The 57671-nt window shown below is 65.7% G+C and carries 48 protein-coding genes and 1 tRNA gene; 22 read left to right on the plus strand and 27 right to left on the minus strand.

Annotated elements, in window-relative coordinates:
- Positions 1-265: 265 nt before the first annotated feature.
- Complete coding sequence (gene gltB, locus HL666_RS09755; protein WP_172181157.1) at positions 266-5002, minus strand: glutamate synthase large subunit; 4737 nt, start codon at positions 5000-5002, stop codon at positions 266-268.
- Positions 5003-5538: 536 nt separating this feature from the next.
- Between gltB and HL666_RS09760 the strand changes: the two genes are divergently transcribed.
- Complete coding sequence (locus tag HL666_RS09760; RefSeq protein ID WP_172181159.1) at positions 5539-6546, plus strand: hypothetical protein; 1008 nt, start codon at positions 5539-5541, stop codon at positions 6544-6546.
- A 138-nt stretch (positions 6547-6684) separates the two neighbouring features.
- On the opposite strand, the gene HL666_RS09765 is transcribed toward HL666_RS09760, so the two are convergent.
- Positions 6685-7170: a hypothetical protein gene (locus HL666_RS09765; RefSeq protein WP_172181161.1), complete on the minus strand. Its 486-nt coding sequence runs from the start codon at positions 7168-7170 to the stop codon at positions 6685-6687.
- 295 nt (positions 7171-7465) lie between these two features.
- Between HL666_RS09765 and HL666_RS09770 the strand changes: the two genes are divergently transcribed.
- A complete protein-coding gene (locus HL666_RS09770; protein WP_172113220.1) occupies positions 7466-7732 on the plus strand; it encodes a hypothetical protein in 267 nt (88 codons plus the stop codon).
- 341 nt (positions 7733-8073) lie between these two features.
- On the opposite strand, the gene HL666_RS09775 is transcribed toward HL666_RS09770, so the two are convergent.
- Positions 8074-8550 carry an Hsp20 family protein gene (locus HL666_RS09775; RefSeq protein WP_172132215.1) on the minus strand — a complete coding sequence of 159 codons (477 nt, stop codon included), beginning with the start codon at positions 8548-8550 and terminating at the stop codon, positions 8074-8076.
- 194 nt (positions 8551-8744) lie between these two features.
- Between HL666_RS09775 and HL666_RS09780 the strand changes: the two genes are divergently transcribed.
- On the plus strand, positions 8745-9692 hold the full coding sequence (locus HL666_RS09780) for an alpha/beta fold hydrolase (RefSeq protein WP_172181163.1): 948 nt from the start codon (positions 8745-8747) through the stop codon (positions 9690-9692).
- 78 nt (positions 9693-9770) lie between these two features.
- Positions 9771-10613, plus strand: coding sequence for a tetratricopeptide repeat protein (locus tag HL666_RS09785; RefSeq protein WP_172181165.1), 843 nt, complete (start codon positions 9771-9773; stop codon positions 10611-10613).
- Here HL666_RS09785 and HL666_RS09790 read toward each other — a convergent pair.
- On the minus strand, positions 10603-11313 hold the full coding sequence (locus HL666_RS09790; RefSeq protein WP_172181167.1) for a hypothetical protein: 711 nt from the start codon (positions 11311-11313) through the stop codon (positions 10603-10605). The two genes, HL666_RS09785 and HL666_RS09790, sit on opposite strands and share 11 nt — an antisense overlap.
- A 207-nt stretch (positions 11314-11520) precedes the next feature.
- Between HL666_RS09790 and HL666_RS09795 the strand changes: the two genes are divergently transcribed.
- Complete coding sequence (locus HL666_RS09795) at positions 11521-12909, plus strand: PAS domain-containing HWE histidine kinase family protein (protein ID WP_172181169.1); 1389 nt, start codon at positions 11521-11523, stop codon at positions 12907-12909.
- A gap of 99 nt (positions 12910-13008) precedes the next feature.
- Here the strand turns inward: HL666_RS09795 and HL666_RS09800 are convergent, their stop codons facing one another.
- The gene (locus tag HL666_RS09800; protein ID WP_172181171.1) at positions 13009-14211 is read right to left on the minus strand and encodes an ABC transporter substrate-binding protein; all 1203 of its coding nucleotides are present in this window, start codon (positions 14209-14211) and stop codon (positions 13009-13011) included.
- A 12-nt stretch (positions 14212-14223) separates the two neighbouring features.
- Here HL666_RS09800 and HL666_RS09805 point away from each other — a divergent pair, with 12 nt between their 5' ends.
- The gene (locus tag HL666_RS09805; RefSeq protein ID WP_246741508.1) at positions 14224-15027 is read left to right on the plus strand and encodes a GntR family transcriptional regulator; all 804 of its coding nucleotides are present in this window, start codon (positions 14224-14226) and stop codon (positions 15025-15027) included.
- 158 nt (positions 15028-15185) lie between these two features.
- On the plus strand, positions 15186-15509 hold the full coding sequence (locus HL666_RS09810; protein WP_172181173.1) for an immunity 53 family protein: 324 nt from the start codon (positions 15186-15188) through the stop codon (positions 15507-15509).
- Between the two features lie 54 nt (positions 15510-15563).
- On the opposite strand, the gene HL666_RS09815 is transcribed toward HL666_RS09810, so the two are convergent.
- Entirely contained in the window at positions 15564-16799 is a 1236-nt protein-coding gene (locus HL666_RS09815) for a glycoside hydrolase 64/thaumatin family protein (protein ID WP_172181175.1), read from the minus strand.
- A gap of 361 nt (positions 16800-17160) precedes the next feature.
- Here HL666_RS09815 and HL666_RS09820 point away from each other — a divergent pair, with 361 nt between their 5' ends.
- Entirely contained in the window at positions 17161-17310 is a 150-nt protein-coding gene (locus tag HL666_RS09820) for a hypothetical protein (protein ID WP_172113229.1), read from the plus strand.
- Between the two features lie 356 nt (positions 17311-17666).
- Here HL666_RS09820 and HL666_RS09825 read toward each other — a convergent pair whose 3' ends face one another.
- Positions 17667-18554 (minus strand): LysR family transcriptional regulator, encoded by an 888-nt coding sequence (locus HL666_RS09825; protein WP_172113230.1) that lies wholly within the window; start codon positions 18552-18554, stop codon positions 17667-17669.
- Between the two features lie 110 nt (positions 18555-18664).
- Between HL666_RS09825 and HL666_RS09830 the strand changes: the two genes are divergently transcribed.
- A complete protein-coding gene (locus HL666_RS09830) occupies positions 18665-20251 on the plus strand; it encodes an NADH-quinone oxidoreductase subunit L (protein WP_172181177.1) in 1587 nt (528 codons plus the stop codon).
- Positions 20252-20264: 13 nt separating this feature from the next.
- Positions 20265-22793: a YbcC family protein gene (locus HL666_RS09835; RefSeq protein WP_172181179.1), complete on the plus strand. Its 2529-nt coding sequence runs from the start codon at positions 20265-20267 to the stop codon at positions 22791-22793.
- 47 nt (positions 22794-22840) lie between these two features.
- Here the strand turns inward: HL666_RS09835 and HL666_RS09840 are convergent, their stop codons facing one another.
- The 3 genes from HL666_RS09840 to HL666_RS09850 all read right to left on the minus strand — a co-directional run bounded on the left by HL666_RS09840 (position 22841) and on the right by HL666_RS09850 (position 29474).
- The gene (locus tag HL666_RS09840) at positions 22841-25648 is read right to left on the minus strand and encodes a di-heme-cytochrome C peroxidase (protein ID WP_172181181.1); all 2808 of its coding nucleotides are present in this window, start codon (positions 25646-25648) and stop codon (positions 22841-22843) included.
- A gap of 173 nt (positions 25649-25821) precedes the next feature.
- Entirely contained in the window at positions 25822-27615 is a 1794-nt protein-coding gene (locus HL666_RS09845) for an adenylate/guanylate cyclase domain-containing protein (protein WP_172113234.1), read from the minus strand.
- Positions 27616-27728: 113 nt separating this feature from the next.
- The gene (locus tag HL666_RS09850) at positions 27729-29474 is read right to left on the minus strand and encodes an adenylate/guanylate cyclase domain-containing protein (RefSeq protein WP_172113235.1); all 1746 of its coding nucleotides are present in this window, start codon (positions 29472-29474) and stop codon (positions 27729-27731) included.
- Positions 29475-29643: 169 nt separating this feature from the next.
- On the opposite strand from HL666_RS09850, the gene HL666_RS09855 reads away from it, so the two are divergent.
- Positions 29644-30285 (plus strand): LysE family translocator, encoded by a 642-nt coding sequence (locus tag HL666_RS09855; RefSeq protein ID WP_172113236.1) that lies wholly within the window; start codon positions 29644-29646, stop codon positions 30283-30285.
- On the opposite strand, the gene HL666_RS09860 is transcribed toward HL666_RS09855, so the two are convergent.
- Positions 30286-31038 (minus strand): sulfite exporter TauE/SafE family protein, encoded by a 753-nt coding sequence (locus HL666_RS09860; protein ID WP_172113237.1) that lies wholly within the window; start codon positions 31036-31038, stop codon positions 30286-30288.
- Between the two features lie 84 nt (positions 31039-31122).
- Between HL666_RS09860 and HL666_RS09865 the strand changes: the two genes are divergently transcribed.
- Positions 31123-32013: a LysR family transcriptional regulator gene (locus tag HL666_RS09865; RefSeq protein WP_172113238.1), complete on the plus strand. Its 891-nt coding sequence runs from the start codon at positions 31123-31125 to the stop codon at positions 32011-32013.
- A gap of 42 nt (positions 32014-32055) precedes the next feature.
- Here the strand turns inward: HL666_RS09865 and hisN are convergent, their stop codons facing one another.
- A complete protein-coding gene (hisN, locus tag HL666_RS09870; RefSeq protein WP_172181747.1) occupies positions 32056-32838 on the minus strand; it encodes a histidinol-phosphatase in 783 nt (260 codons plus the stop codon).
- A gap of 487 nt (positions 32839-33325) precedes the next feature.
- Positions 33326-34210, minus strand: coding sequence for an N-formylglutamate amidohydrolase (locus tag HL666_RS09875; RefSeq protein WP_172181183.1), 885 nt, complete (start codon positions 34208-34210; stop codon positions 33326-33328).
- A 364-nt stretch (positions 34211-34574) separates the two neighbouring features.
- Between HL666_RS09875 and cpdR the strand changes: the two genes are divergently transcribed.
- Both cpdR and HL666_RS09885 read left to right on the plus strand, forming a co-directional pair.
- Positions 34575-34934 (plus strand): cell cycle two-component system response regulator CpdR, encoded by a 360-nt coding sequence (gene cpdR, locus HL666_RS09880; protein ID WP_006610087.1) that lies wholly within the window; start codon positions 34575-34577, stop codon positions 34932-34934.
- A gap of 209 nt (positions 34935-35143) precedes the next feature.
- Positions 35144-35218 (plus strand) — tRNA-Val (locus HL666_RS09885).
- Between the two features lie 596 nt (positions 35219-35814).
- On the opposite strand, the gene HL666_RS09890 is transcribed toward HL666_RS09885, so the two are convergent.
- Entirely contained in the window at positions 35815-36252 is a 438-nt protein-coding gene (locus HL666_RS09890; RefSeq protein WP_172181185.1) for a hypothetical protein, read from the minus strand.
- Between the two features lie 66 nt (positions 36253-36318).
- Between HL666_RS09890 and HL666_RS09895 the strand changes: the two genes are divergently transcribed.
- Positions 36319-36828: a hypothetical protein gene (locus HL666_RS09895; RefSeq protein WP_172181187.1), complete on the plus strand. Its 510-nt coding sequence runs from the start codon at positions 36319-36321 to the stop codon at positions 36826-36828.
- Positions 36829-36995: 167 nt separating this feature from the next.
- Here HL666_RS09895 and HL666_RS09900 read toward each other — a convergent pair whose 3' ends face one another.
- On the minus strand, positions 36996-37157 hold the full coding sequence (locus tag HL666_RS09900) for a hypothetical protein (protein WP_172132229.1): 162 nt from the start codon (positions 37155-37157) through the stop codon (positions 36996-36998).
- 391 nt (positions 37158-37548) lie between these two features.
- On the opposite strand from HL666_RS09900, the gene HL666_RS09905 reads away from it, so the two are divergent.
- Entirely contained in the window at positions 37549-37773 is a 225-nt protein-coding gene (locus tag HL666_RS09905) for a hypothetical protein (RefSeq protein ID WP_172181189.1), read from the plus strand.
- 451 nt (positions 37774-38224) lie between these two features.
- Here HL666_RS09905 and HL666_RS34140 read toward each other — a convergent pair whose 3' ends face one another.
- A complete protein-coding gene (locus HL666_RS34140; RefSeq protein ID WP_246739288.1) occupies positions 38225-38494 on the minus strand; it encodes a hypothetical protein in 270 nt (89 codons plus the stop codon).
- Between the two features lie 610 nt (positions 38495-39104).
- Here HL666_RS34140 and HL666_RS09915 point away from each other — a divergent pair.
- Positions 39105-40004: an NAD-dependent epimerase/dehydratase family protein gene (locus HL666_RS09915; protein WP_172181193.1), complete on the plus strand. Its 900-nt coding sequence runs from the start codon at positions 39105-39107 to the stop codon at positions 40002-40004.
- Between the two features lie 153 nt (positions 40005-40157).
- Here the strand turns inward: HL666_RS09915 and HL666_RS09920 are convergent, their stop codons facing one another.
- The 6 genes from HL666_RS09920 to HL666_RS09945 form a co-directional block, all read right to left on the minus strand.
- Entirely contained in the window at positions 40158-40937 is a 780-nt protein-coding gene (locus HL666_RS09920) for an ABC transporter permease (RefSeq protein WP_172181195.1), read from the minus strand.
- The gene (locus HL666_RS09925) at positions 40934-42043 is read right to left on the minus strand and encodes an ABC transporter permease (protein WP_172181748.1); all 1110 of its coding nucleotides are present in this window, start codon (positions 42041-42043) and stop codon (positions 40934-40936) included. The genes HL666_RS09920 and HL666_RS09925 overlap by 4 nt, the downstream gene beginning before the upstream one ends.
- 35 nt (positions 42044-42078) lie before the next feature.
- Complete coding sequence (locus tag HL666_RS09930) at positions 42079-43173, minus strand: ABC transporter ATP-binding protein (RefSeq protein WP_172181197.1); 1095 nt, start codon at positions 43171-43173, stop codon at positions 42079-42081.
- A gap of 93 nt (positions 43174-43266) precedes the next feature.
- Positions 43267-44268 carry an ABC transporter substrate-binding protein gene (locus HL666_RS09935; protein ID WP_172132394.1) on the minus strand — a complete coding sequence of 334 codons (1002 nt, stop codon included), beginning with the start codon at positions 44266-44268 and terminating at the stop codon, positions 43267-43269.
- A 352-nt stretch (positions 44269-44620) separates the two neighbouring features.
- Positions 44621-44851 carry a helix-turn-helix domain-containing protein gene (locus HL666_RS09940; protein ID WP_172113245.1) on the minus strand — a complete coding sequence of 77 codons (231 nt, stop codon included), beginning with the start codon at positions 44849-44851 and terminating at the stop codon, positions 44621-44623.
- Positions 44852-44861: 10 nt separating this feature from the next.
- Positions 44862-45563, minus strand: a complete 702-nt coding sequence (locus HL666_RS09945) for a DUF2975 domain-containing protein (RefSeq protein WP_246741510.1) — start codon at positions 45561-45563, stop codon at positions 44862-44864.
- Between HL666_RS09945 and HL666_RS09950 the strand changes: the two genes are divergently transcribed.
- Complete coding sequence (locus HL666_RS09950) at positions 45562-45942, plus strand: chlorophyllide reductase (protein ID WP_172181201.1); 381 nt, start codon at positions 45562-45564, stop codon at positions 45940-45942. The genes HL666_RS09945 and HL666_RS09950 overlap by 2 nt on opposite strands.
- Before the next feature lie 60 nt (positions 45943-46002).
- Here HL666_RS09950 and HL666_RS09955 read toward each other — a convergent pair whose 3' ends face one another.
- The 3 genes from HL666_RS09955 to HL666_RS09965 form a co-directional block, all read right to left on the minus strand.
- Complete coding sequence (locus HL666_RS09955; RefSeq protein ID WP_172113248.1) at positions 46003-46224, minus strand: hypothetical protein; 222 nt, start codon at positions 46222-46224, stop codon at positions 46003-46005.
- 252 nt (positions 46225-46476) lie between these two features.
- Complete coding sequence (locus tag HL666_RS09960; RefSeq protein WP_172181203.1) at positions 46477-49659, minus strand: efflux RND transporter permease subunit; 3183 nt, start codon at positions 49657-49659, stop codon at positions 46477-46479.
- 268 nt (positions 49660-49927) lie between these two features.
- Positions 49928-51160, minus strand: a complete 1233-nt coding sequence (locus tag HL666_RS09965; RefSeq protein ID WP_172181205.1) for an efflux RND transporter periplasmic adaptor subunit — start codon at positions 51158-51160, stop codon at positions 49928-49930.
- 191 nt (positions 51161-51351) lie between these two features.
- Here HL666_RS09965 and HL666_RS09970 point away from each other — a divergent pair, with 191 nt between their 5' ends.
- The 4 genes from HL666_RS09970 (at position 51352) to HL666_RS09985 (ending at position 54411) form a co-directional block, all read left to right on the plus strand.
- On the plus strand, positions 51352-51954 hold the full coding sequence (locus HL666_RS09970; protein WP_172113251.1) for a TetR/AcrR family transcriptional regulator: 603 nt from the start codon (positions 51352-51354) through the stop codon (positions 51952-51954).
- Between the two features lie 99 nt (positions 51955-52053).
- The gene (locus tag HL666_RS09975; protein WP_210261842.1) at positions 52054-52341 is read left to right on the plus strand and encodes a type II toxin-antitoxin system Phd/YefM family antitoxin; all 288 of its coding nucleotides are present in this window, start codon (positions 52054-52056) and stop codon (positions 52339-52341) included.
- 8 nt (positions 52342-52349) lie between these two features.
- The gene (locus tag HL666_RS09980) at positions 52350-52820 is read left to right on the plus strand and encodes a hypothetical protein (RefSeq protein ID WP_172113253.1); all 471 of its coding nucleotides are present in this window, start codon (positions 52350-52352) and stop codon (positions 52818-52820) included.
- 115 nt (positions 52821-52935) lie between these two features.
- Positions 52936-54411, plus strand: coding sequence for a M81 family metallopeptidase (locus tag HL666_RS09985; protein WP_172113254.1), 1476 nt, complete (start codon positions 52936-52938; stop codon positions 54409-54411).
- Between the two features lie 210 nt (positions 54412-54621).
- On the opposite strand, the gene HL666_RS09990 is transcribed toward HL666_RS09985, so the two are convergent.
- Positions 54622-56259: an MFS transporter gene (locus HL666_RS09990; RefSeq protein WP_172181207.1), complete on the minus strand. Its 1638-nt coding sequence runs from the start codon at positions 56257-56259 to the stop codon at positions 54622-54624.
- Positions 56246-57379, minus strand: coding sequence for an HlyD family secretion protein (locus HL666_RS09995; protein WP_172113256.1), 1134 nt, complete (start codon positions 57377-57379; stop codon positions 56246-56248). The genes HL666_RS09990 and HL666_RS09995 overlap by 14 nt, the downstream gene beginning before the upstream one ends.
- Positions 57380-57671 lie beyond the last annotated feature (292 nt).

Genomic DNA, 57671 nt, shown 5'->3' on the forward strand with positions numbered 1-57671 from the left:
CGCCTCCTCACCATGAGGGTTTAGTTTCCTGCTTCTCCTCACCCTGAGGAGCGGCGCTTTGCGCCGCGCCTCGAAGGGCGAGGCCCGTCTGCTGGCCTCATGGTTCGAGACGGCGCTTTCGCGCCTCCTCACCATGAGGAATTTGCTTCCCGCTTCTCCTCACCCTGAGGAGCGGCGTCTTCGCCGCGTCTCGAAGGGCGAGGCCCCGCTCTCGGCCTCATGGTTCGAGACGGCGCTTCGCGCCTCCTCACCATGAGGAGCAACATCAAGCCCCGATCGCGATCTTCGGCTCGGCGTCGGCCTTGGCAGCGAGCTCGCGAAGGGCGCGGCGGTACTCGACCGGCATGACCTTGCGGAACTTCGGCGCAAACTCCTTCCAGTTCGCCAGGATGTCGGCGGCGCGCTTGGAGCCGGTGGCCTTGGCGTGACGCGAGATCAGAACGTGCAGGCGCTCGACGTCGGACGCCAGCAGGTTCTTGAACACGTCGACCCGGCCATGCGCCTCGAGGTCGCCCATCTGGTGATAGGTGTCCTCGGCGATCATCTCCTCCGACAGGACCGGCTCGAGCTCGACCATCGCCATGTTGCAATGCTTGTCGAAGTCGCCGGCCTCGTCGAGCACATAGGCGACGCCGCCCGACATGCCGGCCGCGAAGTTGCGCCCGGTCTTGCCGAGCACGACGACGATGCCGCCGGTCATGTATTCGCAGCAATGATCGCCCGCGCCTTCGACGACGGCGACCGCGCCCGAGTTACGCACCGCAAAGCGCTCGCCGGCGATGCCGCGGAAGAAGCACTCGCCGGAGATGGCGCCGTACATCACGGTGTTGCCGACGATGATCGACTCCTCCGGCACGATGCCGGAGTTGCGCGGCGGCTTGACGATGATGCGGCCGCCCGACAAGCCCTTGCCGACATAGTCGTTGCCTTCGCCTTCGAGCTCGAAGGTGACGCCGTTGGCGAGCCAGGCGCCGAACGCCTGGCCGGCGGTGCCCTTCAGGCTGACATGGATCGTATCCTGCGGCAGACCGGCATGGCCGTAGATCTTCGCCACCGCGCCGGAGAGCATCGCGCCCGCCGAACGGTCGGTGTTGTTGATCTCGGCCTCGATCTTGACCGGCGCACCGCGGTCGAGCGCGGGCCTGGCCTGCTCGATCAGTCTGCGGTCGAGCACGGCGTCGAGGTGATGATCCTGCTTCTCCGAGTGGAAGATCTTCTGGCCGGGCGCTTCCTTCTGCTTCACGAACAGTTTTGAGAAGTCGAGACCCTTGGCCTTCCAATGCGCCACCAGCTTGGACTGGTCGAGCATCTGCACCTGGCCGACCATCTCGTTGAACGAGCGGTAGCCCAGGGCTGCCATGATCTCGCGAACCTCTTCGGCCACGAAGAAGAAGTAGTTGATGACGTGCTCCGGCTGGCCGGTGAAGCGCTTGCGCAGCACCGGGTCCTGGGTGGCGACGCCGACCGGGCAGGTGTTGAGATGGCACTTGCGCATCATGATGCAGCCGGCCGCGATCAACGGCGCCGTGGCGAAACCGAACTCGTCGGCGCCGAGCAGCGCGCCGATGACGACGTCACGGCCGGTGCGGAAGCCGCCGTCGACCTGGACCACGATGCGGCTGCGCAGCCGCTCGCGCACCAGGGTCTGGTGCGTTTCGGCAAGGCCGATCTCCCACGGCGATCCCGCATGCTTGATCGAGGTGAGGGGCGAGGCACCGGTGCCGCCCTCGAAGCCCGCGATCGTGACATGGTCGGCGCGCGCCTTGGCGACGCCCGCAGCAACCGTGCCGACGCCGACTTCGGAGACAAGCTTCACCGACACCTGACCGTCGGGATTGACGTTCTTCAGGTCATAGATGAGCTGCGCGAGGTCCTCGATCGAGTAGATGTCGTGATGCGGCGGCGGCGAGATCAGGCCGACGCCCGGGGTCGAGTGGCGCACCTTGGCGATGGTCGCGTCGACCTTGTGGCCGGGCAACTGACCGCCTTCGCCGGGCTTGGCACCCTGCGCCATCTTGATCTGCATCATGTCGGAGTTGACGAGGTACTCCGTCGTCACGCCGAACCGGCCCGAGGCGACCTGCTTGATCGCCGAGCGCATGGAGTCGCCGTTCGGCAGCGGCTTGAAGCGGTCGGCTTCCTCGCCGCCTTCGCCGGTGTTCGACTTGCCGCCGATCCGGTTCATGGCGATCGCGAGCGTGGTGTGCGCCTCGCGCGAGATCGAGCCGAACGACATCGCGCCCGTGGCGAAACGCTTGACGATCTCCTTGGCCGGCTCGACCTCATCGAGCGGGACCGGCTTGCGCTTGTCGTCCTCGGCCGACTTGATCCGGAACAGGCCGCGCAGGGTCAGCAGCCGCTCGGACTGCTCGTTGAGCAGCCGGGCGAACGCCTGGTAGCGCTCCCTGGAATTGCCGCGCACCGCATGCTGCAGGGTCGCGACCGATTCCGCGGTCCATGCATGGTCCTCGCCGCGGGTGCGGAAGGCGTATTCGCCGCCGACGTCGAGCGCGGTCTTGTAGACCAGCGCGTCGCCGAACGCGTCGCGGTGGCGGCGCGTGGTCTCCTCGGCGATCTCTGGCAGGCCGACGCCTTCGATGCGGGTGTGGGTGCCGTAGAAGAACTTCTGCACGAACTCGGCCTTGAGGCCGACCGCGTCGAAGATCTGCGCGCCGCAATAGGACTGGTAGGTCGAGATGCCCATCTTCGACATGACCTTGAGCAGGCCCTTGCCGATCGACTTGATGTAGCGCTTGACGACCTCGTAGTCGCTCAGCGCGCCCGGCAGCTTGTCCTTGAGCGCGATGATGGTCTCGAAGGCCAGATACGGATTGATCGCCTCGGCGCCATAGCCGGCCAGGCAGGCGAAGTGATGCACCTCGCGCGGCTCACCGCTCTCGACGACGAGACCGACCGACGTGCGCAGGCCGGTGCGGATCAGATGGTGATGCACGGCGGCGCAGGCCAGCAGCGACGGGATCGGAATCCGGTCGTTCGAGACCATGCGGTCGGACAGGATGATGATGTTGACGCCCTCGCGCACCGCAGCCTCGGCGCGGCCGCAGAGATCGTCGAGCACCTGCTCGAAGCCGGCGGCCCCCAGGCTGGCGTCGAACGTGGTGTCGAGCGTGCGCGAGACGAAGTGGCTGTCGGAGACCTCCGAGATCGAGCGGATCTTCTCCAGGTCCGCATCCGTCAGGATCGGCTGGTGCACCTCGAGCCGCTTGGTCGAGGCGACGCCTTCCAGATCGAACAGGTTCGGCCGCGGACCGATGATCGAGACCAGGCTCATCACCAGCTCCTCGCGGATCGGGTCGATCGGCGGGTTGGTGACCTGGGCGAAGTTCTGCTTGAAGTAGGTGAACAAGAGCTTGGGCTTGTCCGACAGCGCCGAGATCGGCGCGTCGTTGCCCATCGAGCCCGTGGCTTCCTCGCCGGTCGAGGCCATCGGCGTCATCAGGATGTTGATGTCTTCCTGGGTGTAGCCGAACGCCTGCTGCCGATCGAGCAGCGGCAGGTTGGTACGCGCGCCCTTGGTCGGCGCATCCGGCAGCTTCTCGACCTGGATCTGGGTGCGCGTGAGCCATTCCTGATAGGGATGGCTGGCGGCGAGCTGAGCCTTGATCTCGTCGTCGGGGATGAGGCGCCCTTCCTCGAGATCGACGAGCAGCATCTTGCCGGGCTGCAGCCGCCACTTGGTGACGATCTGGTCCTCCGGAATCTTGAGCACGCCCATTTCGGACGCCATCACGATGCGGTCGTCCTTGGTCACGAGATAGCGCGCCGGCCGCAAGCCGTTGCGGTCGAGCGTGGCGCCGATCTGGCGGCCGTCGGTGAACGCGATCGCGGCGGGGCCGTCCCACGGCTCCATCAGCGCGGCGTGATATTCGTAGAACGACCGCCGCTCCTCGCTCATCAGCGGATTGCCGGCCCACGCCTCCGGGATCATCATCATGACCGCGTGCGGCAGCGAGTAGCCGCCCTGCACCAGGAATTCGAGCGCGTTGTCGAAGCAGGCGGTGTCGGACTGGCCCTCATAGGAGATCGGCCAGAGCCGGCTGATGTCCTTGCCGAACAGCTCCGACGACACCGACGCCTGGCGCGCCGCCATCCAGTTGACGTTGCCGCGCAGCGTGTTGATCTCGCCGTTGTGGGCGATCATCCGGTACGGGTGCGCCAGCGACCAGGTCGGGAAGGTGTTGGTCGAGAAACGCTGATGCACCAGCGCCAGCGCGCTCTCGAAGTCCGGCTCGTGCAGATCGGCGTAGTACTTGCCGAGCTGGTCGGCCAGGAACATGCCCTTGTAGATCACGGTCCGGCACGACATCGAGCAGGGATAATAGCCCGACATGCCGCGGTCGCGGCGCTGATAGATCGCCTGCGAGATCGACTTGCGGAGGATGTAGAGCTTGCGCTCGAACTCGTCCTCGGTCTTGGCGGCGCCGTTGCGGCCGATGAACACCTGCATGCTGCGCGGCTCGGTCGGCTTGACCGTCACGCCCAGCGAGGAGTTGTCGGTCGGCACGTCGCGCCAGCCGAGCAGCACCAGGCCTTCGTCCTCGATCTGGTCGGCGATGATGCTCTTGATGACGTTCCGCCAGGCCTCGTCGCGCGGCATGAACAGCGCGCCGATGGCGTACTCGCCGGGAGCGGGCAGGGTGAAGCCGAGCTCCTTCGCCTTGCGGGAGAAGAAGGCGTGCGGAATCTGCACCAGGATGCCGGCGCCGTCGCCGAAGCGCGGGTCGGCGCCGACGGCGCCGCGATGCTCGAGGTTGCACAGGATGCTGAGCGCGTCCGCGACGATCTGATGCGACTTCTGGCCCTTGATGTTGGCGATGAAGCCGACGCCGCAGGAATCCTTCTCCTGCGACGGGTCATAAAGGCCCTCGGCTTCCGGGCGCCACGTATGCAGCTCGCGGGTGATCTCGGCCGGTTTCTCATGCGAATCCACAGCCAGCACCGCGCCACCCAACTTTCCGTGCTCGACCTTCGATCCGCTCATATCCGTCCCCATCAGTTATTGGTCAGGGCCTTCACCACAGTCCGGTACACAGTCCGGCGCACCCCGGGCGCTGCGCGGGCCCCTCTCCGGAACCAACGCTCGTCCTTCTCAGCGAGCCGCATTTGCAGAATTCAGGCCAGCCACCGGGGGACCATGTCCCACTGAACGACCGCGGCCTGTTCATGTCGCAGCGCCCCTAGGGCGCCGTAACATCATTGCAAAGTCTCGGTCACCTTTGCAACGAAATTTTAGACAGCAATTCTGTCCTAAACCGCAAGATGCCAAACTTTAACCTATCACACAAGCGCAGCGGAGTCCTGAGCTCCGGGCTCCTCATCGCGCGCATTCCCCGGCAAATCTTCCGTTTTTCTCAGGCGAACCGCCGGACCAATCACGTGCCGCGCGCATTTTTGAAACCTTTCGCCCTGTTCCTGCCCCGCCTCCGACCCAGGGCCGCCGGAATCACGGCAGAACGTCAGCCCACTTGAGAAGAAGCGAACAGCTTCACGTGCGGGGGCATGCAGGAGCTTTGAGCCATGAAATTGCTAGTTGGAGCCGTCTCGGCCTCGTTGATCGCAGCCTTCGCCGCCCAGGCCGAGCCGCTGCCGCCATCGGGCCTGCGCGGGCCGTACACGGCGGTCTCCGATTTCGACGCGCCTTATTCCGACGCGCCGCCGGCCGTCATGCCCGCGCCGCCGCCGCGCTACGGTTATCGTCCGGCCCCGGACTATGGCTACCGCGAGGAGCGCTACACGCCGCCCGCGCCGGTGTACCGCCAGGATGGGTATCGCGACGGTTACCAGCAGGACTATGGCTATGCGCCGGCGTTCCTGCCGGTGCATGAGGTCTATGCCATCCTGCGCGACAACGGCTTCTCGCCGCTCGGCGCGCCGCGCCAGCGCGGCAATGTCTATGTCGTGGCGGTGCTCGACCGCCAGGGCGAGGACGGCAAGCTCGTGGTCGATGCCCGATCCGGGCGCATCATCCGCTTCGTGCCGGCGTTCCAGTGGGGCGACGACTACGAACGCATGCGCTACGAGCCGGCGCCGCGCGGCGGCCTCGACCGGCTGCCGCCGCCGACCGTGATCCGCGCCGACCCGCGGCTGGTGCCGCCTGCGGCGCCCCGGGTCGCCAATGCAATGCCGGCGCAGCTGCCGAAGGTGCCGACGCCCGCCGCGCGCCCTGCGCCGTCGCCCCAGACGGCAGCGCTCAATCCGAAGCCGGCCGAGGCGGCCAAGCCGGCGCCGAGGCCTGCGGACATCAAGCCGGCCGAAGCCAAATCCGCGGACGTGAAGCCCGTCGAGGCCAAGGCCGATACAAAGGCCGATATGCCGAAGGCGGGGGAGGTCAAGCCGCCCGAGACCACGTCGTCTGATGCCAAGCCGGCGGAGGCCAAGGCAACCGAAGCGAAGCCGTCGGATGCCAGGCCCGTCCAGTCGGCTGCGGCTGCGCCGCAGACGACCGGATCGATCACTCCGGCAGCCAAGCCTGCGCCGCAGATCCTGCCCACAATGAAGATGCCTCCGGCGCAGGGGCTGGATTGAGCCCAGGGGGAGCGGGAGCCACGCGCTGCCGCTCCGACCAAAACCGTCATCGCCCGGTTCGACCGGGCGATCCAGTTCTTCGGCTGGTGCCGCCACGCCCTGCTGTCGTCGCCCGGCCGCGCACGTGATCAGTCCCTCCTAAGCCGCGCGGACCAGCCACCAGGTCCAGACCAGCTCCAGCGCGATCCAATGCTGCAGGCGCTGATGGAATCCGGGCTCGAGCAGCATCTGGCCGCCGCGCGGTTCGAGCGTGAGCCAGTCTTGGTCGCGCGCCGCCGCCAGCAGCTTGTTGATATGGGTCCGTGAGACGTCCATGCGCGGCGCCAGGGCCGATGGCTGGACGACGGTCGGAATGCCGGTGCTGGCCGCAGGCCCGCAGTTCTGCAGCAACTCGAGCAGAAGCAGATAGCCGCAGGCCCGATCCATGAAAGCCTGGATCTCCGGGAAGCCGTCATGGAGCCTGAACTGGTGTCGCGCGAAAACTTCGACATTGCCGCCGTAGGCCAGCATCACGTGGCGCTGGCGGCCCCATTCCTGCGCCGGCGCCGGCAGCTTCTGCACGGTTTCGAGCGCCGCCAGCCGGGCGGCGACGTTGTCGCTCTGGATATCGAGCAGCAAGGGCAACGGGCGCAGCCGCGTGGCGCGCCGGTCGGTCGAGGTGGTCGTCCTGTCCGATCAGCTCGAATGACAGCAGCGTCCGGATCGCGCCCTTCACCGCCTTCGGGCCGGCGAGGCCGCCCCTCGTGCAGAGCTCGACGAGTTGCGAGGTTGCGTTCGATCATATGTTCGCGTTCCTGGTGTGGCGGATGGTCACGGACTTGGCGGTGAACGCGAGGCCGGCGCGGTGCAACGAATGTTTGCCCAGTCAGATGAAGGGCATCCGTAAATCTCATCGCACCCGCACAAAGGAATTAGTCCCATGAAGCGCATTTCCCTCAATCGTGTTGCCGCTCTCGCCGTGGCAATCTCGGCCACGTTCCTGCTTACCCCTGCCCACGCGACCGTCCCGTCCGCCGCTCCGTTCGATACGATCGGCGCTCCGGTGCAGACGGCAGGCCTCGCCTGGCGCTGCGGCAAGAACAACCCGGCCTGGTGGGGCACGTTCGGCAACGGCTGCCTGAAGCAAAAGCGCGCGGCCCGGCGCAATGCATCCTTCATCGGCCCGGAGCTGTCGCAGCCGTCGTGACGGGGAAACACTATCGAACCCTGGAGGCAGGCGGCCTCCGGGGTCTCCCCTGCACCAGATTGCGGCGTGACTTGAAATTAAGTCACCGCGATTTGGCGAGGCGCGGGGCAAACCTGCCAGATGATGCGCACCAGACCCCATCCGTCACCGACCACGCAATCGTCGGCGAGCTTGTGGAAGCACCGCCACCGCTGGCTCTCAGCAGCATGATTTCGCCCGAACGCGGCGGGTAACGTCGCGGTCCTCACGGGTCAGCTCCACCACGTCTCGCGGACCTCGGGCAAGCATAGCGAAACGCCCCGGTTGCCCGGGGCGTTTGCATTCCTGGAGGGGTGTGCCGGTTACGCGGCGGCCTTCTCGGCGGAGCCTTCGATGGCCGGCTGCTCGGCCTGGGCGTTCGTCGAGATCGGAATCGACCGCGGCTTCTTGGCCTCGGGGATCTCGCGGACGAGGTCGACGTGGAGCAGGCCGTTCTCGAGGCTGGCGTTCTTCACCACCACGTGGTCGGCGAGCTGGAAAGAGCGCTCGAACGCGCGGGCGGCGATGCCGCGATACAGCACCTCGCTCTTCTTGCCGTTCTCGTTGGCGGCCTTCTCGCCCTTGATCGTCAGCGTGTTTTCCTTCGCGACGAGGGAGAGCTCATCCTTGCCAAAGCCGGAGACGGCGACGGTGATGCGGTAGGCGTTCTCACCGGTGCGCTCGATATTGTAGGGCGGATAGCCGGGGCTGGGCTCGGCGGTCGCCTGGTCGAGCAGCGAAAACAGACGGTCGAAACCGACGGTGGAACGATAGAACGGGGTGAGATCGTAGGTACGCATGGTCAAAGTCCTCCATTGAGCGACTGTTGAGGCAAACCCGCCCGCCGTCGGGCCGGGCTGTCGTGCAGCCGTGACGGCCTGCACATCCCCGATATGGTTCGGACGATTGGACGTTCAAGGGCCCCCGAAAGCGGCTCTTTTTGCCGTTCCACCCCTTGATTCCCACTGCCTTTCACCTATTCGATGGGCGCCTCATGACGCTCGTCTCGATTCCCGCCAATCCCGTTCCCGAAAACGCCACCTCCGGCACCATCAAGACCCCTGATGGCGCCGAGCTGCGCTTTGCGCGCTGGGCGCCGCCGGCCGGGCGCAAGGGCACCGTCTGCGTGTTCACCGGCCGCAGCGAGATGATCGAGAAGTATTTCGAGACGGTGCGGGATCTGCGCGATCGCGGCTTTGCGGTGGCGATCATCGATTGGCGCGGTCAAGGGCACTCGTCGCGGCGGCTGCGCGACACGCGCAAGGGCTATGTGCGCTCGTTCTCGGACTACGAGGTCGACGTCGAGACCTTCGTCACCGAGGTGGTGCTGCCGGACTGTCCGCCGCCTTATTTCGCGCTGGCGCATTCGATGGGCGGAACCGTGCTGCTGCGGCTCGCTCATTCCGGCAAGCGCTGGTTCGACCGCGTCGTGCTGTCGGCGCCGATGATCGACCTGCCGGGCCGGCGCACCTCGCTGCCGGCGCGGCTGCTGCTGCGCGCGATGCGGATCGCAGGGCAGGGCGGCCGCTACGTGCCGGGCGGCAATGACGACATCAGCGGGCTCGCGCCTTTCGTCAACAATCCGCTGACGTCGGATCCCGTGCGCTATGCGCGCAACGCGGCCATCCTGGAGGAGGATCCGACACTCGGCATCGCCTCGCCCACGGTGGCCTGGGCCGATGCCGCCTTCTCGGCCATGGCGACCTTCCGCGGTGTCAGCTACCCGTCGCAGATTCGCCAGCCGATCCTGATGCTGGCCGCCTCCAGCGATAGCGTGGTATCGACGGCCGCGATCGAGGAGTTCGCCTATCATCTGCGGGCCGGCTCGCATCTCGTGATCGCCGGCGCCAAGCACGAGATCCTGCAGGAGCAGGACCGCTACCGTTCGCAGTTCTGGGCCGCGTTCGACGCCTTCGTGCCGGGAACGCCGCTGTTCGGTTGAGCCATCCGCCGTTGCTGGACACCCTGTCGTCTTGCGGGCTAGAGCTATCGGCCATTCTCGAGGTTGTGACGGCTGGTCGTGAGCAAGGCGCAGAACAGGTTGCAGGCTCAGGCGCTGCAGGAGGCGATCCATGCCTTGCGTGCGCGGCAGTTCGCGCGCGCCGAGCAGATCGCCGCCTCGATCCTGCGCACGGCCAGGACCGATCGCGCCGCACTGCTCGTTCATTCCCATGCCCTGCTCGGCCAGCAGCGTGCCGGCGAGGCGGTGGCGGCGCTGGAGAAGGCGGCGCTGCGCGGCGCCGATCCGGAGCTGGAGACGCTGCTGGGCGCAGCTTTGTGCGAGTCGCGGCGCGCAGCCGATGGGATCGCGCAATTGCGCAAGACCGCGGCGCGGCGCCCGCCGTTCTTCCCTGCCTTTCAGGAGCTCGCCGGCCGGCTGGCGAGATCCGGCGAACTCCGCGAGGCCATCTTGGTGGTCGAGGAGGCGCAGGCGCTATCGCCCGACAGTGTCGATCTCAAGCTCGATCTCGCGCGGCTCTGCCTGCAGGCCAATGAGCGCGCGCGTGCGCGGGACAATCTCGTCGCGGCGCGCGAGGCGGCGCCGGGACGTCCGGACATCCTGGTCGAACTCGCCTGGGTGCATTTTCTGGATGGCGACTACGCGGAGGCCGCCGGCACCTACCGCCATGCGCTGGGGCTGCGGCCGGAGGATACCCAGACCCGCGCCAATCTGGCGATGTGCCTGGCCGAGATGGGCGATCGCGACGGTGCCCAGGCGGCGCTGCGCACGGTGGTGCGCGGCCGGCCGCATCTGCTGACCCGTGCGGCCTACACGCTGGCGGTGACCTCGCATGGCCGCTTCTTCTTCCGTCCGAGCGCGGCCGCCAAATTCCTTGGCGCCGACGGGACCCTCAAGCCCTGAACCTCTTGCGATAGACGCCGGTTTCGCGCTTGAGCGCGTCGCGCACCTCGTGAATGTCGGCAATCTCCTCCTCGGTGAAGGCCGAGGTCTGCATCGCCCATGTCTGCCGTTTCACCGGGATGCATTGCGCGACTGGCGTCCCCTTCGGCAGCACGCCGCGAAATGCCGTGTCGTGCCAATGCGCCGGGAAGTGTACGAAGCTGTCGTGGAAGCGATCGCTGTCGACGAGGCCGGTCACCGTGGTGAACGGCAGGTCGAAGCGGTTCACGGGGTGGGTGAAGAGCAGCGCCCAGCCCTCGGGCGCCTCGATCGTCCACAGATTGTGAAATTTGAGCAGGAAGCGGTCGGCCTCGAACAGCGGCGATCCCGTGACCTGCGATACGTCGTGAAAGCTGATCGGCGAACGCGGAAAATCGATGGCGCCGCCCGGCGGCAGCTCGTTGTCCCAGCTGATGCCGCCGTCCTCGACCTTGAGATCGCAGATCAGCGGAATCAGGAAACCTGTCGTCATCGCATCGATGAACGGCGGGCAGCGCTTGACGGTCTGCTCCTCCGCCTGGTTGAGCGCGCTGAATGCCGTCGCGGGCATGCTCTTGACCCATTCGGGAACGCCCATCGGCGCCGGCACCGGCTGCGGAATGAGGCCTTCGAGCTCCTTGGGGCAACGAAATTTCAACGTGAGGGAATCGGTCTCGGACATCGGAAATGCAGTGCTCCTGTAGCGCGCAGGATCATAACCTCCGGACTGTCACGATGACAGCGATGATCCGTCATGCGCGGCTTCGAGCGCCAGCATTCGGCTTTTCCGTCAAGCTCCGCCATATGCCTCCGGTAGCCCAAGTCTATTGTTTGCAGCTGCGCAAATTTGTGTTTTCCTTGCCGTGAAAAAGGCAGGGTCTGGCTTGCAATGGGCCGCAGGAATAGCGGGACAAGTGATGCGCATCTGGCGGCAATCGTCGCGAACTCTTTCGACGCCATCATCTCAAAAGATTTGCAAGGCACGATCCGGAGCTGGAATCGCGCCGCAGAGGACATCTTTGGCTGGTCTGCACGAGAAATCGTAGGCCGCTCGATCCGCACCATCATTCCTGCCGATCGGCTCCGCGAGGAGGAGCACATCATCGAAAGGGTCGGCGCGGGCGAGATCGTGCCTCGCTTCGAGACGGTGCGGCTCAACAAGCAGGGATTGCCGATCCCGGTCGAGATATGCGTGTCACCGATCCGAGACAGGGCCGGGACGATCGTCGGTGCCTCGAAGATCGCCAGCGACATCAGCCGCACGATTGAGCTGAGAAACAGGCTGGCCGACAGCGAACGTCAGTTCAGGATGCTGGCGAACAACATTGCGCAGCTTGCCTGGATCGCCGATCGCGATGGATCGATCTTCTGGTACAACGAGCGCTGGTACGACTACACAGGTACGACCATCGAGCAAATGAAGGGCTGGGGCTGGACCGGCGTGCATCATCCCGATCATGTCGAGCGGGTGAAGGCGCGCATTCAGGAAAGCTGGGATTTCGGCGTCGAATGGGAGGACACCTTTCCGCTGCGCGGCAAGGACGGCACCTACCGCTGGTTCCTGTCACGAGCCAAGCCGGTGCTGGACGACACCGGCCAGATCTGGCGCTGGTTCGGAACCAACACCGACATCACCGCGCAGCTCCAGAGCGAAGAGAAGATCCGGCTGCTGATGGGGGAGGTGAACCATCGCGCCAAGAACATGATCACGGTCGTCCAGGCTATTGTGATGAGAACTGTCGACCGGCACGATTCGGACGCCTTGGCGAGCCGGCTCGCGGCGTTGGGGCGCAACCAGGATCTGCTGACCCAGCACAATTGGAACGGGGCGCGGCTCGGCGAGCTGATTTCGTCCCAACTCGCACCGGTCGGTGATCTCGTCGGGAGCCGGATCATCCTGACAGGGGATCTCGATGTCTTGCTGTCCCCCGCCGCCAGCGAGACGATCGGTCTGGCGATCCACGAGCTCGGCACGAACGCGACCAAATACGGATCGCTGTCCGGCGCCGCCGGGCAGGTTTCCATCGCCTGCGCGGTCATCGATGAAGCGAACGGCAAGCGCCTACGAATAGTCTGGCGCGAGAGCGGCGGCCCTGCCGTTGCGGCGCCAGAGCGGACCGGGTTCGGCAGTGTGATGATTGATCGCAATCCGCGCCTGGCACTGCAGGCGGAGGTGCAACTTGCCTTTCCGCCCGAAGGCTTCGTCTGGCGGCTCGATGTGCCGCTCGAGCAAGTGCAGGCGCAGGGCAGCGACGATTCCGGAGCGGGGAGGCTCTGAGCCGGACAGCCACGGCCCGATCCGTCCCTGCACTTCCTGGCCGGCGTGACAGGTCAGCCGCACACGATCGATGCGGCAGCGGCAACGGGTTGCCTTCGACTATCTCGTCGAGAGCACCTCGCCGAAGCGCTCCCACTGCTTGCCGGTGAAGCGCATGAACTGCACCTGCTCGACCGGCAGATGGTCGCCCTCCGACGTGTTGACCTTGATGCCGGGCAGCAGCATCGGCAACGCCAGATCCTTGATCGACAGCGCCTGCTTCAGGATGTTCTCGCGCGACAGGTCGTTGCCGGCGGCCTTCAGCACGTACTCCAGCGCCATGCCGTTGTTGTAGCCGTTGACGTAGTTGGAATCGCGGATGTCGCCGTCGGGGACGTATTTGGCCATGTAGTCGCGCCAGCCCTTGACGCCGGGATCGTCGGCCCAGACCGGATCGAGCGGGTCCTTGACATAGGCGGTCGAGATGATGCCGGTGCCGGCCTCGAGGCCGGCCGGCTCCATCACCGAGGACATCCACACCGAGACGTTGGTCAGGAACGTCATCGGCCGCCAATTGATCTCGAAAGTCTTGCGGATTGCCTGCGCGGCGAATTTCGGCGTCGCGGCGATGATCAGCGCATCGGCGCCGGAGGATTTCAGCTTCACGATCTGCGAGTCGATGGTCGGCTCGGTGGACTCGTAGCTCGCCACCGTCACCGCCGTGTCGAAGCGTTCGCCGAGCACGTCCTTCAGCCCGGCGAGATAGTCGCGGCCGAAATCGTCGTTCTGGGCGAGAATGGCAAAGGTCGCACCCGGCTTCTTCTGCAGCGCGTAGCGCGCATACATCCGCGCCTCGTTGCGGAACGGCGCCATGACGCCCATCAGCGCCAGCGGAAACTGCGCGGGATCGCCGAACTTCGAGGCACCGGAAGCCACGAACAGCTGCGGCACCTTCTTGCCCTGCAGATATTTGGCGATCGCGGTGTTGTGCGCGGTGCCCATGGTCGAGAAGATGAAGGCGACCTCGTCGCTCTCGACCAGCCGCCGTGTCTGCTCGACCGTCTTGGGCGGCACGTAGCTGTCGTCCAGCGAGAGCAGATTGACCTTGCGCCCGTTGATGCCGCCGCGATCGTTGACCATCTTGAAATAGGCCACCTCACCCTTGCCGAGGATGCCGAAGGCGGATACCGGCCCGCTATAGGGCATGGTCTGTCCGATGCGGATCTCGGTGGCCGTGATACCCGGCTGATCCTCCGCCCTGGCCGGCGTACCCGGCATCGACGACACGATGAGCAAGCCTGCAGCTGCAATCACGCTTCGCATGGACACCTCCTGATGGCCGCGCTGGCGGCGGCCTTGTGCCGAAGCATAGGGACGTCCCAGGCGACGGGCAATAAAAATATACTTTTTATTGAAAATCTATTTTCTGGTTCTGCTATCGTATTGCGAGTCATCGAGCGAGCCATGTCCGCAAGCGCCACACAGACCACCTACGAACGGCTCCGCGCCAGCCTGCTCGCCGGCCTCTACCGGCCGGAGGAGAAGCTCAAGATCAGCGAACTCGGCGCGGCGTTCTCCGTCAGCACCGGCGCCATCCGCGAGGCGCTGGCCAGGCTGACGGCGGAGGGGCTGGTGACGGCGCTGCCACAACGCGGCTTTCGCGTCGCCCCGGTGTCGATTGCCGATCTGCGCGACCTCACGGACATGCGCATCGAGGTCGAGACCAAATGCCTGCGCCGCGCCATCGCCAATGGCGATCTCGGATGGGAAACGGCGGTCGTTGCCGCCCATCACCGTCTGGCGGCGACACCGATTGCCGCCGACGACGGCAGCTTCTCGCCGGCCTGGACACTGGCCCATGGCGACTTCCACGCCGCGCTGGCGCAGGCCTGCGGCAGCACCTGGATGTTGCGGGTGCGCGATCTGCTGTCGGCGCACAATGAGCGTTACCTCGACCTCGCCCGCAAGACCGACCGGGGCAAGCGTGACGCGGCTCGCGAGCATCGCGAGTTGATGGAGGCGACGGTGGCGCGCGACACCGAGCGTGCGGTGAGCATCATGACGGCCCATCTCGGCAAGACCCGGGACACGATCGAAGCCGCGTTGCTGGCCGCCGCGGCGATGAACGAGGCGAGGTGACGGTGGCCGAGAGTCGCTCCCGAGACTGTGCTCTGGCGGCTCTCGCGCGGATCAGCGACTTGCATCATCCTGCACCGGTCCGCCGTACCGGGACGCAGGCCGCAAATGTCTCCGGCCGATCGGTCCCGGACCGGACGTCGTCAACGGATGGGATGCAGATGCGGGATCAGCGCGACCCTCTGAAAGCCCTTCAGGATTGGTACGCCTCCCAATGCGACGGCCAGTGGGAGCATCAATACGGGATCAAGATCGGTACCCTGGACAATCCGGGATGGACCCTCAGGATCGATCTGTCCGCCACGGCATTGGCGGAGCGTCCCTTCACGGAGGTGAAGGTTCAGGGCGACGATGACGATGACTGGTGCCACTGCCACGTTCGGGGCAAGGTCTTCGAGGCCTACTGCGGACCCAATCACCTGGAGGACGTCATCGCCATCTTCCTCGCCTGGGCCATTGCGGCCGCGCGGGGCGCGCAGCATTGATGCGAGGGCAGCCCGCGTGCTCATTCGGCGCAATGGGCACGCGGGCGCGACGCGTCAGGCCGGATAGGCGACCGGCAGGATCGTGATCTTCAGATAGTCCACGCCGCCGGACTGACCGAGCGGCGGGAAGTACAGCAGCGGCTGCTGCACGCGGTCGGAGAACGGAAAGCCGTAGAAGTCGCCCGATATGGCGGCGATCTGCGCCGCGTACTGATTGTAGTAGGCGCTGTTGCTCTGCGCGCCGGCGAACATCAGCGACGGGGTGCTCTTGGCCAGCTCGAACCAGGTCGTGGAGCTCACGTCGCCGAGCGCCGTCGACTTGCCGTCGACCGTCACCTGCGTGGTGCTGCCGGGGAAGCCGTAGCTGAGCCCGGCGAGGAGATCGCCGACGATCCAGCCATAGACGTCGTTGACGATCCCCGCTGTCGGCGTTCCGCCGTTCACCGTGTAGGACGGGTTGCAGCCATAGACGCCGGTCGGCTGGTTCAGGTCGGCGTAGGTGATGACGATGGTCGTGGCCTCCGGCGTCCGCGAGCCGGCCTTGGTGATGGTGCCCGTGAGGGTGACGTTGACACTCCCGAAGCTCGCCGTCAGCGCGTAGTGGTGAGCGGAGGTCGGCCCGCTGCCGCCCGCCTGTCCGCCGTAATAGCCCGCGATCTTGGTCGGTCCCTGCGACGCCAGGAAGGTGAAATACGCACTCCAGTCCGGGTAGCCGCTGGTCAGGCCAGGGCCGATGACGCGAACGTAATTCCCGACCACCGCCGTTCCGCCGGATAGCGTCCCCAGCGCCTCCATGTTCGCGCCGATGGCGCCGGGCTTGGAGTCGTTGAACTTCAGCGCCCCGACCTGCTTGCCGCTTCTCCAGGTGCTGGCCTCCAGCGCCATGCTGGCGAAATCGATGTCGCTGATGTCGAGATTGTTCTGCGTGTTGCCGAAGATGTTGGTCTCCAGATATGCATAGGACGTGTTGTAGTTGGCGTCGCTGGGATTCTGCGGCGCCGGCTGATAGCCGTTGCCCAGCCCCGACAGGCCACTCGATCCGAAGTTCAGATAGATCCGGCCATTGGTGAAGTTGTCGAGAAAGACGTTGGGAATCTTCTGCGTGGCCGAATAGGCCGGAACGATCCCCTCCAGGGCCGACAACGCATAACCGGTGTTGCCGCTGAGCGGGACCGTGCCGCTCCCGCCGAGCTGGCCGGGTCCGAACGACCCGTTGAGGAATTGCACCCAGACGTCTTGTTTGCTGAGGTTCTCGAAAACGATCGGAACGGCATTGCTGGTGCTCGTCATCACTATAATCTCCTGAAAATCATTGAAGTAACGGTGTGAAAAGAACAGCCGATCAGACGCGAATGAAAACAACCCTTACGCGATGATTCGAAATATATATCATTTTGAGTGTGTTTAATCAAAGCGGGGATCGCCCCCCTCGATGCCGCAGATGGACCGACTCGGGTTGGGACGGCCGCCTCGCGGCTCGACGACAAGGCAGACCCAAATGCGCCGGCAGCGTTAAGCGGACTTCATGCCAGACCCACGGGGCACACAAGGATGCATTCACCACGCGCCGATCTCTCCAAGCTTGGAAACCCCCCGGTAACGCGCCGTCTCTCTAGTGACGTCCATTCAAGACATTTGAGAGGAGACATTGATGTTGATGATGATCGCGCGAAAGCTTGTTGGACCTCATGCCCTCAATTCCGGCTTCGGCCTCGTGACCATGTTCGCCTTGACCGGCGTCGTTGCGTCGCTCGTTCTGGTCCAGCATGGGGTGAACGTCAGCCCGCCCGCGATGTTCTGACCAGACGATCAGGACGAACTCCGCTCCGGGTTCGCCGAGAAGATTGGGGGCGGGCTCTCTGAGACGCCCTCCGACGGGAGCCGCCATCTGGTCGTCCCGCCGCTCTACCCAACACTCTGTCGTGCGGGTCGAAGGCCCCGAAGCGGCTTCAAATAGCAGCATCGGTTTCAGCGCCGTCCCTGCCAAAGTCCGGCAACGCGCAGCATTGGCGGACGCTGATCCGGGACGCATGGCCACCGTCACCCGTATGGGGCAAGGCTGTTGCTCCAGCCTGCCGCCTCGTCACTGGCTGCGGGATGTCGCGCACAACGTCCGCACATCGCTGCGCTGATGCGGGCTACGTGTCAGTCGCGAACTCATCCCGTCTTCCTCGCGCATGATCCGATCAGTTCGGCGACCAGCGGATTCGGATAGCGGCGCTGCTGGCTTACGGCGAAGAACTGCTCCTTCAGCGCGCTCAGCCGGGCGCGCTCGACCAGTACGCCGGAGCGCAACTCGTCGATGACGACGATCGACGGCACCAGGGTCACCGCGCCGCTCTCGCGCGCCATCAGGCGCAGCATCGCCATGTCGTCGACCTCGGCGGCAATGATGGGGCGGATGCCGCTCGACCCGACCAGCGCATCAAAGGCGGAGCGCAGGGCGCTGCCGCGGCCGGGCAGGATCACCGGCGTCGTCGCGAGATCGTGCGGAAAGCGGAAGCGGGCGGCCTTGGACGGCTTGCGGCTGACCAGGCTGACGCGCTGCTCGTCGAGCAGCGTGTTGTCGAAATTGCTGCGCGTGTCCGGCGCCGCCGGATGGTTGGCAAGCACGAGGTCGAGCTTGTGCGCGTCGAGCTGCTCCAGGAGATCGGCGAACTGGCCGGTGCGGATGATCAGCTCGACGTCGCCGCGGCCGATCAGCGGCTTCAGGAAGGCGATCTGGAAGTTGCGCGACAGATTGGCCGCGGCGCCGACACGCAGCAGCTGCCGGCCAGGGCGCAGACCGGACAGCGTCTCGATCAGCTCATGGCCGGATTTGAAGACGCTGCCGGCATAGTCGAGCGCGATGCGTCCGGCCTCGGTCAGCTGCAGGGTGCGCCCGGTGCGCTCGAACAGCTTCTGCCCGAGCTGCTCCTCCAGCGCCTTGACCTGCACCGACAGCGAGGAGGGCGAGACGTTGAGGCGCTGCGCCGCCCGGCTCATGCTGCCTTCGCTGGCGATGATCCAGAAATAGCGCAGGTGATGGTAGTTCAGATGCGGCATGGCATCGTTCTATATTTTACAACGATCACGTTCAATCATTGAAATTTTAACAAGGAACCGCAGCCGGTAAGCAGAGGGCACGTCTGATGTGATCAACCGACCGGGCCGCCATGAACCAGTTCCTTCCTTGTCTTGCGGCGCTTGCGCCCCTCACGCTCGCCGTCGCCGGCCTCGCCGGCACCGGCGGCAGCGCCAGAGCCGTCACCCGCAACGCGATCGCGGCTGCTGCGGTCGCCCTCGCCATCGCCTTGGTCGCAAGCCTGGGCGCAGCGATCATCGGGGCAGGGCGGACGCCGCTGCTCGGCGGCTACGGGCTTGGACTGTCCCTGCAGCTCGATGCGCTCGGCGCGATCCTCTCCGTGCTGGTCAGCTTCATCGGCCTGGTCGTCATCAGCTACAGCCGCAACTATCTCGACGGCGATCCGGGCCAGGTCCGGTTCACGCGCTGGCTGCTGCTGACCTTGGCGGCGGTGCTGATGCTGCCGATCTCCGGCAATCTCGTGCTGCTGTTCGCCGCCTGGGTCGCCACCAGTCTGGCGCTCGGCAAGCTGCTGCTGTTCTACGGCACCCGGCCGGCCGCGATCCGGGCCGCGCGCAAGAAGTTCGTGGCGAGCAGGCTCGGCGACGCCTGCCTCGCGGTCGCGGCGCTGCTGCTCTACGTCCGGTTCGGCACCCTCGAGATCGGCAGCCTCGCCGCGCACGCCCGGGCGGGTGAGGGGGCCGGATCGGCGCTGGTCACGATCGCCGCGTTGCTGATCGTCGCGACTGCGATGCTCAAATCCGCCCAGCTGCCGCTACATGGCTGGCTGATCGAGGTGATGGAGACGCCGACGCCGGTGTCGGCGCTGCTGCATGCCGGCATCATCAATGCCGGCGGCTTCCTGGTGCTCCGGCTCAGCGATGTGCTGCTGCTGGCAACACCGGCGCTCGACGTGCTCGCCGTTGTCGGCGGCGCCACAGCGCTGTTCGGCTCGCTGGTGATGCTGACGCAGACCTCGGTGAAGGTGCAGCTCGCTTATTCGACCGTCGCGCAGATGGGTTTCATGCTGCTGCAATGCGGCCTCGGCGCCTTTTCCGCCGCGCTGCTGCACATCGTGGCGCACTCGCTCTACAAGGCGCACGCCTTCCTGTCGTCCGGCAGCATCATCGATCTCGCCCGGGCGTCGTGGACGCCGAGCCCGGGCGGCCAGCCGCATGCGGCCCGGCTGATCCTGGCGCTGGTCGCGGTGATTGGTCTGGCGCTGCTGACCGGGCTCGCCTTCGGCATGACACTCCGCAGCAATCCCGCGCAGATCGCGCTCGGCGCGGTGCTGCTGATGGGCCTCGTGCACCTGATGGCCAACGCCATCGACGAGCGGCCGAACGGCTTCGTCGTCGCCCGCGCCGCGGTCACCGCCGTCGGCGTCGCGGTCGTGTACTTCGCGCTGCAGACGGGCATGGCCTGGCTGGTGGCGGGCAGCTTCCCAGCGGCGCGGCCGGTGGATGGTCTCGTGCCGATGCTGATCGCGGCGGCGGTGGTGGTTTCGTTCGCGGCCGTCACCGTGTTCCAGAACCAGATGATGCGCCGCGCCGACGCGCCGTTCTGGATCGCAGCTTACGTCCACCTGCGCAACGGCCTCTATCTCAACACGCTCGCCAACCGCCTCGTGCTGACGGTCTGGCCCCGCACCTCGACCTCCTCTCCATCCAACCCGTGATCCGAGATCTCCCATGACCCAGGCCGCCCTTGCCATGACGATGACGGACCCGATCGACACCACCGCCGATGCGGCGCTGATGGCCCGCATCGACAGCGCCTGCCGGCGGGTCGCGCCGCTCTGGCCGCTCAAGCACTTCGTCGCGGTCAATCCGTTCCTCGGCTTCACGTCGCAGAGCTTCGCGGCGACGGCGGCGACCTTCGAGCGCGTGGTGCGCACGCGGATGCTGATGCCGCGGGCCTACTACCGGCAGGCGCTCGACGACGGCCGGATCGACGATGCCGCGCTGGCGCAGGCGCTCGCGCTGCATCCCTCGACGGGCCTCGATGTGGAAGCGCTCAAGCAGAAGGCGCGCGTCGAGGCCGGACGGTCGTCGCCGCCCGCCGTGGTGGCGACCGTGGCCGAGGTGCTCGACCGGCTCGCCGAGGGCGATCGCTACGTCTCGCTGGTCGCCTTCATGATCGACGAGATCTCGGCGTTCTCAGCCAGCTATTTCGACGAGGGCCAGGCAAGCTGGCCGAGCCCGGTGCGCAAGCTGAAGCCGTACGCCGCTTGGCGGAAGCTCGCGGCCTACGACCGCAATCCGGAGGTCATGGGCCTGACCGGATTCCGCGAGGCGATCGCCGAGCTGCCGGCCGATCCGGTGCAGACGATCGGCTTGATCATCGATCGGCTCGGCGTCCCCGAGCGCGCGGTCGAGGACTATCTGGTGCGGGCGCTGTTCGATCTCGGCGGCTGGTCGGCCTATGCGCGGTACATCGGCTGGAACGCAGAGCTCGATGGCCGGCGCGACGATACGCTGCTGGAGCTGCTGGCGATCCGGCTGGCCTGGGGCTTTGCGTTGTTCCAGTCGCGCACCGACGCGGCGTTCAAGTCCGCCTGGGCGCAGGCGATGGCGGAGGCGGCGAAGCTGCCGGCCGATCACCGGTTGGACGAGACGCCCGAACTCGCCATCGATCTGGTCCTCCACGAGGCCCATGAGATCGCTTTCCGGAGGAAGCTCGTTGCAAAGCTGGCGGCACACGGATCGCTGGCAGCCCCGACGCGGCTGGCAGCGCGGCCAGCCGTGCAGGCCGCGTTCTGCATCGACGTGCGCTCGGAGATATTCCGGCGCGCGCTGGAGACCGCCTATCCCGAAGCCGAGACCATCGGCTTCGCCGGATTCTTCGGCTTCCCGATCGAGTATGTTTCGATCGGTCACAGCAAGGGCGGCGCGCAATGCCCGGTGCTGCTGAAGCCTGCCTTCATCGTCTGCGAGGCGGTCAAGGATGCTGACGACGTCGAGGAAGCCGAGGTGCTCGGCCTGCGGCTGCTGCGGCGGCGCGCGGCCAAGGCGTGGAAGTCGTTCAAGGTCTCGGCCGTCTCGTCGTTCTCCTTCGTCGAGACCGCCGGCCTCGGCTTCGCCGCCAAGATCGCGACCGACAGCCTCGGCCTGACGCGGCCGGTGCCCTCGCCGGTCGTCGACGGTCTCGATCCGGAGGTCGCTGCCCGCGTCCAGCCGCGGCTGACAGCGGGTGAGCTCGGCGGCCGGGCCACAGGCTTTACCGATCCCCAGCGGGTCGCGATGGCCGAGGCGGTGCTGAAGGCGATGTCGCTGACCGGGCCGTTCGCCCGCCTCGTTCTGCTGGCCGGCCACGGCAGCACCACCGTCAACAATCCTCACGCTTCGGGCCTCGATTGCGGTGCCTGCGGTGGCCACACCGGCGAGGCGAATGCGCGGGTGGCGGCCGCCGTGCTCAACGACTGGCGCGTCCGCGAAGGGCTGCGCGCCAAGGGCATCGACATCCCCGCCGATTGCTGGTTCATCGGTGCGCTGCACGACACCACGACCGATGCCGTGACGCTGTTCGATGAAGACGACGTTCCGGCCATGCTCGCGCCGGATCTGTCGCGGCTGAAGGCGCGGCTGGCAGACGCCGCGCGGCTGGCGCGGCTCGAGCGCAGCGCGCTGCTCGGCATCGCTGACAAGCCTGAAATCGACAGCGCCGTGATCGCGCGCAGCCGCGACTGGTCGCAGGTGAGGCCCGAATGGGGGTTGGCGGGCAACGCCGCCTTCATCGCCGCGCCGCGCGCTTTCACTCGCGGGCTCGATCTCGGCGGCCGTGCCTTCCTGCACTCCTATGAGGCTGGGCGTGATGACGGCCATCGGACGCTGGAGCTGATCATGACGGCGCCGATGGTGGTCGCGAGCTGGATCAATCTGCAATACTACGGCTCGACGGTGAACAACGCAGCCTTCGGCAGCGGCAACAAGGTGCTGCACAACATCGTCGGCCAGCTCGGCGTGCTCGAAGGCAATGCCGGTGATCTCAGGGTCGGGCTACCCTGGCAGTCCGTGCATGACGGCAGCCGCTTCATCCATGAGCCGGTGCGTCTGAACGTCTTCATCGCCGCGCCGGAGGGCGCGATGGACGAGGTCATGCAGCGTCACCCCGGTGTGCGCGATCTCGTCGTCAATGGCTGGGTGATGCTGCATTCCCTGAGCGAGCAGGGCACGACGATCCGGCGCTGCCTCCGTCCCGGCGTCTGGAGGGCGGCGTGAGCCTGCCGGCGCGCCTCGCCATCAGCAAGGCGCGCCGCGCGATGTTCTCACAGCGTCTTCAGGTATTCGATCAGGTCCCAGCGCTCCTCCTCGGAGAAGGCGCCGCCGATGATGCCGTTCGGATAGTCCTTGTTGGGCTTCGCCGGCCCCTCGAAGGAATGGCCGAGCGTGCTGTTGCCCTTGATCGGCTTGCCGCTGCTGTCCTTGACGGCGAACAGAGACTGCCCAACCTTGCACGCCGTCTCGCCGCCCTTGGGGACGTCGAAGCCGACATGCTTGGGATCGAAGTCGCGCGCGCCTTGGCAGAACGAGGTCGGCCGCTCGGCGGCCGGCGTCAGCATCCAGTACAGCGACGGCACCGAGCCATTGTGCAGATAGGGTGCCGTGGCCCAGACGCCGTTCAGCGGGCGGGCGCGATAGCTCTTGCCGGCCGGGTTCGGGCAGTTCTTGCGGTCGCCCCAGAGCGCCGCCTGCTCGGCCGGTGATAGCTTGCGGTCCTCCATCCATTTGTCGCTCGCCTTCTGCACCACGGCCATCAGCGCCAGCGCATAGGGCATGTCGGTGGTCGAGCCCTGCGGCAGGTTGCAGCCCTTCAGATCCTTGGCCGGGTCGACCTCCAGGAAGCCGGCCACCTTGACCTTGCGGGTGGCGAGAATGCTGGCCTGACCAGGGTCGGTCTGCATCGCATCGACCGGCTTCTGCACGAGGTCGAGGATCGGTCCCTTGGCGTTCCAGCCCTTGCTCTCCCAGTCGTCGGCCGGCTTGATCTTCCAGAAGCTCTTGTCCGGATAGGTCTTGTCGAACACGGGATCGGCGACCGGACCGAGATGGCATTCGACGCAGACCGTGGCGTAGAGCTTGCGGCCGCGCTCGACACGGGTCTGGTCCACCTTCCAGGCGTCGTCGCCGGCGAACAGCTTCTCCGGCCATTTCGGCGACGTCAGGCCGCCGAAGGCCGGCGTCGTCGTCGCGAACGGATCGGGGCCGCGCAGCATGTCCTCGATATGGAGCAGGTTCTCGATCGCCATCGACGAGCGCCATAGCTTGTCGCTCGCCGTCTCCGGCGAGAAGTTGATCTGCGCGAAGACGCCGAGCGCCTCGCCGGCATTGCGGATCAGAGGCTGCGCGATCGAGCCGTCATATTGCGCCCAGGAGAACCACGGCACGGTCCATATCGGCGGATAGGACACTGGCGCGTCGATCGCCTCCTGGTTGCCGAGCATGTTCGGCAGACCGCTCACGGCCATGTCGAGATAGAACACCTGGTTGCCGATGCGGTTGAGCGCATCGAGCCGGCCGAAGCCTTCCTCGGTCTCGGTCTGGCCCTTGGCTTCGATCGCTTTCTGGTAGTTCTTCGCCTGCATGTTGAGTGCGAAGTCGGTCGCGGCCTTCAGACCCTTCTTCAGGGCGTCGCGATCGGCGTCGGAGGCATTGGGGCCGAGCACGCGGTCGGCAAAGCGCGTGAAACGGCCGGGGACGTATTGCGTGAAGATCATCGCAAAGCCCATGGCTTCTTCGAGCTTGCGCAGGTCGACCATGCCCGGGCCGCCGTCGAAGCGGACGCTGACGCCCTTGTAGTGGATGCTGCCGGCGTGACAGGCCGCGCAGGTGAGGCCGATCTTGTCGGACTGCGCAGCGCCGGTGGCCGGATCGGCGGCGCCGGAGAGCCGCGCAAATCCGACCGGCAGGCCGCCTTCATTGCCGGCCGGCGTCGGCTTCAGGCCGGCGGGCAGCGATGGCGCGATGTCGGTCTTGGCGGTCGCGTTGGCTGCGTAGCCGAACGGCCGCAGCGCGCTGGGATCGCCATCGACGCTCTTGGGGCTCGGGATGAAGCCGAAACGCTCGAGATAGGCGCTGTCGGAGATCAGGCCGGGCGTGCCGAACGGCGACAGATAAGGCTGCTCCATCGCCATGAACCAGTTGTAGGGAATCGGGAAGGTGGCCGTGCCCTGCGTCACGTGATGGAACCAGTGCCGGTCCTTGGTCGTCCAGCCCTGGTCGAGCCAGTAGGCCGCCTTGGTCGGCTCCGCCTCCGGGAGTGCCGGTGGGATGAAGGCCGCGACCTTCTTCGGCAGCATGGCGCTGAGCTTGTCGCTCACCGCATCGGGCGCGGCGATCCAGGCCAAGAGCACGGCAACGCCTGCCAGCACCACGGCGCTGACCACGGCCTTGCCAATGCGCCAGATGACGCTCGCGGGCTTCGGCTTGGCCATCAGCCGCGCCGCGATGCGTTGCGGGAAGCGCCGCTCGACAAACAACGTACGGACCTCGGCGACGGACAGATAACGGCCGTCGCCCTCGCCTTTGCCCAGGATATTCAGCAGCACCGGCCACTCGCCCTGCATCAGGATGGGGAAGTACCAGCGCGCCTTGTCGCCGTCGCGCTTTAGATTGGCCTTCATGAAGGTCTGGATCTGCGCCGCGTTCAGGCCGCGCTCGGTGCCACCATTGGGGTCGGCATGATCGCTGCCGAAGCTCGCGAACCGATCGATCTCGTCCGGGTGGACCTTGGCCTCGGCGTCGAGGATGCGCGAGCCGCCGCCATGCTTGTCGAGCGGCCCGTTGCGCAGCTGATCGAGATCGGCGCCCGACCACAGGCTCTTCAGCAGCCGCAGCGGCGACAAGCCGTTGGCAATCAGCGCGACGCCGAAGGTCTCGAGGCCGACGATGCGCTTCTTCAAGCCGGTCTCGCCGCTGGCTGCCTCGACGCGATCAGCGATCGTCTTCAGCGGGACGCTGTGGCCGTCGACGAAGCCGCCGGCGACGAGCGCACGCAGGAAGGGGCAGGGGTTGTCGGGCGAGACAGAAATCTGTCCAGGAAGGGCGTCACGGACGCGGGCGGTGTCTTCTTGCATCGAACGACATCCTTGGAAAGCACCTGAGTGATGAAAACGTGGATCACGCAAACAGATAAAGCCGGCGCCGGCTGGCGCCGCGGAAGGGCGCAGCCCTCAGCGTCTGAACGCTACAATGCAATTATGAATGATGGAGTAACCCGGCGCGGTGTCAACCTCAAGTCGAGATTGCGTCATTCGCTCGCGCGTTTGGCCTTGGTGTCGACCAGGGTCAGCTTGGTCAGCGGCACCCCGGCTTTGACCAGGCCGTCGCGATAATGCGCGATGTCGGCCGGATTGCGCCAGCGGATGTTGCTCAGAAGCCGGTCGATCGTCATCCACGGATGCTGGCTCAGCAGCGCAGCGACCGCCTCGCCGGCCTCGACCGAGCGTCCGAGCTGCGCCAGGGCGGCGGCGCGAATGGCGAGGCATTGCAGATGGTTGGGGTTCTGATAGTGCGACTCACGGGCCCAGGACAGCGAGGCGTCATATTGACCGAGCATGTAGTGGCTGAACGCGCTCAGCACCGACCATTGATAGCGCGGATCGCTGTTGCCGCGCTGCGCCGCCACCGAGAACAGCTCGATCGCTTGACGGTGCTCGCCGCCGACGAGATGGCAGACGCCGAGCACGCCGCGCGCGCCCATATCGTACGGATTGAGCTGCAGCGCCTTGCGCGCAGCCTCCATGCCCGCCTCCACGCGCCCCTGCATCGCATGGACGTAAGCCAACAGCGAATAGGAGAAGGACGAGCGGGAATCGAGCCGCACGCTGGCCTCGGCGAGCCCCATCGCCTCGTCCCATAGCCCCCGCGAGTTTCGGATCCAGCCGAAATGAATGCCCTGCAGCAGGATGGTGCCGAGATAGGTGTGAGCAATCGCGAGACCGGGGTCGATCCTGATCGCCTCACGGAACAGCGCGATCGAGCTTTCGTAGTCGGCCTTGGTCGGCTGGTAGTAATGCGACAACCCGCGCAGGAAGCGGTCCCACGCGGTGAGGTCGGTGGTGACGGACCGCACCGGCACCGCCGCCTCGGCACGGTAGATCTCGGGGATCAACGCGGTGCACAGATTGGCGGTGATGTCGTCCTGCACGGCGAACAGATCGCCGATGTCGCGGTCGTAGCGACCGGCCCACAGCTGCTCGCCATTCTCCGGCGCGACCAGCTCGGCCGTGACCCTGATCTTGTTGCCGGACCGCCGCACCGAGCCCTGGATCAGGTAGGTCGCATCGATCTCGCGGGCGATGAGGCGGGCGCTCATCCCCGCATGCTTGAAGGCGAAGGTCGAGTTGCGGCTCAGCACCCGGAAGAAGGATTGCAGCGACAGCGCGTGGATCAGGTCTTCCGCCAATCCGTCCGAGAAATATTCGTCGGTTTCGCTGCTGAGATTGGCAAAGGGCAGCACGCCGACGATCGCCGTGCGGTACTGTGCCGGAAGGGACGCGGCCGGCCTGGCCTCGCGGTTGGCCTCGGGTGCGGAGGGATCCCAGGTCCAGACGTTGATCGTGTCTTCGATGTTCTTGAAGCGGAACGGTCCGCGATCGACGAACGTGACCGTCAGATGCTTGCTGGCTTCCTGGTAGGCCTTGTTCGACAGCGCGATCCCGCCCGGGGGAGCTGCGGCTTCAAGTCGCACTGCGGTGTTGACGCCGTCGCCGAACACCTCGTCCTCGTCGAAGATGACGTCGCCCATGTTGACGCCGAGGCGGAACTGCATCACCCGGTCGGCCGGCAGGTGCGCGTTGCGCTCGGCCATCAGCTTCTGCACCTCGACCCCGGCCGCGATCGCGCCGACGACGCTTGGAAACTCCAGGAGGAAGCCATCCCCCGTGTACTTCACGATCCGGCCGCCGTGATTGAGAATGATCGGATGGATGGCGCCGCGATGCGCCTTGAAGGCGGCATGGGTCCCCGCCTCGTCGGCGCCCATCATCCGCGAGTAACCGACCACATCGGCACAGATAATGGCGGCCAGCCGTCTCTCCATCCGTTCCTCGCTCTGACAGAGGGCGATACCACGGCAACGTAGCTCGAATCCAATGAATTTGCGGAAGCAATGTGCGGGCCATGTGGCAGGCGGGTGACCGATGCCGCGATCGGTCAGGTCAATCCTGCCTTGATCAGCCCGTCCCGGTAGTGCTCGATGTCGTCTCGCTTCCTCCAACGGATGTTCTTCATGTGGCGGTCGAGCGTCAGCCAGGGATATTGCTCGCACAGCGCGCCGATGGCGTCCCGGGCCTGGTCGCGATCGCCGAGCTGAGCCAGGGTCGCTGCCCGGATCGTCAACGCCTGCAGATGGTTAGGGTAGAGGAATAGCTCCTCGCGCGCCCACGACAACGCCGCCTCGTAGCGGCCGATCAGATAATGGCTGTAGGCGTTCAACGCCGGCCATTGATAGCGTGGATCACTGTTGCCGCGCTGGGCGGCGATCGAGAACTGATCGATCGCCTGCTGGTGATCGCCGGACACCATGTGGCAGAGACCGAGCACGCCGCGCGCGCCCATGTCATACGCGTTGAGCTCGGTCGCCTTGCGCGCCGCTTTCATGCCGTCCTCATGAGCGCCCTGCATGGCCTGGACGAAGGCGAGGATCGCGTAGGCGAAGGAGGAGCGCGCATCGAGCCGGACGCTGTCGAGTGCGAGACTCTTTGCTTCGTCCCAGAGCTCTCGCGACCCTTTGATCCAGCCGAAGTTGATGCCTTGCATCAGAATGGTCGCCAGATAGGCGTGCGCAATGCCGAGCGTCGGATCGAGGCCGATGGCCTCGCGGAACAGCGTGATCGAGACCTCATAGTCGGCCTTGGTCGGTCGATAGTAGTGCGACAGTCCGCGCAGAAACCGGTCCCAGGCCGTGGGGTCTGCAGCGGACGAGCGAACCGGAACCGAGGCCTCGACGCGATAGATCTCCGGCATCAGCGCCGCGCAGAGGCTGGTCGTGATCTCGTCCTGCATCGCGAAGAGATCGCCGAGGTCGCGGTCGTAGCGCCCGGCCCATAATTGGGCGCCGGTTTCGGGCGCAATCAGCTCGGCCGTCACGCGGATCTTCTGGAGCGAGCGCCGCACCGTTCCCTGGATCAGATAGGTCGCGTCGATCTCGCGGGCGACCAGACGGGGGTTGAGGCCGCGGTCCCTGAAGCGAAACGTCGAGGTCCGGCTCAAGACACGAAAGAACGATTGCAGCGAAAGCGCGTGGATCAGGTCGTCGGCGAGCCCGTCGGCAAGGTATTCGTCAGGGCCGTCCGCGAGATTCACGAATGGCAGTACGCCGACGATCGCCGTGCGATATTGTGGCGGCAGGGTCGCGGCGTTCGTCCGCGCCCTGATGGTCGTCTCGCTGCCGGGTTCCCAGGTCCAGGCCTGCACCGGCTCCTGCAGATCCCGGAACTGGAAGCTCCCGGCACTGGTCAGCCTGACCGGGAGCTGCGGGCTCGCCTCCTCATAGGCCTTGGCCGAAACGGCAACGCCGCCCGGCGTCGCGATGGATTCGAGATTGACGGCGACGTTGATGCCGTCTCCGAAGGCCTGGCCATCGTCGATGGTGAACTCACCCTTATGGATTCCAAGCCGAAAGCGCATGCTGCGGTCGGCGGGCAGCTCGGCATTCCGCTCCGCCATCAGGCACTGCATCTCGACTCCGAACTGGATCGCGCTGGCGGCGTTGGCGAATTCCAGCAGGAAGCCATCGCCGGTGTGTTTGACGATGCGGCCGGCATGATTGAGGATGATCGGGTGGATGGCGCCGCGATGAGCTTTGAAGGCCGCGTGGGTGCCGGCCTCGTCGATACCCATCATGCGCGAATAGCCGGCGACGTCGGCGCAAAGGATGGCAGCGAGGCGTCTTTCCATCACATCGTGCTCCCGCCTCGCGCATACCATGGCCGAGGCGGCCGAATCCAATCCTTTTGCAGAACCAATCGCGCGACCTTCGATCAAGCAGCTTGCAGCCCGCCGTTCGGGAGGGCAACACCCTGGATAGCTCCAGAATTAGATCGATATCGTTAGGAAACGTTCAATCATGCTCGGAATCCATGATCTGCCGCTGTTTCTCCTCTCCGGGCTGCTGCTCAACATGACGCCGGGCCCGGACACGGCCTACATCGTCGGCCGCAGCGCGCAGATCGGCTGGCGGGGCGGCGCCGCCGCCGCCTTTGGCATCAGCACGGGCTGCCTGGTTCACGTTTTCGGCAGCGCGATCGGGTTGTCGGCCGTGCTCACCGCATCGGCTACGGCGTTTGCCGTCGTGAAATGGGCGGGCGCCGCCTACCTGGTCTATCTCGGCCTCACCCAATTGCTCGCGCGTCGGCCGAATGCCGCGGAGTCGGGCATTGAGCCGGCAGTGCCCGTGATCACGCTGAGCCAGGTGTTCTGGCAGGGCGCGCTCACCAACATTCTCAATCCGAAGGTGGCGATGTTCTTTCTCGCCTTCCTGCCGCAATTCGTCGCAGCCGAGGCGCCCAACAAGGCGCTCGCCTTCCTGCTGCTCGGCACGATCTTCATCGTCAACAGCACGATCTGGTGTCTCGGCGTCGCCGTCATCGCGGCACGCACTGCGCGCCGCGTCCGCGGCTCGTCTGCCGCGCTGCTCTGGTTGAACCGCGCCATCGGCGGCCTGCTGGTCTATCTCGGTGTGAGGATCGCGATGTTCGAGGCGCGCTGATCAAAGTACCAACGGGATGAGCGCGCTGCCGGCCAGGTAGAGGCCGAGCAGGACCATCGCGATCAGGAACACCCGGCGGAAAGCCTCGGCCGGCAGTCTCGACCGCGCTGCCTGGCCTGCGAACATGCCGAGGAAGGCGCAGGCCATCGCGATCGCGCCGGGGAGGGCGGTGGCCGTGCTCAGCAGGCCGGAACTCGTCAGGTTGAAGGCGAGCGTGATGGTGGCAACAGTGAAGAACACGCCGAGCGCCTGGACCAGCTCGTCCTTCTCGAGCCCGATCGCCTGCATGTAGGGGACCGATGGCACGACCTGCACGCCGGTCGCGGCGGAGATCAGCCCGGTGATGAGTCCGACGATGCCGCCGACCCATTTCTCGTGGCGCTGGGCGACCTTGAAGGCAAAGCGGGTGAGGCCCAGGACGGCATAGATGATCAGCAGTGCCCCGAGCGCGATGTTGCCGTAGCGCGTCGATGCATGGCTGAGGGCGCCGGCGTTGAGACAGATGCCGATCGCGGTGCCCGCCATCAGCGGCCACAGTCGCTTTGCGATGTCGCGCAGATAAGGACCGGCGAAGGTCTGCCAGATGTTCGTGACGACGGCGGGCACGATGACGATGGCGAGCGCGCGGCCCGGCGGCATGGCGATCGCGAGCAGCCCGACCGAGATGGTCGGCAAACCGAGGCCCAGCGCGCCTTTCACGAAGCCCGCAATCGTCAGGGCGAGGGCAATGAAGATGAGGATCGGATCGATCATGGTGCCGACATTGACCAATGTCCGTCGTCAGCACAATGTGAAGGTTACGGAGCTAGCCTTCGTCAAGGGCAGAGGCAGGGGAGCATGCGCTACGATCTCGTCGATCTCAGGCTGTTCATTGCCGTTGCCGAGGCCCGCAGCATCACCGGCGGCGCCGAGCGCGCGCACCTTGCGCTGGCCTCCGCAAGTGCCCGCATCAAGGGCCTGGAGGATGCGTTCGGCGTAGAGCTGTTCAAGCGCGGCCGCCGCGGCGTCGACCTGACTGCTGCGGGCGAGAGCCTGCTCGAGCACGCCCGCATCATCATGGCCAATGTCGAGACCATGCAGGGCGAGCTGTCAGGCTTCGCGTCCGGTCGGCGAGCCAACGTGCAGCTGCTCGCCAACACGGTTGGCCTCGCCGAGCATCTGCCCAGGGCGCTTGCCGCGTTTCTGCGGGCGAATCCGGACATCAATGTCGACGTCGAGGAGCGCGAGAGCACCGAGATCGCGGACGCGATCGCCTCGGGCCGCGCCGATCTCGGATTCGCCGCCGAGCACGCGCTGCCTGAGACGATCGAGCGCTTCGGCTTCGGCGAGGACCGGCTCATGCTGGTGGCGGGACGGCAGAGCTCGTTCGCGGGACGCAGGCACGCCGAGTTCAGCGAGACGGCCGGGCACGATTTCATCGGGCTGACGCAGGGGACTGCGCTCAACGTCCATATCGGCCGGCATGCCGCACGGCTCGGCATCCGCCAGCATGTGCGGGCACGGCTGCGCGATTTCGACGCGATCTGCCAGATGGTGGCCGCCGGCATCGGCATCGCCGTGGTGCCGGAAGCGGCTGCTCGCCGCTGCGCGCGCGCGTTGCCGATCAGCCTGATCGCGTTGCGCGATGCCTGGGCCGATCGCCGGCTGGTGATCTGCGCCCGCAGCTTCAAGGCGCTGCCGCGCCCGGCCAAGCTGCTGGTCGAGCATCTGCGCCGGGCGGCTGCCTGATCCAACTACGCGGCCAGGACATTTTCCAGGAAGCGGCCGACGCTAGCCTCCAAGCCGTTTGATCGCCGCCTCGTGGACGCGCTTGTCGCCGGCGGCGACGATGCGTCCGCCATTCTGCGCCGGACCGCCGTCCCAGTTGGTGACGACGCCGCCCGCGCCGTTGATGATCGGGATCAGGGCCGCGATGTCGTAGGGCTTGAGCTCGGTTTCGATGACGAGATCGAGATGGCCGGCGGCCAGCATGCAATAGGAGTAGCAATCGCCGCCATAGCGCGACAGCCGCGTCTCGGCCTCGACCTTGGCGAAGATCGCGCGATCGCTCTCGCTCATCAGCAGCGGGCTGGTCGTGTAGCACACCGCATCCTCGAGCCGCTCGCAGCGCCGTACCGAAAGCCGGCGCTCGCCGGCCGCGTTCTTGTAGTTGGCCGAGCCGTTGTCGCCGGCGAACCGTTCGCCAATGAAGGGCTGGTGCATCATGCCGAATACCGGCGTGCCCTTGTGCAGCAGCGCGATCAGCGTGCCCCAGGTCGGAAAGCCGGCGATGAAGGACTTGGTGCCGTCGATCGGATCGAGCACCCAGACATAGTCGGCGTCCTCGCGCTCATTCCCGAATTCCTCGCCGACGATGCCGTGCTGGGGAAAGTTCGCCTTGATCAGCCGGCGCATGACCGCCTCCGCCGCGCGGTCGGCCTCCGTCACCGGGTCGAAATCCTGCCGGCTGCTCTTGTTGTCGACCAGCAGCGAGGTCCGGAAGAACGGGAGGATGGTTTCGCCCGCAGCCGTCGCCAGGCGGCCGATGAAGGCAGAGAAGTCGATGACCGTCACAACGCGTCCTTCGATCAGGGAATCGGATGGCAATGAGCCGATCATGCCTATCTCAAAGCCGAGGGACGCGCATCCGGATATGGAACGAGGAATTGGCATCTTGGATATCATTCGGTGACCGGCGCCCTTCGCGCTGGCGCGGGTTTTCCGCCCTCGCTTTCGACGCGAAACCCGAAGTGAACGTCGCGCGCCGTTTTGATTGATCTGACTTTTCGATCAACCCATTGACGTTTCGAATAAAAACGTGACGCGGGTCGCGTTGGGTGCAAACCCGGCCTGTGTTTTTTGCATGGGGAAGGGCGGAAAAACTCTTGCGTTTTGTGCAGCGCATCTGCATATTGTTGCGGTGCGGTAGCGCTTCGCGTTATCGCTGCCCTCCTTGGGCGTTTCCTCCCTAGACTTGGGCCGCTTGTCATTCAAGCGGCCCTTTTTTTTGTGCCGCCGGTCGTGCGGCTGCTTCCGCCCGACCTAGAGACGCCGTGCGGCTCTATTCGGCTGCGGCCTGGAACGGGCCGAGGTCGCCGAGCGGCACAGTGGCCAGCACCTCGGCGAGCACGGCGAGATCGGAGGCGACCTGGGCGAAGCGCGGGCCGCGCTCGCGCTTGCGCTCGTCCATGTAGATCGCGCGGTTGAGCTCGATCTGGATCGCATGCAGGCCCGAGGCCGGGTTGCCGTAATGCTCGGTGATGAAGCCGCCGGCATAGGGCTTGTTGCGGCCGACCGAATAGCCGAGGCGTCCGAGCACGTCCTCGAACAGGTCCGGCAGCAGCGACGCGCAGCTCGTGCCGTAGCGATCGCCGATCACCATGTCCGGGCGCTTCGGCTCGTCGCGCGAGACGCCGACCGACGGCATCGAATGGCAGTCGACCAGCACGACCGTGCCGAACTGCTGGTGCACGCGGTTGATCAGCCGGCGCAGCGCGCGGTGATAGGGCTTGTAGAGCGTCTCGATGCGGTGCAGCGCCTCGTCGACGCTGAGCCGGTCGCGGTAGATCTCCTGGCCGTCGCCGACCACGCGCGGAATGGTGCCGAGGCCGCCGGCGACGCGCATCGAGCGGGTATTGGCGAAGCTCGGCAGCCGCCCGGTGAACATTCGCGGGTCGAGCTCATAGGGCTCGCGATTGACGTCGACATAGCAGCGCGGGAAATGCACGCGCACGACCGGGAAGCCGCGCGTCAGCAGGTCGGCGATCAACTCGTCCATGAACGAATCTTCCGAGCGCCGCAGCGACGGCAGATCGATTCGCGAGGTCAGCAGGAACTCGTCCGGATAGACCGAGCCGGAATGCGGCGAATTGAAGATGATGGGCGCACGCCATTCGGCTGGCTCCATGATCTCGAACGGCGGCGATTCGCCATCAAAGTCCGTCATCGCTGGGCGCCGTCCCCTTGGTCACGTGCGTGGAACGCCACGTGCGTTGAAGTCACGTTTATTGATGCGCCGGTATCCTCCGGCCGTAGAGCGTGCTGGACAACGCAGGCAGTGCGCATTCGCCAAGCCGCATCTTCGATAATCCGAGCCGTTCTGCCAAGCGAAAAGCAATGAAAAAGTTCATCCGCCGTTTGGAACAACTCTGAGCTGGCGCGCCGCCGTCGGGCGACGACGCAGGTTCGGCCCTCAAATTGCCTTGCCGATGTCGGATCAAAAGGCGCAATCTTTCACCCGAAATTTACCGCCCGTCAGGCTTAGTGGCGGCAACGCTCCGCCTCTCACCCGGACCAGACAACCCCTCGCCATGCACAAAATCCTGCTCGCCGAAGACGACAACGACATGCGCCGCTTCCTGGTCAAGGCATTGGAAAATGCCGGGTTCCAGGTCTCGCCCCACGACAACGGCATGTCGGCCTATCAGCGGCTTCGCGAGGAGCCGTTCGAGATGCTGCTGACCGACATCGTGATGCCGGAGATGGACGGCATCGAGCTGGCGCGCCGCGCCTCCGAGCTCGACCCGGACATCAAGATCATGTTCATCACCGGCTTTGCCGCGGTCGCCCTGAACTCCGATTCGGAGGCGCCCAAGAACGCCAAGGTGCTGTCCAAGCCCGTGCACCTGCGCGAGCTCGTCAGCGAGGTCAACAAGATGCTGGCGGCCTGAGCCGCCACGCCGTTGGTGCTTCGGCGCCTCGTGCTTCGGCGCCGGGGCTTTGGACCCGGGCGCCTTTGAGCCCGGCGCCTTTGAGCCCGGCGATTTGGACCGGCCGGTCCAGGGCCGGCGGATTATTCCCAATTTCGGCATTTTGCGTCCTTGCCTGCCTGCGTGGGAGCCGATATAGGGACGCCCACCCGAACGGACTTTCTGGATTAGGGCACGTAGCTCAGCGGGAGAGCACTACCTTGACATGGTAGGGGTCACAGGTTCGATCCCTGTCGTGCCCACCATCGGCCAGCATGGCCGATGACCCAGCCTCGTCCGGTTCTCGATTGGACCATTCCTCGATCATTGAAGATCCTCCGATAGGCCGCCGCGGTGGATGAGCCTCGGCTCACCGTTACGCGGGACGATCGGCGCCGCCGCAATGGCGGTCGTGGGCGCGTGCCCGACCATCTCCGCGTCGTCATGGCCGGCTCGCCCCGGCCATCCACGTCGTGAGACCTGAAGACGGGCAGGAAGGCCCGGCGCTTCGCCGCGCCGCCCGCTCGCTCCGCGCTTCCGCGATCGTCGTCCGTGTCTCGGGGGAATGTTGCATCCATGGCTTCGCTGCCTCGCGGCGCACTCTCGCGTCCGAGCTTTGCTGACCGATGCCCTCTTCCTGAGAAGAGGCACGGGGAATGCCGGGCGCTGGCCGCACCCATGGCCCGCCTGCAGAAAAAAAGCAGGCGGCAGTCACCACAGGTTCAGCCGAGATCACCCGGCATTCCCCGCGCAATGGTTTTAACGGCTGCTTCGCGCGCTCCCCGGTGCGCCGGGCTTTCTGGTCACCGTTGCCCGCGCGGCGCGTGAGCGCCGACGCGAACGTGACACCAGCGTCGGGGTGTCAGGACCACGCGACTTGACCGTGCGCATCGCCATCGTTCGTCGGCGCGGAAAACCACGCTGCGACAACAACACGCCCACCGCATCCCGCCTCGACGTTCGTGACGACCGCGAAGCGCCCCTCGTGTGAGACGGGACGGCGATAGATAAGCATGGATTCGGAAAAAAGGAAAGAAAAAAATTCGGCTTTCTGGAAGCCGCGGATTTTAGCCGCCGGTGGGCTGAACGTCCGCTTTTGACCCGAGGCGCACGACTTCGTTGGTTGCACCGTTCGGAATTCGATTCCCCCCTTTGCGGAATTGTTGAGCTGTTTCGCGAGATTTGATGGCTTCTTGATCCGACCAATCGAGATCAGATCGTTCGCCGTCTCCCCCTCGCCGCCGAGCCGTTTCGGTCCGCGCGGGAGGAAACAGGCGGCCGTCGTCCGCTTGTGCGTCATTGACGGACACCGCCTCGTCGTCCTGGATGCATTGTAGACTTTGCAAAGCAGTGACATCATCCCGCGATGATCAAGACTTCGCTTGCTGATCCGCGGACATGGGTGATCTGCTGGCTTTTCTGCTGCGCTGCTTACACCGGCGCAGGTGCCGGCATCATTCCCTGTCCGCCAAGTGCCATGCAGGCCATCATCTTCGAACATGTCCCGTCCGATATCGACGCCCCGGTTGCCATCGAAGCGACAATCGACGATCAGGCGCAAGCGAGCGATGCCAGCGGTCGTCCGATCGTCGTTCTGAATGCGCGGATCGAGCGGGTGATCAAGGGATCACTAGATGCCGAGACCCTGAAGATCCTTGTCTACCCCGGCGCGTGCACCCTCACCGGCGTCGGTCGAGGGATCATCATCGGAAAGCTCCGAGACGATCCTCTCCGCGGGCTGATGCTGGAAGCGATGCGGACAAACATACGGGACTGGTCGAAGGAGTTTTCGCAGAAGCAGATGAAGCTGCTGCAGAGCGCGGTCTGCAGAACAAATGAGTCGGGGGGCCGAGAGTGCCGCTTGGTCGGCCCCTGAGGTAATCGCCGTGGCGGCGAGACGATTTCGTCATAGGGTCTTGGCCAAGGCAAAACTTGGTTCTTGCCTCACCAAGAATGGAGGACACGTTGCATGCGATCCTCGGTTGTTGCGTTGGCCGCGCTGCTTGCCTTCATTCCGCCGCAGGCTCGCCGGACGTCGCCCGGTCAGAGCAAGCCGGGACTGAGATCAAGCCCGTAGGTCAGTGTCAGCGCCGCCACCAGCAAGACTGCGGCAGCGGCCAGCAAGACCTGTTTGAGCAGCGCGTCTGAAATGCCGGTCGATGAATCGGAAAAGGCGTTGGAAATAGCTCTGGCCAGAGTTGTCATTTGCGATCTTGATCTCGCCCAATATGGATAAAGTCGCGCGAGCAAGCCCGAAGGTTCATCGCCGCAGGGGCGCCGTTGGGCGCATGAGTCCGCACGAGCTCGGGGGCGTCCGCCTGCTGCCCTATTCGCGAACAGCAACCGCCATGGTCATACTGCTCGTTGGGGTTGACCTGAATCAATGCCCTACGGACGCAATTCCAATCTGCTTTGCGACCGTCTCTCGAGCTGACACGAAGGCCAGCCGCCTAGGGCGCGTTCGAGACCGAAGCGGCTCTGTGTCTGCTCGGATGTTCTCGCGGACGGATGGGCAAACGCGCGGGCGAAGACCGCTATCGTTGGAAGAAGCGTCGTGTCGGCAACGGCAGTGCCGGCGAACAGCGAGGAGGGTGAAATGAAGGCATTGGGATCGATCGTCGCGGGATTGCTGGCCCTCATGCCGGCCGTCTCGATCGTGCCCGCCGAGGCCGCCAACGGATGCATGGAGATATGCAAAGCCGAGAACAGGCGGGATGTGCAAATGTGCAACTACCCAAGGAAAGAGATCGAAGAGCTGACGCGGTGCTTGGCCACGGCGCGCTCGAATTTCGATGCATGCAAGCAGGCGTGTGGGAAGTAGCGATCGAGGGGAACTCACGGCGATCATAGGTCGATGTCTTCGGTGTCGGAGTTGGTATCAAGGCCGCGTTCGTGTCAGGACGAAGTCCGCTATGGTCAGCCGATCACCCAAACGACTGCTTGATGGCAATTCGCGGCGCTCATGGCTTAGATGCTTCTGCCGCTCCCCTTTTATCTGACAGCGCCGATCGGGATTTCCGCCCTCGTCATGCCACGCCGTTGGAGATCTTGGCTGCGAGGCGGGCTCCTGCCTCGCACTGCGCCAATCTCCAGTTGAACGGAGCGGACAATCCCGGCCAGGACATCGGAGCGCCGGGCTTGCGAGGCCTACGACACCAATGATGTCTCCTGCTCCACGGCGGGCTGGCCGCGGGTGCAAAGAACGGCGGCCTGCGTCGAGCGCAGGCCGCCAAGACCTCACGTCGGATGAGGCTGAGGGACGAAGCCGCCGACTAATGAGCGCGCTTGGCTCGCTTCAACTCGGCGACCTGAAACTTGCCGCCGGCCAGCAGGCTGCTGCAATGCAGCCAGACCTTGTTGCGATCCCAGCCGAGGAAGGCCTTGGTGCCCGCGCAATCGGCGTAGTCCTTATATTTGAGCGTGTCGCTGCAGGCCGGATCGAAATGCGAGAATTCCTGGCCCGACAGGGCGCAGCCGACCCACGGCGCCTTCGCGGATTTGAAGCTCGTCTCGCAGCCGCCGTTGCAGCTGCTGCTCGTCATCTGAAGCTTGGCGAGCCTCTCCTCCACAGAGCCTGTCGGGGGGACGGACGTGATCGACGAAGCCGTCCGAGCGCTTGACGCGCGGCGAGAGCTCGGGGCGTCGGCGGTGGCCTTCGACCTCGGGAGCCTTGTCGCCTGCTTCGGTGCGTCGACCGTCACGCCCTGAAGCGTGGTGGCGGGGCCTGGTGTGATTTGCGATGCGGCAGGGCCGCATAGCAGGAGGGTTGCCAGCGCAGCGGCAGCCGAGGAGGCGACGACAGTCGACGACAATCTCATGACAATATCCCTTCAGGGACGGGCCTGCCGTCCCTATACATTGTGACCGCACCATAATACCTATCTCAGAATGGGAACTTTGGCTACGCTGGGCCGAAAAATTTTGCGAACGAGACTCATCAGCAAGTCACGCAGACGCGGGTAGGACAACACAGGAAGCGGGGAATGTAGAGACGGCTGGCAACGTGCATCCGTGGGCGTGAGCACGACGAACGTACGATCGCGCCCGAGGTGGATCCGCGGAGCGTCATTGCCGGAGAGTTCCTATGGAGCGGACGTTGCAGAAGCTGGTAGAAGCGCTGAACGATACAGAACAGCAGGGATGAGGAAACACATGACAGCCAAGCGCGTGGTGTTCACCGGGGGAACGGGCAAGGCCGGAAGGCATGCCCTGCCGCATCTGCAGAGCAAGGGCTACGAGCTCCTCAATGTCGACCTCGAGCCGTTCGATCATCCCGGCATCAATACGCTGATCGCCGATCTTGCCGACAGCGGCCAGGCCTTCAATGCGCTGACCACGCATTTCGGCCGCGGCGGCTTTGCGGCCGGCCGGCCCGCACAGGCGCCGGATGCGGTGGTGCATTTCGCCGCGATCCCGCGGGTGCTGATCGAGCCCGACAACGAGACTTTTCGCGTCAACACGATCAGCACCTACAACGTCATCGAGGCCGCGGCCAAGCTCGGCGTGCGCAAGATCATCATTGCCTCCAGCGAGACCACCTATGGCGTGTGCTTCGCGGAGGGCGACAAGGACTTCAAGAGCTTTCCGCTCGAGGAGGATTACGACACCGACCCGATGGACTCCTACGGGCTTTCGAAGGTCGTCAACGAGAAGACGGCTCGCGCGTTTGCGATGCGCTACGGCATCGACATCTACTGCTTGCGCATCGGCAATGTCATCGAGCCGCATGAATATGACATGTTCCCGCGCTTCCTCGCCGACCCGCCGTCGCGCAAGCGCAATGCGTGGTCGTACATCGATGCCCGCGACCTCGGCGAGATCGTGCATCTGGCGATCCAGAAGGACGGGCTCGGCTTCCAGGTGTTCAACGCGGTGAACGACACGGTCACGGCCAACATGCCGACGCGCGAACTGCTGCGGCGCTATTGCCCGAATGTCCCCGTAACGCGCGAGCTCGGCGAACGCGAGGCGCCGCTGTCCAACCGCAAGGCGCGCGAGGTGCTCGGGTTCAAGGAGGAGCACGACTGGCGGAAATACGTGAAGGCGGGGTAGGGCACTCAATCGCGAGATATGCTCGACTCTCTCCACAACGTCATGGCCGGGCTTGTCCCGGCCATCCACATCGGGCCTCGCGGAAGGACGTGGATGCCCGGGACAAGCCCGGGCATGACGAGTAACCCAATTGCCTTACGTGCACGCCGCGCGTCACGCCATCCGCCGCCGGATCGCCAGCATCGCGAGCGACAGCACGATCGTGCCGACGATGAACACCGCGGCGGCCGAGACGATCGCCGGGCTGATGTTCTCGCGGATGGTGGCGAACATCTGTCGCGCCAGCGTGCGCTGGTTGGGGCCGGCGACGAACAGGGTCAGCACGACCTCGTCGAGCGAGGTGGCGAAGGCGAACAGCGCGCCGGAGATGATTCCCGGTAGGGCAATGGGAAGCGTTACCGAGAACAGCACCGTCGGCGGCGCGGCGCCGAGGCTGGCGGCGGCCTGCTCCAGCCTGACATCGACGCCCTGCAAAGCCGAGGAGACGTTGACCAGCACGAACGGCACGGCCACGACGGTGTGGGCGATGATGACGCCGAGATAGGTGTTGGTGAGGCCGTAGCGCGCGAACATCAGCTGCATGCCGACGCCGAGCACCACCGCCGGCACGACCATCGGCAGCAGGAACACCGTTCGCAATGTCGAGACCAGCAGCGACGCGCGCTTGCCGCGCAGGCCGAGTGCGGCGAGCGTGCCGAGCAGGGTGGCGAGCACCGTGGTGCCGGAGCCGATCAGCAGGCTGTTCACGATCGACAGCCGCCAGGACTCGGCGGTGACGAGCTCCTTGAACCAGCGCGTCGAATAGCCTGATATGGGATAGTTGAGGAAGACGCTGTCGGTCAGCGACAGCGGCAGCACGGCGACCAGCGGCCCGAGCAGGAAGATCACCACGAACGACGCGAATATGAGCTTGATGATCGGCAACGGCCTCATGCGCGCTGCTCCTCGACCGTCAGCCGCATGTAGACGGCGTAGAGCAGGATGGTCATTGCCAGCAGCACCAGACCGAGCGCGCCGGCCATGCCCCAGTTCGCGGCGCCGGTGGCGTAATAGGCGATCACCGACGAGATCATCTGGTCGTTGGCGCCGCCGATCAGCGCGGGGGTGATGTAGTAGCCGAGCGCGGCCATGAACACGAGCAGGGCGCCGGAGACGACGCCGCGCATCGAAAGCGGCAGCAGCACATGAAGGAAGGCGCGCAGCGGATGCGCGCCGAGCGAAGCCGCCGCCGGCATCAAATTGCGTGGGATCGCGATCAGCACGCTGAAGATCGGCAGCACCATGAACGGCAGCAGCACATGCGTCATCGCGATGACCACGCCCAGCCGGTTGAACATCAGCGGGATCGGGCCGGACGTCAGGCCGAGGCCCTTCAAGGTCGCGTTGATCAGGCCGTTATCCTGCAGCACGACATACCAGGCGGCGGTGCGCACCAGGAGCGAGGTCCATAGCGGCAGCAGCACGGCGCCGAGAAGGACCTGGCGGCGCCAGCCTTCGACCGAGGCCGCCACCATCGCATAGGGCAGGCCGATCAGGATGCAGGCGAACGTCACCAGCGCTGACGTCACGAAGGTCCGGATCATGATCAGTCGGTTGGCCGAGGCGCCCTCGGGCATTGCAGTGATACTGCCGGCAGCATCGCGCTCGAGATCGATGGCGGCGAGCAGGTTCTTGTCGGTCCAGGGCGAGGCGACGGCCTCGGCGATGGTCACCCACCAGGACGTCTCGCTCCAGCGCGCGTCGATGCTTGCGAGATCCGTTGCACTGCTGCCGTCGAGCGCGCGCCGGGTCTTGCCGAGCAGGCTGCGGAAGCCGGATTGCGCGCTGTTGAGGCGGCGGACGAGGTCGCCGAACTGCTCGTCATTCTTCAGCGCGCGGATATCGTCGGCAAAGGCCGTCTGAGCGGATGACGGCGGCGTGTCCGTGCGATTCCAGCCGGACAATGCGCGTGCCGTGCGCGGCAACGCCTCGGTCGCAACGGGATCCGACACCGCCGACTTCATCATCGTCACCAGCGGCACGACGAAGAACGACAGCATGAACGCCAGCAGCGGCGCCAGCAGCAGGGCCGCCTTCAGGCGGTGGCTGAGGTCTGGTCGCATGATCCCACCACCCAGACATCCGAGGCAGCAAAAGACAACGCGACCTCGCGACCGACCTCCGCCGCCTCGCTGGTGCGGTCCCCCTTGATGATCAGCCGCTGCTCGCCGACCGAAGCCACGAGCCGCATGTGATCGCCGAAATAGACGGCGTCGAGGATGCGCGCGGTCAGGCGGTTCGCCGTCGCGGCGGCGTGATCGTTGATCCGGATCGCTTCCGGGCGGATCGAAACCCGCACCTTGCCGCCGTCGATGCCGGCAGCGCCGGCATGCGCCGACAGCGTGAGCCCGCCGTCCGTCGTCAGCCGGACCGTTTCGCCGGCCTGCTCCTCCACCTTGCACGACAGCAGATTGGTCTCGCCGATGAACTCGGCGACGAACGGCGTGCGCGGCAGTTCGTAGATCTCGCGCGGCGTGCCGATCTGCTCGATCCTGCCGTGGTTGAACACGGCGATGCGGTCGGACATCGTCAGCGCCTCGTCCTGGTCGTGGGTGACGAACACGATGGTCAGGCCGAGCCGGCGGTGCAGGTCGCGAATGTCGAGCTGCATCTGCTCGCGCAGCTTCTTGTCGAGTGCGCCGAGCGGCTCGTCCATGAGCACGACCTGCGGCTCGAACACCAGCGCCCGCGCCAGCGCGACGCGCTGCTGCTGGCCGCCGGAGAGCTGCGCCGGCTTGCGCTCGGCCATGGCGGAGAGCTTGACCATGTCGAGCACGCGGGCCACGCGCGTGGCGATCTCGGCCTTCGGCGTGTTGCGCATCTTCAAGGGAAAGGCGATGTTGTCGCGCACGCTCATATGCGGAAACAGCGCGTAGTTCTGGAACACCACGCCCATGTTGCGCTTGTGAGGCGGCAGGCCGTCGACCCTGACGCCGCCGACCTCGATCGAACCGCTCGTCGCCTGCTCGAAGCCGGCGAGCATCATCAGCAGCGTGGTCTTGCCGGAGCCGGAGGGGCCGAGCAGGGCGATGAACTCGCCTCTGGTGATGTCGAGATCGAGATGGTCGACGACGGTCAGCGGGCCGAAGCGCTTGACCACCTGCCGGAACGAAATGAAGGGGCTGTCCATGAACGCTGGCTTTCGGCGCCGATCACGCCGTTACGCTTGCACGTGAGGTGGACGCACGATGCGAAGATCGTGCGTCCGAGGTATTCGGCGGAGTTAGCGCGCCAGCCAGGCGTTGAAGCGCTTCGACAGCTCTTCCGAATTGTCGGTCCAGAAGCCGACGTCGAGCGCGATCGCCTGCTTCAGATTGTCCGGCGTGGTCGGCAGCTCCGCGGCGTACTTCTCCGGCACCAGCTTGGCGGCGGCGATGTTCGGCAGGCCGTAGGCGATGTATTCCGGCAGCTTGGCCTGGTTCTCCGCCTGGCTCGCGAACGCGATGAAGTTCATCGCGGCGTCCTTGTTCGGCGAGCCCTTCAGCACCACCCAGCTGTCGACGGCATAGATGCTGCCCGGGAAGACGAAGCCGAAATGCTTGCCCTCGGTGCGATTGATCGCGGTGATGCGGCCGTTATAGACCGAGGTCATCGCGACCTGACCCGATGACAGCAGTTGCAGCGGCTGCGCGCCGGCCTCCCACCAGACGATGTCGGCTTTGAGCGCATCGAGCTTCTTGAAGGCGCGCTCGACGCCCTCCTTGGTCTTCAGCACCTTGTAGACGTCGGCCGTCGGTACGCCATCGGCCATCAGCGCGAATTCGAGCGTGTACTTGGCGCCCTTGCGCAGGCCGCGCTTGCCCGGAAACTTCTTGGTGTCCCAGAAATCCGCCCAGGTCTTCGGCCCGTCCTTGATCTTGTCGCCGTCGAACGCCATGCCGGTGGACCAGACGATGGCGCCGACGCCGCAATCGCTGACGCCGGCCGGGATGAAGCCGTCCTTGCCGCCGAGTTTGCTCCAGTCGATCTTCTCATAGATGCCGTCGCTGCAGCCGAGCTCGAGCTCTTCGGCCTCGACCTGCACCGCATCCCAGTTCGGCACGCCCGCCTTCACCTTGGCCTGCAGCACGCCATAGCCGCCGTCCCAGCTCTCGTCCAGCACGGTGGCGCCGAGCTTGGCGGCGAACGGCTGGAAGTAGATCTTGCGCTGCGCATCCTGATAGTTGCCGCCCCACGACACCACGGTGAGATCGCGCGCCTGCGCCGAGGCGATCACGCCGAGCATCGCGGCTGCGGCCACCAGCGCCGTCTTCGACACGGTTGCGGCTGCGCCTCTGGCCGTCCGATCCGTCGTGTTCGACACAGTTGCCGTCGTGGAGGTGGTCCGCAGACAAAACATGCTCGATAATCCCAGGCGCTTGAAAGGTTCAAAAAAGCTATCGGCTGGACCAAGCCGTGGCAAGCGCGAGTTTTGATCGTCACATGATGCTATTTTGGCGTTCATGCACTGCATCAGCGGCGTTGCGGCGACGCGCGGGCGCGCCAGCCTCTCGTGGCAGGCCGCCGCGCGGCGGCCCGTCCGCTTCGCGCGAGTGCGGGTCCGGCCGTCGTGATCAGCAGCTATCGCGGTTGTGGTGTCACCCGATGTCCGTCTCGGCCGACGGCGCCTCCTCATATCTCAAGAGGTCTCCGGGTTGGCAGCCCAGAAACCGGCAGATCCGCTCGAGGGTCTCGAAGCGCACACCCTTCACCTTGCCTTGTTTGAGAAGGGAGAGGTTGGCCTCCGTGATCCCGACATATTCGGCGAGGTCTTTGGACTTCACATTGCGCTCGGCGAGCATCACGCCCAACCGCACTCGGATCGGCATGTCCTGTCCTTCAGACGAACTGTTTGTTTTCGTCGGCGATCTCCAGCGCCTCCGTCATCACCCAGGCGATGACTGCGACCGTCCCTGCGAAAATCAGAGCGATCAGCGTATCCGATCCCATGCTCAACGCGAGAGTCTTCGAACCGGTCGGCTGTGGCAGGCTCAGGACGACGGACAGCGCTGCGCCGGCCAGCGGTTTCAACAGCGCGGATGCCGCGACGGCGGTCGCAAACGCCTTGAGCTGTTGGATCGAGTCCCGCGAGAAGATGCGGCCGGCGGCGAAGGCGTTGAAGCAGCGACGTCCGCTCAGCAGGCCCCAGATCAGCGTTCCCAGCGGGACCATGGCGATTCCGAACGCGAAGGCCCGTGTCGACAAGCTGATCTCGGTCGCGGGCGCATTCGGAATTCCGGCGTGGCTGAACAGCGTCGGCGTGGGCGTCAAGGCCCAGTAGAGCACCATTGCCGTGGCGAGCAGCCCGGAGGTGACGAGACAGCCCGCCGCCATCAGCTGGCTGAGCCGGCGAATACGATGGCTGCGCCTGTGGCGCGCGGCCGTTGTGCCGAAAGTCTCTGCTGAATGGGTCATGGTCGAAGGTCCCCCTGTTGTTGACGGTCTCTCGACGATCCATCGACAGCTTGGTCCAAGAATTATCGTTTGACAATAATTTATTTTCGATCGACAGATGGGCCGTTCACTCAGGAGCCAACTCATGTCTCGTTTTCTGGCCAAACTGGCCATAGCGTTCGTCGCCGTCGCGTCTGCTGTTGTGACGATGTCCCCATCCAGCGCAGCGCCATCCACCTCTCGCGGCCTGATATCGGTGGCCCAGGTGGTTCAGATGCTGGAGAAGGCGCCGACCGACCCGACGGCCCAGCAGGTCCTCACCGCCTACCTTGCCGGCGTCGGCGAAGCCGCCGGCGCAGTCGCCAGCATGGGGCGCGCGACCTGCCGGACGTCGTTGAACTTGAGTGCCGCGCAGGCCGGTCAGGCGCTCAATTCCGCTGCCGCAGGGAAGGACGCGGCGGAGACGCCGGCGACGCCCTTGATCGTCAGGGACATGCTCGATCGCGCCGGATGCAAGCGCCCCTGAGCCGTCCCGGCGTAGCGGCCATCACGGCCGGCCATTGATGCGCGGCGGCGCGGCACGCGACTACAGGCCGGTGCCGCAGCCATCGCGCTCCGGGCAGATCTGCGTCAATGCCGGATCGCGCGCTGCCGAATTGTCGACGACCAGGCCGACCGCGGGGCGTGAGCTGGCAGCGGCGCTGCCCGGGCCGGACAAACGGCGAAAACCACGATGCGCGCCGATCCGCTGAAAACCTTCGGCCGTCTTCATCAGCCGGGCTGCGACCAGGTGATTCAAAAAATCCATGTTGCAACTCCTTGTCGTCAAATGACCCGGCGGCCTGGTGCGGGACAGGCCGCCGGGTCGCGCAACGTGCTGGAGTTGGCGTCCTCCATCGCGCTGCGCTGGTCTGTGATCCGGTTCACAGTTTTGCAGAATTGATCGTGCACCGGATCATCTGGGGAGCCGTGATGAGGACGCCGACTGTCACTTGCCTCTACGTGAGAAGAGACGATTGCGTTTCGCGGCGGACGACATCACGCCTGTTCACATAGGCGTTTACTCCGCGGGTTGGGCCGCCACGGTGCCGTGGCCGCCATGCTGGACGAGCGGCCTCATTCCTGTCAGCGTCCGCAGCAGCACGTAGAACACGGGCGTCAGGAACAGGCCGAACACGGTGACGCCGATCATGCCGGAGAACACCGCGACCCCCATCGCGCGCCGCATCTCCGAGCCGGCGCCGGTCGACAGCACCAGCGGCAGCACGCCCATGATAAACGCCATCGACGTCATCAGGATCGGCCGCAACCTGAGCCGGCTGGCCTCGATCGCGGCGCGCAGCGGCGTGCGGCCGGCGAATTCGAGCTCGCGCGCGAATTCGACGATCAGGATCGCGTTCTTGGCGGAGAGGCCGACGAGCACGATCAGGCCGATCTGGGTGAAGATGTTGTTGTCGCCCTTCGAGACGTAGACGCCGGCCATCGCCGCGAGCAGCGCCATCGGCACGATCATCAGGATCGCCAGTGGCAGAGTCAGGCTCTCATAGAGCGCGGCCAGCACCAGGAAGACCAGCAGGATCGCGAGCGGAAACACCCACAGTCCGGAGTTGCCGGCGATGAACTCCTGATAGGTCAGGTCGGTCCATTCGAAGGCAAATCCAGGAGGCAGCACCTCGGCCGCGATCTTCTCGGCCGCCGCCTGCGCCTGCCCCGACGAGAAGCCCGGCGCCGCCGCCGCGTTGATGTCCGACGACAGGAAGCCGTTGTAGCGGATCGCGCGCTCAGGCCCGGCGCTCTGCCGGACGTTGAGCAGCGCCGACAGCGGCACCATCTCGCCCGAAGCCGAACGGACCTTGAGCTGGCGGATGTCGTCGGCGCGGGCGCGGAACGGCGCGTCGGCCTGCACGCGCACCGAATAGGTGCGGCCGAACTTGTTGAAGTCGTTCACGTAGTACGAGCCGAGGTAGATCTGCAGCGTGTTGAACACCTCCGTGACGGGGACGCCGAGCTGCAGCGCCTTGGTGCGGTCGATGTCGGCGAACAATTGCGGCACGTTGACCTGGAAGCTCGAAAACGCGCCGGCGATCTCGGGCGACTTCTGCAAGGCGCCCATGAAGGCGGTGGTGACGTCGTTCAAGGCCTCGTAGCCGCGGCCGGCGCGGTCCTCGATCTGCAGCTTGAAGCCGCCGATCGTGCCCAAGCCGTTGACCGGCGGCGGCGGGAACATCGCGATGAAGGCGTCCTGGATGCCTGCGTATTTCTTGTTGAGCTCGAGAGCGATCGCGCCGCCCGACAGCGACGGATCCTTGCGCTCGTCGAACGGCTTCAGCCCGGAGAACACGATGCCGGCGTTGGAGGAGTTGGTGAAGCCGGAGATCGACAGGCCGGGAAAGGCGATCGAGCTCTCGACACCGGGCTGCGTCAGCGCGATGTCGCTCATCTTGCGGATCACCTCCTCGGAGCGATCGAGCGTGGCGCCGTCGGGCAGGCGGGCGAAGCCGACAAGATACTGCTTGTCCTGGCCCGGCACGAAGCCGCCCGGCACCTGCTTGAACAGGAAGGCGGTGGCGCCGATCAGCAGCACATACAGGATCATGACGGCGGCCTTGCCGCCGATCACGCGGGAGACGCTGCCGCTGTAATTGTCGGAGGCGCGGACGAAGGCGCGGTTGAAGCCGCGGAAGAACCAGCCGAGCGACTTGTCGAGGACGCGGGTCAGACGGTCCTTCGGGTCGTGATGGCCCTTGAGCAGCAGTGCCGACAGCGCCGGCGACAGGGTCAGCGAGTTGACGGCCGAGATCACCGTGGAGATCGCGATCGTCAGCGCGAACTGCTTGTAGAACTGACCCGTGAGGCCGGAGATGAAGGCCAGCGGCACGAACACGGCGACCAGCACCAGCGCGATCGCGATGATCGGGCCGGACACCTCGCGCATCGCCTGATAGGTGGCGTCGCGCGGCGACAGCCCCGATTCGATGTTGCGCTCGACATTCTCGACCACGACGATGGCGTCGTCGACGACGATGCCGATCGCGAGCACCAGGCCGAACAGGCTGAGCGCGTTGATCGAGAAGCCGAACAGATGCATCACCGCGAAGGTGCCGACGATCGACACGGGCACCGCCAGCAGCGGGATGATCGAGGCGCGCCAGGTCTGCAGGAACAGGATGACGACGATCACGACCAGCACGATCGCCTCGAACAGCGTGTGCACGACCGCCTCGATCGAGGAGCGCACGAACTGGGTCGGGTCATAGACGATGTGATACTCGACGCCTTCGGGCATCGTCTTCTTGATCTCGGCCATGGTGGCGCGGACGTTGTCGGAGATCTGCAGCGCGTTGGAGCCGGGCGCCTGGAAGATCGGGATCGCCACCGCCTGCTTGTTGTCGAGCAGCGAGCGCAGGCCGTATTCGGACGCGCCGAGCTCGATCCGCGCGACGTCGCGCAGCCGCGTGACCTCGCCATGGGCGCCCGTCTTGACCACGATGTCGGCGAACTGGTCCTCGTTGGAGAGGCGGCCCTCGGCATTGACCGAGAGCTGCAGGTCGAGGCCCTTGACGTTCGGCGATGCGCCGACCACGCCCGCCGCGGCCTCGACGTTCTGCGCCTGGATCGCCTTGACGATGTCGGAGGCCGAGAGGCCGTGCTCGGCGGCCTTCTGCGGATCGACCCACACCCGCATCGAATAGTCGCCGGCGCCGAACAGCTGCACGTCGCCGACGCCGTCGATGCGCGCCAGCCGGTCCTTGACGTTGAGCACCGCGTAGTTGCGCAAATAGGTCGTGTCGTAGCGGCCGTTCGGCGAGTTCAAATGAACGACCATGGTGAGGTCGGGCGAGCTCTTCTTGGTGATGACACCGAGCTGGCGCACGACAGCCGGCAGCCGCGGCTCGGCCTGCTGGACGCGATTCTGCACCAGCTGCGTCGCCTTGTCCGGATCGGTCCCGAGCTTGAAGGTGACGGTGAGCGTCATCGCGCCGTCGGTGGTCGCCTGGCTGCTCATATAGAGCATGTTCTCGACGCCGTTGATCTGCTCCTCGATCGGCGTCGCCACCGTCTCGGCGATCACCTTCGGATTGGCGCCGGGATAGGTGGCGCGCACCACCACGGAGGGCGGCACGACGTCGGGATATTCCGAGATCGGCATGGAGAACAGGGCGATGAGGCCGCCGAGGAAAATGAGCGTCGACAGCACGCCTGCGAAGATCGGCCGGTCGATGAAGAATTTGGAGAGGTTCATGGGAGGTCCCGCATCGAACTAATAGATTTGCGCATTGAGCTGGATCGCGTTTAGGGACGCGGTAGCAGCCGCGGCGGCGGTGCACCCTCTCCCCTTGTGGGAGAGGGTGGCATGATCGAGCGAAGCTCGATCATGCCGGGTGAGGGGTCTGTTTCCGCGGAGGCAGACCCCTCACCCGGCGTCCATTTCGCTGCGCTCATGGCCGCCACCCTCTCCCACAAGGGGAGAGGGTGCACCGAACCCTGGGCTGCGGCTTCGCTGACCATGACTAGCGCTGCGCCAGCTGTTTCGCGTCAGCCCGATCCCGCGCGCCCATCGCCGCGACCTGCGTCTTCAGCAGTGCGCCCGGTCGCACGCGCTGCAGGCCGTTGACGACGACGCGCTCGCCGGGCTTCAGCCCCTCCGAGATGATCCGCAAGCCCTCGACACTTCCGCCGAGCGTCACCGGGCGGTAGACCGCGCGCTCGTCGTCGCCGACGACCATCACGAACTTCTTGTCCTGGTCGGTGCCGATGGCGCGTTCGTCGAGCAGCACGAGGGATTGCTGTTGCGGCTGGCCCATGCGGACGCGGGCGAACTGGCCGGGGATCAGCTTTCCGTCCTCGTTCTTGAACACGGCGCGGACGCGGATCGTCCCGCTCTGGCCCTGCACCTGGTTGTCGATCAGCTGGATATGGCCGGACGCGGTGGCGCCACCCGAGGTCGTCATCTCCACGGGGATGCGGTCGAGATTGCCGCGCTTGCCGGAGGCGTCGGCCAAGACGGCGAGCGCGCGCAGCACGACGTCCTCGGTGGCGTCGAAGCTCGCATAGATCGGATTGACGGAGACGAGATTGGTCAGCACCGGCGAGGCCGAGCCGGCCGCGACGAGGTTGCCGACGGTGACCTCGATGCGGCCGACGCGGCCGTCGACCGGCGCGCGCACCTGCGTGTAGTCGAGATTGAGCTTGGCCGCCTGGAGTGCGGCTTCCGCCGCCTTGACGTTGGCGATCGCCTCGCGATTGCCGTTGTCGCGCTGGTCGAAGTCGCGCTTGGTGACGATCGAGCTGCCGACCAGCTGCGCGCCGCGCTCGAGTTCATTGGCCGCGAAGGACGCGCGGGCGCGGGCGGCTTCGAGCTGCGCCTGGGCGCGGTCGACCTCGGCGGCGTAGGGCGCGGGATCGATCTTGAACAGCACGTCGCCGGCCTTCACCAGGGAGCCCTCGGTGAAATTGGTGGCGAGAATGGCGCCGGCGACGCGCGGCCGAACCTCGACCCGCTCGACCGCTTCGAGCCGGCCGGAGAACTCGTCCCACAGGCTCGCCTTGCGCGGCTCGATGACGGAGACCGTCACGGGGACGGCCTGCTCCGGCGCGGCGGCGTGGGCGGCCTGCGGCACGGGGTTGAAATGGAAGTAACGGGTGCCGGCATAGGAGCCGGCGGCAATCACCACGCCGACGACGGCAACGGTGCTCAGCCACCGCTTCAGGCGGCCGGGGGAACTTGGTTCGGGCGAAGGCATTGTCGCGCTCCAAATTTGTAGTGCTCGCTACAAATGTGGCGCTGGCAACTCGTTCGCAAGAGACTTATGTAACGGATGCTACGAAAATCCTAGACGGAACTTTGGCGGCTGCGGCAGATCAAAGAAATGGCTAGGAATCGCAAATAGATAAAAAACAGTCGGGGCGGAGACGAAAACAGGAGTTTTGCACGATGGGCGTCGGACGGCCCCGCAATTTCGATCGCGACACCGCGCTGGATCAGGCGATGGAGGTGTTCTGGCGCCACGGCTATGAGGGCGCGACCATCGCCCAGCTCACCGACGCCATGGGCATCAATCCGCCGAGCCTCTATGCCGCGTTCGGCAGCAAGGAGGCCCTGCTCAAGGCTGCGCTCGACCGCTACACCCTGCGCGGCGAGGCCTGGATGGCGGAGGTGCTGAGTGCTCCGACCGCGCGCGAGGTCACGTCGCGCATGCTGATGGGCGTCGCCGAGAAGCAGACCGACCCGTCCAATCCGCCCGGATGCCTTTTGGTGCAAGGCGGTCTCGCCTGCGGCTCCGGCTCGGCCAACGTGCCGTTCGAACTGGCCGCGCGCCGCGCCAAAACCGAGGAGCAGCTCCGGCATCGCTTCGAGCGCGCGAAGGAGGAGGGCGATCTCGCTGACAGCGCCGACCCTGCCGCGCTCGCGCGCTACGTCTCCGCCGTGATCACCGGCATGAGCGTGATGGCGTCCTCCGGCGCCGATCGCGAGGCGCTGACGCAGGTCGCGGTGGTCGCGATCAAGGCGATCGAGGATCAGTCCGTGCGAAGCTGATTGGCCATGGAAGCATGGTGCGGTCGCCGATTGCTCGAGGCACGTTGAAACAAGGCCGGCGGACGCATAATGTCATGGCGGTTCGTGCGGGAGGTCCCAGTGGGTAAATCGGTCGCCGCCTCAGACGTTCAAAAGGACTTCGGCCTTTGGCACGATCAGGCCCTCAAGGAGCCCGTGCAGATCACGCAGTCGGGGCGTGAGACGATTTATCTCGTGTCTGCGGAGACCTTTCATCAGCTCTGGGCTTCCTACAGACGAGCCGGATCGACCCTCGAGCTTTCCGAGGCCGATTTGGCGATGATGGACAACGCCGAGGTCCCTTCGGAGCACGATTATGACTACGAGGACGATCCGAGCCCTGAGACGAATCCCGGCATCCAGCGCTGAGTTGCGCGGTGTTCATTCCTGACGAACCACAGGTCGGAATGGTCCTGTGCTATTCATTTCTCTGGAAACATGAACAAGAGCGCGGGGAGACATCAGGACGGAAGGACAGGCCGTCGCTGGTTGTCCTCATCAAGACTGGCATTGGCCCAGGGCGGTTGGTCTATGTTGTACCGATCACGCACACTGCGCCGTCCATGAGCGATGTTTCCAAACTTGGCATTCCCTTGACGATCAAGCAGCGGCTTGGCCTTGACGATGATCGGTCGTGGGTAGACGTCAGCGAGTACAACGCGTTCGTTTGGCCGGGGCCTGATCTGAGACCTGTCCGCGGACCGGCAGGACAGCGAGGCCCGTCCGAACAGACCTGCCTATATGGCTACGTGCCGGGCAAATACCTCGCGAAGATCAGAGAGGCTTTGAATCTTTACCGCCTCTCGCAAAAACCCAACGTGACGTTGAGATCGTTTCAGCCTGCTTGAGCCTATGCGCTGAGCGACGGGGCGCCCTGCCGCCGCGCGGTCTTGTGCTCGCGGATGCGATGCGGTCCCCTGCAGCTGCCTCATCGTCATCGCGCCAACCAAGAGCTTCTGCTTCATGCGTGTCTTCTCCGCCGCCCTCGCTACCGAGACCAACACCTTTGCGCCGATGCCGACGGGGCTCGCGACCTTTCACGAGCGCGCCTACTTTCCGGCAGGGCAGCATCCGGACAAGATGCAGATGCATGGCGGGCCGCTCTGGGCGGCGCGGCAGGTCGGTCCGTCCAAGGGGTGGACGCTGATCGAAGGCTTGGTTGCCGCAGCGGTGCCGAACGGGCTCGTCACGCGCGCGGCGTTCGAGACCTTGCGCGACCAGATCCTCGCCGATCTCAAGGCCGCGCTGCCGATCGACATGGCGCTGATCGGGCTGCACGGCGCGATGATCGCCGACGGCTATGATGATTGCGAGGGCGAGCTGCTGTCGCGGATACGCGAGATCGTCGGCCCCGACGTGGTGATCGGCGCAACGCTCGATCCGCATGTCCACATGAGCGAGCTGATGGTGGACAGCGCCGATCTGCTGATCTGCTGGAAGGAATATCCGCACACGGACATCCTCGAGCGCGCTCAGGATCTGGTGAAGCATTGCACCGAGCTGGCCGAGAAGCGGCTGAAGCTGCGCAAGGCGCTGGTCGATACCGACATGATCGTGACCTTGCACACGACGCGTGAGCCGGTGCGCAGCTTCGTCGACCGCATCACCGCGATGGAAGGCAAGGATGGCATCGTCTCGGCCTCGATCGTGCACGGCTTCGGCTGGGGCGATACGCCTGCGATGGGCACCAAGGTGCTGGTCTATAGCGACGCCGCCGCCGATCCGGAGGGCACGAAAGCGCAAGGTCTGGCGCGGCAACTCGCGGATGAGCTGATCGGCATGCGCGAGGCCGTCACCGAGCGCATGCCCGGCGTCGATGCCGCGCTCGATCAGGCGCTGGCGAAGGACGGCACCATCGTGCTCGGCGATGCCAGCGACAATCCCGGCGGCGGCGCGCCCGGCGATTCCACCTTCATCCTGCGCCGCGTGCTCGACCGGAAGATCGCGAACGTCTGCCTCGGCCCGATGTGGGACCCGATCGCGGTGCGCATCGCGTTCGATGCCGGCGTCGGCGCCAAGCTGCCGCTGCGCATCGGCGGCAAGATCGGCCCGCTGTCGGGCGATCCGGTCGATGCGATCTGGGAGATCAAGGCGCTGAAGGAGAACATGGTGATGACGGGGCTGGCCGGCACGCCGGCCAAGCTCGGCGATTGCGCGCTGATCGCGTGCAATGGCGTCGAGGTCGTGATCACGACGTTCCGCTGTCAGGCGTTCGGGAAAGACTTCTTCACCCAGCTCGGTTGCGATCCGGCGGCGCGCAAGCTCGTCATCGTGAAATCGGCCCAGCATTTCCGCGCATCGTTCGCACCGATTGCGGCCGACATCATCATGGTCGATGCGCCCGGTGTGGTCGCGCGCGATGTGACGACATTGCCGTACAGGAAGATCAAGCGTCCGAAGTGGCCGCTCGACGAGCTGCCGCAACCATCGCGCGCATGATGTGCCAGAATGCGACGCTGTCAGCGCTGCTGTTAACGATCGGAACGCGGCTGGAACGAACCGCGTCCGAATCAGCCGCGACTCACGGTTTGAAATCTGTTCACGGCTAGATGTCGTAGTGACCTGAGGCGACACGCAACATGCAGCGCGGGCTTTCGCAGCGTGCGGCTCGTCGTTCGTCAGAACGTTAAGAGCAAAGGCGCGGCAGGCTCACGTCGCCGTTGATCCGAACCGCCGCATCCGCGCGGCTCTCACACCGAGCGGCGTCGGCGAGAACGGTCCCGGCGGCGCGCGCGTGATCAAGGCGACCAGCAGCAGCGCCGCGATCGCCAGCCAGAAGCACAGCCAGAACGCATCGAGATAAGCGAGCACGTTCGCCTCGCGCTGCACCTGTACGGCGAGCGTGCCGACCGCGCGGGCCTTGGCCTGTGCGCCGCCGTGGGCCGCGAAATAGCCGGTGAGCCGCTGCAGCGCGCGGGCGACATCGACATCGCCGCTCTGGATGTTGAGGCCGAGATAGGCCGAATGTACCTGCTCGCGCACGCGCAGCCACGTCCCCATCAGCGCGACGCCGATCTCGGCGCCGCCGAGCCGCATGATCTGGATGTAGGCCGCGAACGACGTCGCGCGCGCCGGATCGGAATTCGACAGCGCCATGATGATGATCGGCAGCAGGGTCAGCGCCTGGCCGATCGACTGCAGCACGACGATGCCGATGAAGTCCTCGCGCGCCCAGGCATGGGTGAGCTGGGTACCCCACAGATTGGCTGCCGCGAACGCGCTGAACCCGAGCACGACGACGAGGCGCGCATCGACATGGCGCAGCATCCAGATCGACAGCGGCACCAGCACGATCAGCGGCAACGCACCGTAGATCAACAGCAGCGAGCCGCTCTGCTCGGGGCGAAGCTGCGTGATGGTGGCGAGGAAATTCGGCACCAGCGACGCGTTTGACAGGCTGGTCAGGGTGTACAGCAGGATCACCGCCAGCGAGAGCCCGATATTGCGCGAGAACAGCACGTTGAAATGCGCCCAGGGCTGCGGGCTGAGGGCCTCGTTGACGAGGAAGAGAACGAACAGCACGGCGCCGCCGGCCAGCAGCGCCACCACCGTGCCGGATTGCAGCCAGTCGAGCCGGTTGCCCTGGTCGAGCCCGGCATAGATCATCGACACGGCGCTGCCGAGCAGCAGCATGCCGCCCCAATCGGCATTCTCGAGCAGCGTGCGATTGACCGGCTCGGCGGGCGTGCCGAGATAGACCATCAGCGCCATCAGCGGCGCCAGTACGACGCCCTGCCAGTACAGCCACTGCCAGCCGAGATGCTCGACATAGAAGCCGACCAGCGAGGTCGAGGTATCCAGCGCGAAGCCGACGCGGATCGCATAGATCGAGATCGCCGGCAGCCACCAGCGGATCGGCAGGTTGCGGAAGACGATCATCAAGGTCGCCGGCACGAAGGTGCCGAGCAGCACGCCGTGGATGATCGCGAGCGTGATCAGGGTCGGATAGTCGCGCACGAAGGGAATGATCAGCGACACCACGGCATAGATCAGGCTGGGAATGCCGAGCACGCGGCGCAGGCCGAACACGGTCGCGAGCCACGCCACCGCCGGCGCGATCAGGATCTGCGAGCCGATCGCCGCCGTCGACAGCCAGGCGCCCTCGTCGAAGCCGAGCGAGAACGCGCCGCGCAGATCGGGCAGGCCGACCGAGGTCAGCCGGCTGTCGAAGTTGGCGAGAAATGAGCCGAGCAGCACGGCCCCGACCGCGAACAGCGGGTGTGCGGCCTGGCCGCCGCGCGACAGCGGTCCGCGATCACTCTCGCTTGCCGGCTCACTTGGCGCCATCGGCCGCGCCTGCGGTGCGGATATGGGTCACGACCGACATGCCCGGCAGCAGCCGTGCCAGCAGGGGCTGGTTGCCGTCGAGCGCGATGCGCACCGGAATGCGCTGCACGACCTTGGTGAAATTGCCGGTGGCGTTGTCGGGCGGCAGCAGCGCGAATTGCGAGCCGGAAGCCGGCGCGATCCGCTCGACCCGGCCGTGCAGCTTCTCGCCCGGGAACGAATCGACGGTGACGTCGACCGGCTGGCCCGGCGCGACATGCGTGAGCTGCGTCTCCTTGTAGTTGGCGATGACGAAGACCTGCGGCAGCGGCACCACGGCGATCAGGCTGCTGCCGATATTGACGTAGTCGCCGTTCTGGACCTGGCGCTGTCCGACGACGCCGTCGAACGGCGCGGTGATCCTGGTGTAGCCGAGCTTGAGCCGCGCCGCCGCCAGCGCGGCCTTTGCGCCGGCCAGATCTGCGCCGCGCTGCTTCTTGGTGCCGGTGAGCACCTCGAGCTGATGACGCTGCGCGGCGATCACCGCGCGGCTCGCGCGCACGTCCGCTTGTGCCTTGGCATAGGCGGCCGTCGCCTGCTCCAGCCGCTGCTTGGTCCCTGCCTCGCTCTGCGACAGCGATTGCTGGCGCTCCTCCTCCTGGCGGGCCAGCACCTCGGCGGCGCCGGCCGAAACCTGCTGCGCTTCGGCCTGGGCGATGGTCGCATATTGCAGCTCGACCTGGTTGCTGAGATTGTCGAGCGCCGCCTGCGCCGCCTCGACATTGGCTTCGGCCTGCGAGACCTGCGCCTGATAGTCCGCCGGATCGATCTGGATCAGGAGGTCACCGGCCTTGACCTGCTGGAAATCGCTGACCGCAACCTTCGTCACCTCGCCAGCGACACGGCTGGAGAGCTGGGTCAGGTCGGCGCGGACATAGGCGTCGTTGGTCGTCTGGGTCGTGGCATTGCCGGTCCACGCCGTCCAGCGGCTGGTCGCGAGCGCCACGAAGGCAAGCGCGACGATCACGGCGAGCAGCGGAATGGCGAGACGCGCCCACAGGCCGGGTGCTGCGCCGGGCGAGGGGGGCGGCGTCGATGACGCGCGCGGAGCGGTATCGACGTTGCTCGATGTTTCGCTCAAGACACCGCCTCCTGCATCGTCAGACACTGATCACGCCGGACGACTTGTACCGCATTCCGTGCCACGCGGCACCCGTACTCAGGGTTGGGAGGCATGCGCGCGAGGTCCGCCGACATCCGAGTCGCCGAATGGAACTTGCACGCTCGGCCGGCCGCCGTGACGGCTCCGCTTCAGACGAGGTTCGTACTTGGAGTTGCTGGCTTAGACCGGCTCAGCAACCGGCGCGGGCGCGATGTCCCGGAATGCGACGCTGCTGCGCGTGGCCGTTAACGTTCGGAACGCGGCTGGAACG

It is taken from the genome of Bradyrhizobium aeschynomenes, from assembly GCF_013178945.1.
GTDB lineage: Bacteria > Pseudomonadota > Alphaproteobacteria > Rhizobiales > Xanthobacteraceae > Bradyrhizobium > Bradyrhizobium aeschynomenes.

Excerpts from the sequence above, each read along its gene's own strand:
- HL666_RS09940 (WP_172113245.1), bottom strand. The coding sequence starts at position 44,851 with ATGCCGATCCGAGTGCGGTTGGGCGTGATGCTCGCCGAGCGCAATGTG.
- HL666_RS09820 (WP_172113229.1), top strand. The coding sequence starts at position 17,161 with ATGTTGATGATGATCGCGCGAAAGCTTGTTGGACCTCATGCCCTCAAT.
- HL666_RS09855 (WP_172113236.1), top strand. The coding sequence starts at position 29,644 with ATGCTCGGAATCCATGATCTGCCGCTGTTTCTCCTCTCCGGGCTGCTG.
- HL666_RS09860 (WP_172113237.1), bottom strand. The coding sequence starts at position 31,038 with ATGATCGATCCGATCCTCATCTTCATTGCCCTCGCCCTGACGATTGCG.
- HL666_RS09865 (WP_172113238.1), top strand. The coding sequence starts at position 31,123 with ATGCGCTACGATCTCGTCGATCTCAGGCTGTTCATTGCCGTTGCCGAG.
- HL666_RS09835 (WP_172181179.1), top strand. The coding sequence starts at position 20,265 with ATGACCCAGGCCGCCCTTGCCATGACGATGACGGACCCGATCGACACC.
- gltB (WP_172181157.1), bottom strand. The coding sequence starts at position 5,002 with ATGAGCGGATCGAAGGTCGAGCACGGAAAGTTGGGTGGCGCGGTGCTG.
- cpdR (WP_006610087.1), top strand. The coding sequence starts at position 34,575 with ATGCACAAAATCCTGCTCGCCGAAGACGACAACGACATGCGCCGCTTC.
- HL666_RS09900 (WP_172132229.1), bottom strand. The coding sequence starts at position 37,157 with ATGACAACTCTGGCCAGAGCTATTTCCAACGCCTTTTCCGATTCATCG.
- HL666_RS09920 (WP_172181195.1), bottom strand. The coding sequence starts at position 40,937 with ATGAGGCCGTTGCCGATCATCAAGCTCATATTCGCGTCGTTCGTGGTG.
- HL666_RS09960 (WP_172181203.1), bottom strand. The coding sequence starts at position 49,659 with ATGAACCTCTCCAAATTCTTCATCGACCGGCCGATCTTCGCAGGCGTG.
- HL666_RS09845 (WP_172113234.1), bottom strand. The coding sequence starts at position 27,615 with ATGGAGAGACGGCTGGCCGCCATTATCTGTGCCGATGTGGTCGGTTAC.
- HL666_RS09850 (WP_172113235.1), bottom strand. The coding sequence starts at position 29,474 with ATGGAAAGACGCCTCGCTGCCATCCTTTGCGCCGACGTCGCCGGCTAT.
- HL666_RS09895 (WP_172181187.1), top strand. The coding sequence starts at position 36,319 with ATGATCAAGACTTCGCTTGCTGATCCGCGGACATGGGTGATCTGCTGG.
- HL666_RS34140 (WP_246739288.1), bottom strand. The coding sequence starts at position 38,494 with ATGACGAGCAGCAGCTGCAACGGCGGCTGCGAGACGAGCTTCAAATCC.
- HL666_RS09965 (WP_172181205.1), bottom strand. The coding sequence starts at position 51,160 with ATGCCTTCGCCCGAACCAAGTTCCCCCGGCCGCCTGAAGCGGTGGCTG.
- HL666_RS09830 (WP_172181177.1), top strand. The coding sequence starts at position 18,665 with ATGAACCAGTTCCTTCCTTGTCTTGCGGCGCTTGCGCCCCTCACGCTC.
- HL666_RS09840 (WP_172181181.1), bottom strand. The coding sequence starts at position 25,648 with ATGCAAGAAGACACCGCCCGCGTCCGTGACGCCCTTCCTGGACAGATT.
- HL666_RS09825 (WP_172113230.1), bottom strand. The coding sequence starts at position 18,554 with ATGCCGCATCTGAACTACCATCACCTGCGCTATTTCTGGATCATCGCC.
- HL666_RS09790 (WP_172181167.1), bottom strand. The coding sequence starts at position 11,313 with ATGTCCGAGACCGATTCCCTCACGTTGAAATTTCGTTGCCCCAAGGAG.
- HL666_RS09925 (WP_172181748.1), bottom strand. The coding sequence starts at position 42,043 with ATGCTGTCGTTCTTCGTCGTGCCGCTGGTGACGATGATGAAGTCGGCG.
- HL666_RS09955 (WP_172113248.1), bottom strand. The coding sequence starts at position 46,224 with ATGGATTTTTTGAATCACCTGGTCGCAGCCCGGCTGATGAAGACGGCC.
- HL666_RS09760 (WP_172181159.1), top strand. The coding sequence starts at position 5,539 with ATGAAATTGCTAGTTGGAGCCGTCTCGGCCTCGTTGATCGCAGCCTTC.
- HL666_RS09970 (WP_172113251.1), top strand. The coding sequence starts at position 51,352 with ATGGGCGTCGGACGGCCCCGCAATTTCGATCGCGACACCGCGCTGGAT.
- HL666_RS09875 (WP_172181183.1), bottom strand. The coding sequence starts at position 34,210 with ATGACGGACTTTGATGGCGAATCGCCGCCGTTCGAGATCATGGAGCCA.
- HL666_RS09805 (WP_246741508.1), top strand. The coding sequence starts at position 14,224 with ATGGCCGCGCTGGCGGCGGCCTTGTGCCGAAGCATAGGGACGTCCCAG.
- HL666_RS09990 (WP_172181207.1), bottom strand. The coding sequence starts at position 56,259 with ATGGCGCCAAGTGAGCCGGCAAGCGAGAGTGATCGCGGACCGCTGTCG.
- HL666_RS09935 (WP_172132394.1), bottom strand. The coding sequence starts at position 44,268 with ATGCTCGGCGTGATCGCCTCGGCGCAGGCGCGCGATCTCACCGTGGTG.
- HL666_RS09815 (WP_172181175.1), bottom strand. The coding sequence starts at position 16,799 with ATGACGAGCACCAGCAATGCCGTTCCGATCGTTTTCGAGAACCTCAGC.
- HL666_RS09780 (WP_172181163.1), top strand. The coding sequence starts at position 8,745 with ATGACGCTCGTCTCGATTCCCGCCAATCCCGTTCCCGAAAACGCCACC.
- HL666_RS09985 (WP_172113254.1), top strand. The coding sequence starts at position 52,936 with ATGCGTGTCTTCTCCGCCGCCCTCGCTACCGAGACCAACACCTTTGCG.
- HL666_RS09905 (WP_172181189.1), top strand. The coding sequence starts at position 37,549 with ATGAAGGCATTGGGATCGATCGTCGCGGGATTGCTGGCCCTCATGCCG.
- HL666_RS09770 (WP_172113220.1), top strand. The coding sequence starts at position 7,466 with ATGAAGCGCATTTCCCTCAATCGTGTTGCCGCTCTCGCCGTGGCAATC.
- HL666_RS09950 (WP_172181201.1), top strand. The coding sequence starts at position 45,562 with ATGTCTCGTTTTCTGGCCAAACTGGCCATAGCGTTCGTCGCCGTCGCG.
- HL666_RS09775 (WP_172132215.1), bottom strand. The coding sequence starts at position 8,550 with ATGCGTACCTACGATCTCACCCCGTTCTATCGTTCCACCGTCGGTTTC.
- HL666_RS09795 (WP_172181169.1), top strand. The coding sequence starts at position 11,521 with ATGGGCCGCAGGAATAGCGGGACAAGTGATGCGCATCTGGCGGCAATC.
- HL666_RS09915 (WP_172181193.1), top strand. The coding sequence starts at position 39,105 with ATGACAGCCAAGCGCGTGGTGTTCACCGGGGGAACGGGCAAGGCCGGA.
- HL666_RS09810 (WP_172181173.1), top strand. The coding sequence starts at position 15,186 with ATGCGGGATCAGCGCGACCCTCTGAAAGCCCTTCAGGATTGGTACGCC.
- HL666_RS09800 (WP_172181171.1), bottom strand. The coding sequence starts at position 14,211 with ATGCGAAGCGTGATTGCAGCTGCAGGCTTGCTCATCGTGTCGTCGATG.
- HL666_RS09890 (WP_172181185.1), bottom strand. The coding sequence starts at position 36,252 with ATGACGCACAAGCGGACGACGGCCGCCTGTTTCCTCCCGCGCGGACCG.
- HL666_RS09930 (WP_172181197.1), bottom strand. The coding sequence starts at position 43,173 with ATGGACAGCCCCTTCATTTCGTTCCGGCAGGTGGTCAAGCGCTTCGGC.
- HL666_RS09945 (WP_246741510.1), bottom strand. The coding sequence starts at position 45,563 with ATGAGTTGGCTCCTGAGTGAACGGCCCATCTGTCGATCGAAAATAAAT.